At 41.6% G+C, this 53,169-nt stretch carries 44 protein-coding genes, 2 tRNA genes, 2 rRNA genes and 3 pseudogenes (1 of these 51 cut by a window edge); 23 read left to right on the plus strand and 28 right to left on the minus strand.

Going from position 1 to position 53,169, the window contains the following annotated elements; genetic code table 11:
• The 5 genes from ACZ8ZH_RS17715 to tyrS form a co-directional block, all read right to left on the minus strand.
• A 23S ribosomal RNA gene (locus ACZ8ZH_RS17715) occupies positions 1 to 633 on the minus strand (it extends 2,261 nt beyond the left edge of the window).
• A gap of 335 nt (positions 634 to 968) precedes the next feature.
• Positions 969 to 1,044, minus strand: a tRNA-Ala gene (locus tag ACZ8ZH_RS17720).
• Between the two features lie 68 nt (positions 1,045 to 1,112).
• Positions 1,113 to 1,189: transfer RNA gene (locus ACZ8ZH_RS17725), tRNA-Ile, on the minus strand.
• A 61-nt stretch (positions 1,190 to 1,250) separates the two neighbouring features.
• Positions 1,251 to 2,787: ribosomal RNA gene (locus ACZ8ZH_RS17730) — 16S ribosomal RNA — on the minus strand.
• Together the 16S and 23S rRNA genes with 2 tRNA genes alongside form the textbook arrangement of a ribosomal RNA operon.
• A gap of 1,289 nt (positions 2,788 to 4,076) precedes the next feature.
• Positions 4,077 to 5,309: a tyrosine--tRNA ligase gene (tyrS, locus tag ACZ8ZH_RS17735; RefSeq protein ID WP_119065025.1), complete on the minus strand. Its 1,233-nt coding sequence runs from the start codon at positions 5,307 to 5,309 to the stop codon at positions 4,077 to 4,079.
• A gap of 63 nt (positions 5,310 to 5,372) precedes the next feature.
• On the opposite strand from tyrS, the gene ACZ8ZH_RS17740 reads away from it, so the two are divergent.
• Positions 5,373 to 6,500 (plus strand): anhydro-N-acetylmuramic acid kinase, encoded by a 1,128-nt coding sequence (locus tag ACZ8ZH_RS17740; protein ID WP_086210945.1) that lies wholly within the window; start codon positions 5,373 to 5,375, stop codon positions 6,498 to 6,500.
• A 111-nt stretch (positions 6,501 to 6,611) separates the two neighbouring features.
• Here ACZ8ZH_RS17740 and ACZ8ZH_RS17745 read toward each other — a convergent pair whose 3' ends face one another.
• The 4 genes from ACZ8ZH_RS17745 to ACZ8ZH_RS17760 form a co-directional block, all read right to left on the minus strand.
• Positions 6,612 to 7,895: a lytic murein transglycosylase gene (locus ACZ8ZH_RS17745; RefSeq protein ID WP_119065026.1), complete on the minus strand. Its 1,284-nt coding sequence runs from the start codon at positions 7,893 to 7,895 to the stop codon at positions 6,612 to 6,614.
• A 782-nt stretch (positions 7,896 to 8,677) separates the two neighbouring features.
• Positions 8,678 to 9,799: a 5-(carboxyamino)imidazole ribonucleotide synthase gene (locus tag ACZ8ZH_RS17750; protein ID WP_119065027.1), complete on the minus strand. Its 1,122-nt coding sequence runs from the start codon at positions 9,797 to 9,799 to the stop codon at positions 8,678 to 8,680.
• Between the two features lie 15 nt (positions 9,800 to 9,814).
• Positions 9,815 to 10,327: a 5-(carboxyamino)imidazole ribonucleotide mutase gene (purE, locus tag ACZ8ZH_RS17755; protein WP_470247794.1), complete on the minus strand. Its 513-nt coding sequence runs from the start codon at positions 10,325 to 10,327 to the stop codon at positions 9,815 to 9,817.
• 191 nt (positions 10,328 to 10,518) lie between these two features.
• Positions 10,519 to 10,857: a DMT family protein gene (locus ACZ8ZH_RS17760; protein ID WP_004977754.1), complete on the minus strand. Its 339-nt coding sequence runs from the start codon at positions 10,855 to 10,857 to the stop codon at positions 10,519 to 10,521.
• A gap of 254 nt (positions 10,858 to 11,111) precedes the next feature.
• Between ACZ8ZH_RS17760 and mpl the strand changes: the two genes are divergently transcribed.
• Entirely contained in the window at positions 11,112 to 12,479 is a 1,368-nt protein-coding gene (gene mpl / locus ACZ8ZH_RS17765) for a UDP-N-acetylmuramate:L-alanyl-gamma-D-glutamyl-meso-diaminopimelate ligase (RefSeq protein ID WP_119065028.1), read from the plus strand.
• Between the two features lie 60 nt (positions 12,480 to 12,539).
• Here mpl and ACZ8ZH_RS17770 read toward each other — a convergent pair whose 3' ends face one another.
• The 3 genes from ACZ8ZH_RS17770 to ACZ8ZH_RS17780 all read right to left on the minus strand — a co-directional run bounded on the left by ACZ8ZH_RS17770 (position 12,540) and on the right by ACZ8ZH_RS17780 (position 13,622).
• Positions 12,540 to 12,899 (minus strand): hypothetical protein, encoded by a 360-nt coding sequence (locus ACZ8ZH_RS17770; protein WP_171405821.1) that lies wholly within the window; start codon positions 12,897 to 12,899, stop codon positions 12,540 to 12,542.
• Between the two features lie 114 nt (positions 12,900 to 13,013).
• Positions 13,014 to 13,298: a GNAT family N-acetyltransferase gene (locus tag ACZ8ZH_RS17775; protein ID WP_086210949.1), complete on the minus strand. Its 285-nt coding sequence runs from the start codon at positions 13,296 to 13,298 to the stop codon at positions 13,014 to 13,016.
• A 39-nt stretch (positions 13,299 to 13,337) separates the two neighbouring features.
• Complete coding sequence (locus tag ACZ8ZH_RS17780) at positions 13,338 to 13,622, minus strand: GNAT family N-acetyltransferase (RefSeq protein WP_119065029.1); 285 nt, start codon at positions 13,620 to 13,622, stop codon at positions 13,338 to 13,340.
• Between the two features lie 397 nt (positions 13,623 to 14,019).
• Here ACZ8ZH_RS17780 and ACZ8ZH_RS17785 point away from each other — a divergent pair, with 397 nt between their 5' ends.
• The 3 genes from ACZ8ZH_RS17785 to ACZ8ZH_RS17795 all read left to right on the plus strand — a co-directional run bounded on the left by ACZ8ZH_RS17785 (position 14,020) and on the right by ACZ8ZH_RS17795 (position 16,696).
• Positions 14,020 to 14,985 (plus strand): TerC family protein, encoded by a 966-nt coding sequence (locus tag ACZ8ZH_RS17785; RefSeq protein ID WP_004697489.1) that lies wholly within the window; start codon positions 14,020 to 14,022, stop codon positions 14,983 to 14,985.
• A 184-nt stretch (positions 14,986 to 15,169) separates the two neighbouring features.
• Positions 15,170 to 15,532, plus strand: a complete 363-nt coding sequence (locus ACZ8ZH_RS17790; RefSeq protein ID WP_086210952.1) for a hypothetical protein — start codon at positions 15,170 to 15,172, stop codon at positions 15,530 to 15,532.
• A gap of 3 nt (positions 15,533 to 15,535) precedes the next feature.
• The gene (locus ACZ8ZH_RS17795) at positions 15,536 to 16,696 is read left to right on the plus strand and encodes a glutathionylspermidine synthase family protein (RefSeq protein WP_086210953.1); all 1,161 of its coding nucleotides are present in this window, start codon (positions 15,536 to 15,538) and stop codon (positions 16,694 to 16,696) included.
• 381 nt (positions 16,697 to 17,077) lie between these two features.
• Here ACZ8ZH_RS17795 and ACZ8ZH_RS17800 read toward each other — a convergent pair whose 3' ends face one another.
• Complete coding sequence (locus ACZ8ZH_RS17800; protein ID WP_086210957.1) at positions 17,078 to 17,551, minus strand: hypothetical protein; 474 nt, start codon at positions 17,549 to 17,551, stop codon at positions 17,078 to 17,080.
• 215 nt (positions 17,552 to 17,766) lie between these two features.
• Here ACZ8ZH_RS17800 and guaD point away from each other — a divergent pair, with 215 nt between their 5' ends.
• From guaD to ACZ8ZH_RS17820, 4 genes and pseudogenes are all read left to right on the plus strand, one after another.
• On the plus strand, positions 17,767 to 19,083 hold the full coding sequence (gene guaD, locus ACZ8ZH_RS17805; protein ID WP_086210954.1) for a guanine deaminase: 1,317 nt from the start codon (positions 17,767 to 17,769) through the stop codon (positions 19,081 to 19,083).
• Between the two features lie 225 nt (positions 19,084 to 19,308).
• Positions 19,309 to 19,836 (plus strand): hypoxanthine phosphoribosyltransferase, encoded by a 528-nt coding sequence (gene hpt, locus ACZ8ZH_RS17810; RefSeq protein WP_086210955.1) that lies wholly within the window; start codon positions 19,309 to 19,311, stop codon positions 19,834 to 19,836.
• A 126-nt stretch (positions 19,837 to 19,962) separates the two neighbouring features.
• A pseudogene (locus tag ACZ8ZH_RS17815) lies at positions 19,963 to 21,117 on the plus strand (IS4 family transposase).
• Between the two features lie 172 nt (positions 21,118 to 21,289).
• Positions 21,290 to 21,541 carry a GlsB/YeaQ/YmgE family stress response membrane protein gene (locus ACZ8ZH_RS17820; RefSeq protein WP_086210876.1) on the plus strand — a complete coding sequence of 84 codons (252 nt, stop codon included), beginning with the start codon at positions 21,290 to 21,292 and terminating at the stop codon, positions 21,539 to 21,541.
• A gap of 50 nt (positions 21,542 to 21,591) precedes the next feature.
• Here ACZ8ZH_RS17820 and ACZ8ZH_RS17825 read toward each other — a convergent pair whose 3' ends face one another.
• A complete protein-coding gene (locus tag ACZ8ZH_RS17825; RefSeq protein ID WP_086210900.1) occupies positions 21,592 to 22,293 on the minus strand; it encodes a DsbC family protein in 702 nt (233 codons plus the stop codon).
• A 109-nt stretch (positions 22,294 to 22,402) separates the two neighbouring features.
• The gene (dmeF, locus tag ACZ8ZH_RS17830; protein WP_470247795.1) at positions 22,403 to 23,389 is read right to left on the minus strand and encodes a CDF family Co(II)/Ni(II) efflux transporter DmeF; all 987 of its coding nucleotides are present in this window, start codon (positions 23,387 to 23,389) and stop codon (positions 22,403 to 22,405) included.
• Between the two features lie 57 nt (positions 23,390 to 23,446).
• Here dmeF and ACZ8ZH_RS17835 point away from each other — a divergent pair, with 57 nt between their 5' ends.
• Both ACZ8ZH_RS17835 and ACZ8ZH_RS17840 read left to right on the plus strand, forming a co-directional pair.
• Positions 23,447 to 23,713, plus strand: a complete 267-nt coding sequence (locus ACZ8ZH_RS17835; RefSeq protein ID WP_086210901.1) for a metal/formaldehyde-sensitive transcriptional repressor — start codon at positions 23,447 to 23,449, stop codon at positions 23,711 to 23,713.
• A 133-nt stretch (positions 23,714 to 23,846) separates the two neighbouring features.
• Positions 23,847 to 25,043, plus strand: a complete 1,197-nt coding sequence (locus ACZ8ZH_RS17840; protein ID WP_470247796.1) for an MFS transporter — start codon at positions 23,847 to 23,849, stop codon at positions 25,041 to 25,043.
• 28 nt (positions 25,044 to 25,071) lie between these two features.
• On the opposite strand, the gene mnmE is transcribed toward ACZ8ZH_RS17840, so the two are convergent.
• The 5 genes from mnmE to rpmH form a co-directional block, all read right to left on the minus strand.
• A complete protein-coding gene (gene mnmE, locus ACZ8ZH_RS17845; RefSeq protein WP_119065032.1) occupies positions 25,072 to 26,427 on the minus strand; it encodes a tRNA uridine-5-carboxymethylaminomethyl(34) synthesis GTPase MnmE in 1,356 nt (451 codons plus the stop codon).
• 99 nt (positions 26,428 to 26,526) lie between these two features.
• Positions 26,527 to 28,290, minus strand: coding sequence for a membrane protein insertase YidC (gene yidC, locus ACZ8ZH_RS17850; protein WP_119065033.1), 1,764 nt, complete (start codon positions 28,288 to 28,290; stop codon positions 26,527 to 26,529).
• Positions 28,291 to 28,295: 5 nt separating this feature from the next.
• Positions 28,296 to 28,616, minus strand: coding sequence for a membrane protein insertion efficiency factor YidD (gene yidD / locus ACZ8ZH_RS17855; protein ID WP_119065034.1), 321 nt, complete (start codon positions 28,614 to 28,616; stop codon positions 28,296 to 28,298).
• Between the two features lie 9 nt (positions 28,617 to 28,625).
• A complete protein-coding gene (gene rnpA, locus ACZ8ZH_RS17860) occupies positions 28,626 to 29,015 on the minus strand; it encodes a ribonuclease P protein component (RefSeq protein WP_086210881.1) in 390 nt (129 codons plus the stop codon).
• Between the two features lie 34 nt (positions 29,016 to 29,049).
• Positions 29,050 to 29,184: a 50S ribosomal protein L34 gene (rpmH, locus tag ACZ8ZH_RS17865; RefSeq protein ID WP_000831329.1), complete on the minus strand. Its 135-nt coding sequence runs from the start codon at positions 29,182 to 29,184 to the stop codon at positions 29,050 to 29,052.
• Between the two features lie 661 nt (positions 29,185 to 29,845).
• On the opposite strand from rpmH, the gene dnaA reads away from it, so the two are divergent.
• From dnaA to ACZ8ZH_RS17890, 5 genes and pseudogenes are all read left to right on the plus strand, one after another.
• Positions 29,846 to 31,225, plus strand: coding sequence for a chromosomal replication initiator protein DnaA (gene dnaA, locus ACZ8ZH_RS17870; RefSeq protein WP_086210882.1), 1,380 nt, complete (start codon positions 29,846 to 29,848; stop codon positions 31,223 to 31,225).
• Positions 31,226 to 31,335: 110 nt separating this feature from the next.
• Positions 31,336 to 32,485 (plus strand): annotated as a pseudogene (dnaN, locus tag ACZ8ZH_RS17875) (DNA polymerase III subunit beta).
• Positions 32,486 to 32,500: 15 nt separating this feature from the next.
• On the plus strand, positions 32,501 to 33,583 hold the full coding sequence (gene recF, locus ACZ8ZH_RS17880; protein ID WP_086210884.1) for a DNA replication/repair protein RecF: 1,083 nt from the start codon (positions 32,501 to 32,503) through the stop codon (positions 33,581 to 33,583).
• Positions 33,584 to 33,635: 52 nt separating this feature from the next.
• Entirely contained in the window at positions 33,636 to 36,107 is a 2,472-nt protein-coding gene (gene gyrB, locus ACZ8ZH_RS17885; RefSeq protein WP_110975416.1) for a DNA topoisomerase (ATP-hydrolyzing) subunit B, read from the plus strand.
• A 171-nt stretch (positions 36,108 to 36,278) separates the two neighbouring features.
• Positions 36,279 to 36,647, plus strand: coding sequence for a hypothetical protein (locus ACZ8ZH_RS17890; protein ID WP_086210886.1), 369 nt, complete (start codon positions 36,279 to 36,281; stop codon positions 36,645 to 36,647).
• Positions 36,648 to 37,255: 608 nt separating this feature from the next.
• Here ACZ8ZH_RS17890 and ACZ8ZH_RS17895 read toward each other — a convergent pair.
• Positions 37,256 to 39,193 (minus strand): ATP-binding cassette domain-containing protein, encoded by a 1,938-nt coding sequence (locus ACZ8ZH_RS17895; RefSeq protein ID WP_110975418.1) that lies wholly within the window; start codon positions 39,191 to 39,193, stop codon positions 37,256 to 37,258.
• 230 nt (positions 39,194 to 39,423) lie between these two features.
• Between ACZ8ZH_RS17895 and ACZ8ZH_RS17900 the strand changes: the two genes are divergently transcribed.
• The 4 genes from ACZ8ZH_RS17900 (at position 39,424) to erpA (ending at position 43,384) form a co-directional block, all read left to right on the plus strand.
• Positions 39,424 to 40,434 (plus strand): putative solute-binding protein, encoded by a 1,011-nt coding sequence (locus ACZ8ZH_RS17900; protein WP_171405822.1) that lies wholly within the window; start codon positions 39,424 to 39,426, stop codon positions 40,432 to 40,434.
• Positions 40,435 to 40,687: 253 nt separating this feature from the next.
• Positions 40,688 to 41,698, plus strand: a complete 1,011-nt coding sequence (locus ACZ8ZH_RS17905; protein WP_005401767.1) for a putative solute-binding protein — start codon at positions 40,688 to 40,690, stop codon at positions 41,696 to 41,698.
• Positions 41,699 to 41,928: 230 nt separating this feature from the next.
• On the plus strand, positions 41,929 to 42,930 hold the full coding sequence (locus tag ACZ8ZH_RS17910; protein ID WP_162622343.1) for a putative solute-binding protein: 1,002 nt from the start codon (positions 41,929 to 41,931) through the stop codon (positions 42,928 to 42,930).
• A 118-nt stretch (positions 42,931 to 43,048) separates the two neighbouring features.
• Positions 43,049 to 43,384, plus strand: a complete 336-nt coding sequence (erpA, locus tag ACZ8ZH_RS17915; protein ID WP_086210890.1) for an iron-sulfur cluster insertion protein ErpA — start codon at positions 43,049 to 43,051, stop codon at positions 43,382 to 43,384.
• 63 nt (positions 43,385 to 43,447) lie between these two features.
• Here erpA and ACZ8ZH_RS17920 read toward each other — a convergent pair whose 3' ends face one another.
• The 5 genes from ACZ8ZH_RS17920 to grpE all read right to left on the minus strand — a co-directional run bounded on the left by ACZ8ZH_RS17920 (position 43,448) and on the right by grpE (position 48,477).
• Entirely contained in the window at positions 43,448 to 43,822 is a 375-nt protein-coding gene (locus tag ACZ8ZH_RS17920) for a hypothetical protein (RefSeq protein WP_171264512.1), read from the minus strand.
• Between the two features lie 114 nt (positions 43,823 to 43,936).
• Positions 43,937 to 44,848 (minus strand): matrixin family metalloprotease, encoded by a 912-nt coding sequence (locus ACZ8ZH_RS17925; protein ID WP_119065035.1) that lies wholly within the window; start codon positions 44,846 to 44,848, stop codon positions 43,937 to 43,939.
• Positions 44,849 to 44,930: 82 nt separating this feature from the next.
• Positions 44,931 to 45,755, minus strand: coding sequence for an OXA-211 family carbapenem-hydrolyzing class D beta-lactamase (blaOXA, locus tag ACZ8ZH_RS17930; protein ID WP_119065036.1), 825 nt, complete (start codon positions 45,753 to 45,755; stop codon positions 44,931 to 44,933).
• Positions 45,756 to 45,868: 113 nt separating this feature from the next.
• Complete coding sequence (gene dnaK / locus ACZ8ZH_RS17935) at positions 45,869 to 47,809, minus strand: molecular chaperone DnaK (RefSeq protein WP_086210894.1); 1,941 nt, start codon at positions 47,807 to 47,809, stop codon at positions 45,869 to 45,871.
• Positions 47,810 to 47,928: 119 nt separating this feature from the next.
• Complete coding sequence (gene grpE / locus ACZ8ZH_RS17940; RefSeq protein ID WP_119065037.1) at positions 47,929 to 48,477, minus strand: nucleotide exchange factor GrpE; 549 nt, start codon at positions 48,475 to 48,477, stop codon at positions 47,929 to 47,931.
• An 868-nt stretch (positions 48,478 to 49,345) separates the two neighbouring features.
• Between grpE and ACZ8ZH_RS17945 the strand changes: the two genes are divergently transcribed.
• Positions 49,346 to 49,573 carry a hypothetical protein gene (locus ACZ8ZH_RS17945; RefSeq protein ID WP_086210896.1) on the plus strand — a complete coding sequence of 76 codons (228 nt, stop codon included), beginning with the start codon at positions 49,346 to 49,348 and terminating at the stop codon, positions 49,571 to 49,573.
• 111 nt (positions 49,574 to 49,684) lie between these two features.
• On the opposite strand, the gene ACZ8ZH_RS17950 is transcribed toward ACZ8ZH_RS17945, so the two are convergent.
• A complete protein-coding gene (locus ACZ8ZH_RS17950) occupies positions 49,685 to 50,254 on the minus strand; it encodes a hypothetical protein (RefSeq protein ID WP_119065038.1) in 570 nt (189 codons plus the stop codon).
• Positions 50,255 to 50,454: 200 nt separating this feature from the next.
• On the opposite strand from ACZ8ZH_RS17950, the pseudogene ACZ8ZH_RS17955 reads away from it, so the two are divergent.
• Positions 50,455 to 51,527, plus strand: a pseudogene (locus ACZ8ZH_RS17955) (alpha/beta hydrolase).
• A 46-nt stretch (positions 51,528 to 51,573) separates the two neighbouring features.
• Here the strand turns inward: ACZ8ZH_RS17955 and ACZ8ZH_RS17960 are convergent.
• The gene (locus ACZ8ZH_RS17960; protein ID WP_119065039.1) at positions 51,574 to 52,242 is read right to left on the minus strand and encodes an acetoacetate decarboxylase family protein; all 669 of its coding nucleotides are present in this window, start codon (positions 52,240 to 52,242) and stop codon (positions 51,574 to 51,576) included.
• A gap of 96 nt (positions 52,243 to 52,338) precedes the next feature.
• Here ACZ8ZH_RS17960 and ACZ8ZH_RS17965 point away from each other — a divergent pair, with 96 nt between their 5' ends.
• Positions 52,339 to 52,908, plus strand: coding sequence for a peptidylprolyl isomerase (locus ACZ8ZH_RS17965; protein ID WP_086210899.1), 570 nt, complete (start codon positions 52,339 to 52,341; stop codon positions 52,906 to 52,908).
• The last annotated feature ends 261 nt before the right edge of the window (positions 52,909 to 53,169 follow it).

The raw sequence follows: 53,169 nt of genomic DNA on the forward strand, positions 1-53,169 counted from the left end.
AAGACTCGATTTCTCTACGGCTCCCCTATGCGGTTAACCTCGCTACTGAATGTAAGTCGCTGACCCATTATACAAAAGGTACGCAGTCACCGAACATGTCGGCTCCCACTGCTTGTATGCATGCGGTTTCAGGATCTATTTCACTCCCCTCACAGGGGTTCTTTTCGCCTTTCCCTCACGGTACTGGTTCACTATCGGTCAGTCAGGAGTATTTAGCCTTGGAGGATGGTCCCCCCATATTCAGACAAGGTTTCACGTGCCCCGCCCTACTCGACATCATCATATAAGCCCTTTCGTGTACAGGACTATCACCCACTATGGTTGCACTTCCCAGAGCATTCCACTAAAACTTATATGACTTAATGGGCTTTTCCCCGTTCGCTCGCCGCTACTGAGGGAATCTCAATTGATTTCTTTTCCTAAGGGTACTGAGATGTTTCACTTCCCCTCGTTCGCCTCGTATGACTATGTATTCATCATACGATACCTGCCTTATGACAGGTGGGTTTCCCCATTCAGAAATCTCCGGATCACAGGATATTTGCCGCCTCCCCGGAGCTTATCGCAGGCTATTACGTCTTTCTTCGCCTCTGACTGCCAAGGCATCCACCACATGCACTTAATTACTTGACTATACAACCCCAAACAGTCGCTAATCCCTACAAGTAGGATATTGCGTCGCGAACTTAATCGCTACAGTTGGAGCCTTGTAGATTTAACTACGTACAGCTTCAATTCAATTCACATACCAAAACGCTTGATTCAGTTAATTTCGCTAGTAACTCATTTCTTCAATCTTCACCATCCAGTAATAAATCACTGTTAATGTCGATCTTAAAAACGAGTATGAACAAATTATTTCAACTCAAATATATTCTGTTAATGATTTTTCCAGCCTTCGTCAGGTCAGGAAACTGCGATAAATCACAGAAGTTAATAAGCTTTAACTTACTAATTTCTATAATCTATGGTGGAGACTAGGAGAGTCGAACTCCTGACCTCCTGCGTGCAAAGCAGGCGCTCTACCAACTAAGCTAAGTCCCCAGCTTATCAATAAGTCAATGTCTCTGTTTTTCTGTATTCAGCATTTAACAATGCTTGTTAGTCAGATTTGGTGGGTCTGACAAGACTTGAACTTGTGACCCCACGCTTATCAAGCGTGTGCTCTAACCAACTGAGCTACAGACCCTCAGATACATCGTCATGAAGAACAACTTGTTGTGGATTCTTACCAATCGTCAATCTTTCGTTAAGGAGGTGATCCAGCCGCAGGTTCCCCTACGGCTACCTTGTTACGACTTCACCCCAGTCATCGGCCACACCGTGGTAAGCGTCCTCCTTGCGGTTAGACTACCTACTTCTGGTGCAACAAACTCCCATGGTGTGACGGGCGGTGTGTACAAGGCCCGGGAACGTATTCACCGCGGCATTCTGATCCGCGATTACTAGCGATTCCGACTTCATGGAGTCGAGTTGCAGACTCCAATCCGGACTACGATCGGCTTTTTGAGATTAGCATCCTATCGCTAGGTAGCAACCCTTTGTACCGACCATTGTAGCACGTGTGTAGCCCTGGTCGTAAGGGCCATGATGACTTGACGTCGTCCCCGCCTTCCTCCAGTTTGTCACTGGCAGTATCCTTAAAGTTCCCACCCGAAGTGCTGGCAAATAAGGAAAAGGGTTGCGCTCGTTGCGGGACTTAACCCAACATCTCACGACACGAGCTGACGACAGCCATGCAGCACCTGTATGTAAGTTCCCGAAGGCACCAATCCATCTCTGGAAAGTTCTTACTATGTCAAGACCAGGTAAGGTTCTTCGCGTTGCATCGAATTAAACCACATGCTCCACCGCTTGTGCGGGCCCCCGTCAATTCATTTGAGTTTTAGTCTTGCGACCGTACTCCCCAGGCGGTCTACTTATCGCGTTAGCTGCGCCACTAAAGCCTCAAAGGCCCCAACGGCTAGTAGACATCGTTTACGGCATGGACTACCAGGGTATCTAATCCTGTTTGCTCCCCATGCTTTCGTACCTCAGCGTCAGTATTAGGCCAGATGGCTGCCTTCGCCATCGGTATTCCTCCAGATCTCTACGCATTTCACCGCTACACCTGGAATTCTACCATCCTCTCCCATACTCTAGCTTCCCAGTATCGAATGCAATTCCCAAGTTAAGCTCGGGGATTTCACATCCGACTTAAAAAGCCGCCTACGCACGCTTTACGCCCAGTAAATCCGATTAACGCTCGCACCCTCTGTATTACCGCGGCTGCTGGCACAGAGTTAGCCGGTGCTTATTCTGCGAGTAACGTCCACTATCCAAGAGTATTAATCTCGGTAGCCTCCTCCTCGCTTAAAGTGCTTTACAACCAAAAGGCCTTCTTCACACACGCGGCATGGCTGGATCAGGGTTCCCCCCATTGTCCAATATTCCCCACTGCTGCCTCCCGTAGGAGTCTGGGCCGTGTCTCAGTCCCAGTGTGGCGGATCATCCTCTCAGACCCGCTACAGATCGTCGCCTTGGTAGGCCTTTACCCCACCAACTAGCTAATCCGACTTAGGCTCATCTATTAGCGCAAGGTCCGAAGATCCCCTGCTTTCCCCCTTAGGGCGTATGCGGTATTAGCATCCCTTTCGAAATGTTGTCCCCCACTAATAGGCAGATTCCTAAGCATTACTCACCCGTCCGCCGCTAGGTTAGGTAGCAAGCTACCTCCCCCCGCTCGACTTGCATGTGTTAAGCCTGCCGCCAGCGTTCAATCTGAGCCATGATCAAACTCTTCAGTTAAAATCATTTAGTGACTTAAGGTCACAATTCTGGCTCATCAATTTTCTGACTAAAAATTCGCTCAAATAAACTTCGAGTAATTTCTACCATCAATCAATGAAATATTTTCGATCGATCAATCAGTAAAAATCCACACAAGTTGTTCTTCATAATCTCTTAATGATCTTTCCATCACCTCGTCAGTGATAGAAGCTGGACTCAATATACTTAACAACTCAGCACTTCGTGCTTCATTCGTTTCCGTCTATCTCGTCGGTATGGGGTGCATTCTAGTGGATTTCTAAAGCTTTGCAACCCCCAAATTCACTTATTTGAAACAGGCGTTGGTTTTTTCTACAAAACCCAGCAAAAATCGTATTTTTCATCTATTTTTTGATCATATTTATAATTTTTTCTCTTATTTTTTACAAGATAAGCTTTTCGTTTCCAATCTTTAAATCTATTTTCAGGCTTAAAATTCAATCAGTAGGCTTTATTTTTGGCTTGCCACTTAATTTCCAGTAAATTTTGAGCAACCCTTTTCAGACTGAACATTCCGCGATTCATTTGATTTGTATATTTCAAGACAGTATTTTTTTTAAAGATGTCGCTCTTTTATATTGAGTACAAAGATTACATCCCAAAATCACTATATTCCCCCACATTTCCAGTTAAAAATGTGAAAGGACTCTGCTTTCCATAAGAGCAAATATTTCTTTTGTCTTTTATTTAATGCAAATAATAAAAAGCCCTCTTCTATCTATACCTCATTCAAGATAATTCAAAACAGTGCTGCAACAATATTTGCGATAAAACTTAATAATACGAAGTATCTGGATATAAGTAGAAAACACAGTGCTATATCACGAACTCGTATTAAATGAGTCCGTTGTACTCAACATCTATGGCAATTCGTTCTTTGTCTGCGTGTAATTGATTTTAAAAACTAAATTTTTGCCAATAAAAAAGGAAGAGATCTCTCCCAAAACCTCTTCCTCTGAGTTAGATCGTTATCTGATCCATAGATGTCATTATTATAGTTATCTTAAAAAAAGTCCCTTGGGGAAGAGACTTGAAAACTGTGGAGAGTTATTCCTATTGACCCTCTAGATATGTTAAAACACAAACTAGACGTTGAAATCTTATACACTCTCATTTTAAATTGCAATATTTAAGGGAAAATTTAAGTATTGTTTTTATAAGGTTTTTTTTGAATTTGGTTATTTGATTTTTTTATAACGCATAAAAAACAAAAAGCAGACCGAAGCCTGCTTTTATATCAACAACTTAACATTTATAGATGAATAGCATTAGTCCGTAAAAGTGACTTTTGCAATGGCTTTTTTACCCGACTGGATAATTAAAGTGACATTTTCTTTAACAGAGAAACTCATATCAACCACTTTCCAGTCAACTTTGACCGCACCACGACCCACAGCATCTTTTGCTGCTGCAGCATTTGGGTTTAAGCCCGCTACGCGAAGAATCGTTGCAATAAATAACTCGCCACCAAATTCAGCGCGTGAAATCGTTACTTCTGGTGTCCCTTCGGGTAATTCACCCTCAGTAATCAAGTTACCTGCACCTTTATGTGCATTTTCTGCAGCTTCTGCACCGTGGAAACGCTCTACCAACTCAAGTGCTAAAATCTTCTTCACTTCTTGTGGATTACGCCCTTCAGCAATTTCGTTTAGCAGGACTTTAATTTCTTCAACGGATTTAAAGCTGAGTAAATCGAAATAGCGTTCAATTAAAGCATCTGGCATCGAAAGAACTTTTTGATACATCGCCCCTGGTGCATCAAATACCCCAATATAATTACCCAAAGACTTAGACATTTTGTTCACACCGTCTAAACCTTCAAGGATGGGCACCGTAATGCAGACTTGCGCTTCTTGGTCATAACGACCTTGCAGTGTACGCCCCATCAATAAGTTAAAGGTTTGGTCTGTACCACCTAACTCCACATCTGCCTCAAGAGCAATCGAGTCATAACCTTGAACCAATGGATACAAAAACTCATGAATTGCAATCGGTTGATGGTTGTTATAACGCTTGGTGAAGTCATCACGCTCAAGCATACGAGCAACCGTTTGCTGTGAAGCCAATTGAATCAGGTCAGCAGCCGTTTTTTCGGCAAACCATTCAGAGTTAAAACGTACTTTGGTTTTATTCGGATCAAGTATTTTAAACACCTGTTCTTGATACGTTTTTGCATTTTCAAGCACTTGCTCACGCGACAATGGTGGGCGTGTTGCACTTTTGCCCGTCGGGTCACCGATCATCGCGGTATAGTCCCCAATCAGAAAGGTCACGTCATGACCCAAGTCTTGGAAAGTTTTCAGTTTATTAATTAAAACCGTATGCCCCAAGTGCAAGTCAGGCGCAGTCGGATCAAAGCCTGCTTTAATTTTTAAAGGACGATTTTCTTTTAATTTCTTCAGAAGATCTTCTTCAGAAATAATTTCATGCGTGCCTCGTTGAATGAGAGCAAGTTGTTCTTCAGCCGGCAGGAAATTTGACATCACAAAACCCAAACACATCAGTTATTCAATTTGTGCGATATACTAACACTTTTTCAGCACATTGCAGGCTTTAGAATAATCATGACAGCGATCTATATTGGGGTAATGACCGGCACCAGCATGGATGGTGTTGATATTGTTGCTGCTTCTTTTGATCCATTGCAGCTTCATGCCACCCTTACTCTTTCTTTCGATCCCGATTTACGCGATGAACTGATGGCACTCACTTTGCCTGGTGACAACGAAATCGACCGTATGGGTAAGGCAGATGTGGCTTTAGCAAAGATGATTGGCGAAGGCATCAATCAGCTGATTGAACAAAGTCATTTAGATCGTAGTCAAATCAAAGCTGTTGGCTCACATGGACAAACCATTCGCCACCGCCCAGAGCATGGCTTTACCCTGCAAATTGGTGACCCAAACATCATCACTGAAATCACCCAAATTCCGGTGATTTCAGACTTTCGACGTCGTGATATGGCCGCAGGTGGACAAGGTGCCCCGCTGGTTCCTGCGTTTCACCAAGATATGTTCCAACATGAAAGCATTCATCGCGTCATCTTAAACCTAGGTGGCATCGCAAATGTCAGTATGTTGCCCGCAGGCCAACCTGATCAGGTCTACGGTTTTGATACAGGCCCAGCCAACATTTTAATGGACGCTTGGTGTGAACGCTTTACTGGGCAGCCTTACGATGAAAATGGCAATTGGGCAGCTTACGGCCATCCAATTCGCAGCCTGCTTGATCGTCTACAATCCCATGAATATTTTTCCAAAGAACCACCGAAAAGCACTGGTCGTGAAGACTTCAACCTCGAATGGTTAGATGAACAAATTGCTGACTGGCGCAATGACCTTGAATACGATGAGCTTGAAGACAGCCCCGAAAATGTTCAAGCTACCTTAATGAAGCTCACCACACGCGCCATAAAAAAAGCCATCTACCGCTCTGACATGGATACCGGTGAAGTCTATGTCTGTGGTGGTGGTGCCTATAATTCACACCTTTTAGAACAACTACGCTGGCGCTTACGTAAGCACAATTGGTCTGTACAAACGACCTCCGCGATTGGCTTAGCCCCAACATGGGTGGAAGCCACCGCCTTTGCTTGGTTGGCTATGCGTTTTATCCAGCAACTCAATGGCAACTTACCCGCAGTGACAGGCGCACAGGGCGACCGTATTCTTGGAACGATTACTGCGGTTTAAACATCACAGCGCTTCTAGTCCTTTAGACGCAACATAAGCAAATCAAAAAAGCCAGTCGGTTATTCACCTGACTGGCTTTTTATCTATATCAACGATTTTTTCCTGTTAATGTTAACGCATCATTAACTTGGCATTTTCCTGACGGAAGGCTTTTAAGATTTGTTGCCCTGCTCGTCCCGTCGGACTTAAACCTAAACGAATCTGCTCCTGTCGAATCGCTTGGCGCGTTTTATCACCGATCAAACCGTCCACCGCGCCAATATCATAGCCACGATTCAGTAAAAACTGCTGAATTTCACGACGTTCAGAACGCGAAGTGCCTGCATCATCAGTTGGCCAAGTTGTAGTAAACCCGCCTTGCCCTTGTAAGCGGTCTGACAAATGCGCAATCGCTAATGCATAACTTTCTGCTGCGTTATAACTATAGATTGCATCAAAGTTTTTAAAGACTAAAAACAGTGGACCATTTTCACCAGCGGGCGCCATCAGCCCCGCTTGCGAACTAGAGGATAAATTGCCTTGAACTAACGCTGAGCCATCTGCGCGTACCAAGCCATTTTGCATCCAGTAAGATAAGGGCTTTTTATTGCGACGACTTTCACCACTCAGAGAAATCGCTTGCGGATTTTTTACTTCAAATCCCCAAGGTTGCCCGGTTTGCCAGCCGCGTTTTTTGAGGAAATTGGCTGTTGATGCCAAAGCATCTGTGGTACTCGACACCAAATCACGGCGTCCATCACCATCAAAATCGACCGCCAGCTCTTCATACGTCGATGGCATAAACTGGGTATGACCAAACGCACCTGCCCACGAACCTTTCAGTTGCGACTCAGTTAAATCGCCACGCTGTAAAATACGCATCGCGGCAAAAAACTCACCACGGAAATAGCTTTGACGGCGCCCCTCACAGCTCAATGTACCCAGAGCTTGTAATAATGGATATTTACCTGAAATATCACCAAAATTACTTTCAACGCCCCACACGGCAACCACAGTCTCCGCAGGCACACCATACGCGGCCGCAACACGATTTAACACTTCCCGATGCTGCGCCAATTTTTGCTGACCCACCGCAACACGCTCATCATCCACCAATCCTGACAAATAATCCCAAATCGGCGTGGAAAATTCAGGTTGGTAATTTAATTTTTCAATCACAGAATAATCAGGCGTTAAATTTTGCGTGTAGCGATCATAAGTGGATGCAGACACACCATTCGCCATCGCTTGGCTTTTTAAGTTGGCAATACAGCTTTGAAATGAGTTCTGAGGGCTATAATCGGAGCTTGCGACATTTGAACCGCCCGCAACTTTTTGACCATTAATAATAAGCTCAGCATTTGCCTGAGTCACCGCTAAAAAAATTGAACCTAAAAGAAAAGCAAAACGGTGCATAAAATCCCTAATGATTCTTTATCTCTAAATTATGCGTTTTACCTTAACACTTTCAATTTCACTTTTCTGAATCAAAACGTAAATGAATATTGATAATAATTTAAATTCAAAATCATCTTTTAAATTTAAACCAAATTATCCACAGCACCACAAACCTCAACTTTTTGAATTCAAAAAATAATCTCTAGCTTAGCAAGTGCTTTGAATTCAATCATCTTGATTTGAATTTATTTATCCACAACTCATCTTTAATTTTAATAATCAATAATATAAAAAGAATCAACCATCAGAAACCAAACTCAACATTTTCAAATTCAAAACTTTAAATTCATTCAGCGGTCTTTAAATTTATTCTTTTGAATTTAAATTCAAACAGCATCAAGGCTTTTAAATTTAAACATTCGATTTAAATTTAAAATGCGCTTTTGAATTCAAATTTTTTACTTCTATTTTTTAAATTCAAAACACGCCTAAAAAGATATCCACAGAATCAAGTTAACTGAGATTTCTGCTGGTTCAGCTTTTTTAGGTGAAAATCAGTGTCACATTCAATTGTGGGCTCTGTTTTAAACGTGCATCTCTGTACAAAACTCGCTTTATTTTGCTTTCAGTTTATTTTTCTATGCGCTAATTTTATCTAAACGGATAAAAAACACGCAATTTATTTTAATTTTGATCCGATTAACGGTTACTTTTATCGAAGAGGCGCAATCATGCCTGAATGAATCCAAATAAAAAAGCGACCACTCTTGTGATCGCCTTTTTTAACAACAACTGAAGCTTTAGATGGTCATGTCTTCGCTCAGTGCCAATGGATTCGGTAAAATTTTCGCCAACTGACGACATAGCGTCGTGAGTTGAGCGGTATCATTCGGCATTAAAGTCAGGTGACCAATCTTACGACCTTCACGTTCTTGCTTATTATAAAGATGTAGATGTACACCTTCTAAGGCCAAGACTTGTTCAGACTGTGGATACTGACCAATAATATTGATCATGACCGTAGGGCGAACCACTTCAGTGGAACCCAAGGGTAAGCCTGCGACTGCACGAATATGGTTTTCAAACTGAGAGCATACTGCGCCTTCAATCGACCAGTGTCCTGAATTATGCACACGTGGCGCCATTTCATTGGCATACAAACCTTGGTCTGTAACAAACAGTTCTAAGGTCAATACGCCAACATAATTCAAATGATTCAATAGGCGAGTGATGTAGTCTTGTGCAACGGGTTGTAAGTCCGCACTATTCGGCGCAGGGACAATCGAGTGCGACAAAATACCATGATGGTGATGGTTTTCAGCCAATGGCCACGTTTTTACATCGCCATTTTGACCACGTACCGCAATGATTGAGACTTCACGTGAGAAAGTCACAAAGCTTTCTGCAATTAAACTGCCTGCAGGACCTAATTCAGCCCATGCTTGTTCAATTTGCTGTTCAGAACGCAATACAAACTGACCTTTGCCATCATAGCCGCCTGTGGCTGTCTTCAGCACAATCGGTAAACCTAACTCAGCAACCGCAGCGTTTAAGCTTTCTAGTGAATCTACCGCTTTATAAGGTGCAACAGGAATCTCAAGCGCATCAAATAACGCTTTTTCAGACAAGCGATGCTGTGCAATGGCTAAAGCCTGACGTGGCGGATGCATATCTTTTTGCTTGGTCAAAACATCAACATCAGACAAAGGCGTATTTTCAAACTCAAGGCTGAAGACATCTGCGCTAGCAATAAAGTCTTGTAAACCGTTTTCAGTTTTGCTTGAAATCACCGTTCCTAAAGCCGCTGAAGGACAGTCTGTACTCACATCAAAGAACGTACATTGAATATTTAGTGGCAAAGCCGCTTGCGCCATCATGCGACCCAGCTGCCCACCACCAAAAATACCGATGGTTTTATTCATGAGGAATGCCCCGTATTAAGCTTGGCCTGGAATATTGTTGCTTGCGACTTTGTCAGTTTGTGCAGCACGGAAATCTGCTACATTTTTTGCAATCTCAGGACGTGTTAGACCTAAAATTTGCGCTGCCATAATCGCAGCATTGGTTGCACCTGCTGGACCAATCGCCAAGGTGCCCACTGCAATACCTGCTGGCATTTGTACAATGGATAACAGTGAATCAACACCGTTTAAAATCGAAGACTTCACTGGTACACCCAGTACAGGTAAATCAGTTTTCGCCGCACACATTCCTGGTAAATGCGCCGCACCGCCTGCACCTGCAATAATCACTTGGATACCACGGTCACGTGCTTGTTCAGCATATTCAAAAAGACGATCTGGCGCATGGTGCGCAGACACAACTTCCGCTTCAAATGGGACGCCAAGTTGCTTAAGCATATTAGCAGTGTGTTCGAGAGTGGCCCAATCTGATTGAGAACCCATGATAATTCCAACGAGAGGAGTGTCTTGTGAAGCGGCCGCATTCATTGCAATGTTTCCAGAGATAGTTAAGAGAGATAAATCTCGACTAGCGCCAAGCTTTAATAAGAGCCCCGTATTATAGACTGATTTTTCAACTCTCCAAAATTTAACCGTAAAACTAAATGCAGATTTTTCTTATTTTTTTATGGCGTAGCATAAAACTTAAATAAAAATAGGGCAGTAGCTCATTTTTTGATTTATTGGCTGCGAAAAACAAAATACACACAACCGAATAAACACAGTCCCGCCCACAAATAATCGAGCTTAAAAGGCTGTTTGAATAAGAAAAGCATAAAGGGGACAAAAACCAATAACGTCACCACTTCTTGGGTGATTTTCATTTCGCCCATCGACCAGCCTTGCTGTGACAACATACGGGTCGCAGGAATCATAAAACTATATTCCACCAACGCGATGAACCAACTAAATAAAATGGCTTGCCAAAGCGGCACCCCCGGTAAAAATTTTAAATGTCCATACCATGCAAGTGTCATAAAACAGTTGGCAATAATCAATAAAATAAAGGGCAGGGACATGAAGAAACTTCACTGGAATTAGGAACATTTATTTTACGTTTTTCATTAAAAAATTCAGCAAATATTGCACTTTTCAGATGGTTTTTTTACAAAATAAAAGCGCTGTTCAAGCCGCAGAATAATTAAACGATTAGATACAAGAATCACTATCTTTTCGCTAAGCGCCTTGCTATGGTTGCTTTCACATCGAATTAATCACGACAACAGCACCAACAATACGTGATGTGTCTATAAAAGCAGTGGAGTGAGGCGGAATGCATCTGCATATTTTGGGTATTTGTGGCACCTTTATGGGGTCTTTAGCGCTTTTAGCACGTGATCTTGGCCATACAGTGACGGGTTCGGATCTAAACGTTTATCCTCCTATGTCCACCCAGCTCGAAAATGCAGGCATTACTTTAATGCAAGGTTATGACCGCAGTCATTTACAACCTCATCCAGATTTGGTCATCGTGGGCAATGCGATGAAACGCGGGATTGATGCCGTTGAATACATGCTCAATGAAGGCTTGCCCTATATTTCAGGCCCGCAATTTTTGGCCGATCATGTACTTCAAGGTAAACACGTACTTGGCGTAGCAGGCACGCATGGCAAAACCACCACCACCACCATGTTGGCTTGGGTATTGGATCAGGCGGGTTTAGAGCCAGGTTTCCTCATTGGCGGTGTACCTTTAGGTTTCTCTGAAAGTGCACGTTTAGGTGCTGGCAAATACTTCTGTGTCGAAGCTGATGAATATGATTCTGCCTTTTTCGACAAACGTTCGAAGTTCGTGCATTACCATCCCAAAACAGCCATTTTAAATAACCTTGAATTTGACCATGCCGATATTTTTGATGATCTAGCAGCGATTCAAAAACAATTCCATCACTTGGTTCGTACCATTCCTAGCGAAGGTCGTATTATTGCGCCTATTACTGAAAGCAATATTGATGAAGTTTTAGAACAGGGCTGTTGGACACCTGTGGTTCGTACCTCTTTAGAGGCTCACGACAAGTCTGAATTGTATGCCGAACAACTGAGTGCAGATGGTTCACATTTTAAAGTACTCCAACACGGCGTGGTAAAAGGCATCGTGCAATGGAACATGACAGGGCAGCACAGCGTGGCCAATGCATTGGCGACTATCGCTGCGGCTGAACACGTTGGCGTGAACATTGAAACAGCCTGCGCAGCCCTGTCTAACTTTGGCGGTGTGAAGCGCCGTATGGAGCTTTTAGGCACGGTACGTGGCGTTGAAGTGTATGATGACTTTGCCCATCACCCAACCGCAATTGATACTACGCTAGAAGGCGCACGTAAGCGTTTAGGCCAACGTAAGTTGTGGGCGATTATTGAACCACGTTCAAATACCATGCGCATGGGAAGCCATAAAGATGGACTTGCGCACTCTGCACGTTTGGCCGATGAGGTGATTTGGTATCAACCAGAAGGTTTGGACTGGGACTTACAACCTGTCATTGCGGCTGCACCGAACAAGGCTGTGGTTGCACGTACATTAGATGACATTATCCAGACCATTGTCAGTGATGCAGGTGAGGGCGATGCGGTCGTGATCATGTCTAATGGCGGCTTTGGTGGTTTACACCAGAAATTGATCAGCGCCTTAAACGCAGAATAAGCTATTCTCTCTTAGACGAAAAAAACCGCAGTTCAATCTGCGGTTTTTTTACAAGCTTATTCAATTAAAACCAGACATCGTGCCCGTATATTCAAAGTCTTTTAGTTTTGCCCAACCTTGAACCGTGTCTCCCAAACGCTTGCTGAAATACATGACCGAAACCCACTGTTCTTGGCCATCATCATAGGTGCTATAAGCAGTGATATGGTCATTTTTAATCATAAACAGATCTTTGATTTTACAAGTATTGCTCGGTGCTGAATGAAAATACACTCTGGTTGGAACAATCACTTTCATGCCCCAACGTGGGATGATCTGGACTTCTTTTTGTTCGGCCTTTTCCTCAAATTTTACACAGTCTTCAGCATGCAATAAGGGGGCAACTAAACTAAATAGACCAATAGATAAAAGCGTCTTCATATACTTTAATTCCATTATCTTCAGCACTGCAAAGTACAAATTAGAACTGCAATGGCAGCTATATTGATCTCATTTTAGCTTAACGCTTAGAACCGCAGTGAATGCCATGAACAACTAAGCCGCAACATCCTCAAAGCTTTTCTCACGGCGAAACATCACATCGACATAAGAACAGGTCGGGATAATTTTAAGGTTTTTCTCACGTGAAAAATCAACCAGAGTATCTAACAGTAAACGTGCTACACCTTGCCCCCGCAGTGAATCATCGACCCAAGTATGGTTGGCATCAATGGTTGTGTCATCTCGCCAAAGATAGCTAATTTCAGCAATACGCTGACCGTCTGCATTATTTAAGAAAAACTCACCTTTTTGATCACGATCTACATGTTGAAATTGCATAGCACACTCATTGAATGGATTGATTTATAGTTTTCTATCTTAGTGGAATAAAACATCATGAATAGATGGATCTTTGTCGAATACCGATTTGGCAAAAGGACACAAAGGTAAAATTTTCACGCCCTTATCACGAGCAAAGTTAACCAAAACATCCAATAACTGACGCCCCACATGTTGCCCACGCAGTAACTCACTGACCCAAGTGTGGTCAATGATAAATTTATCGTCCCCAGCCCAACTGTAGGTCATTTCCGCCACACGATCATGGTCTTGCTCGACAAAAACTTCGCCTTTACTACCTGTTTCTTGATGTTGAATTTTCATTATTATTCCTCTTCGTTTTACAGTTTTTTTAGCTTGCCATAAATTGAAGCAAAATTTTGTCTCATTTATATTTCATCTACAATTTTCTTTATTATTTGCTCAAACCATAAAAATATGCGATGCTTAGCTCACTTTTGGATCAAATCCAAAACCAAATTTATGTTGAACAAGGGGAGTAGCCTCCTCCAAACGTGAAAAATCCATGCTATGCATCACTTTCACGTGTCAGATTATCGTCATTACACTTTGCAAAAAGTCGGTATCTGAGCATTTTAGCGCACAAATTACATACGCTAAAATGTAGGCAAGACCTTGATCATGTTGTCACAGATGTTTTATTTCATCTGGCAGCAGGTCAAGGTTTTTTTGTGGCCGATTGCTGGATGTGGAGGATTTCATGGAATCTATCGGCAATTTATGGCTATACCTTGCTTTTTTCGGCATTGTTACCGTGATGCTACTGATCGACTTTTTAGGCTTTAAACAAAAAGAAGGCCAAGAAGTTAAAATCAAAACAGCCGCGTTATGGAGTATTGCATGGGTTTCCGTCGCATCACTCTTTGGTGCAGGTCTCTGGCTGTATCTACAACAAACTGCAGGTGTCACTGTGGCCAATACCAAGGTCATGGAGTACTTCGCAGGCTATTTACTTGAAAAATCTTTAGCCGTCGACAACGTCTTTGTCTGGCTGATGATCTTTGCTGCTTTTGCCATCCCACCTGCATTACAACGCCAATTACTGCTTTACGGTGTCTTGGGCGCGATTATTCTACGTACCATTTTTATTTTTATTGGCGCGTGGTTCGTGCAAGAGTTCTCATGGATTCTGTATATCTTCGGTGCGTTCTTGGTGTATACGGGCTTCAAATTCTTCAAAGGGCAAAACGAAGAAGAAACCAATATCGAAGATATGGCGATCTTAAAATGGCTACGTAAACATATGCGGATTACCCCGCAAATGCACGGCAATAAATTCTTCGTCCGTCAAAACGGGATGTTGTGGGCAACGCCGCTGTTCTTGGTGTTGATTTTAGTTGAAGCGTCGGATGTAATTTTCGCGGTGGATTCCATTCCTGCAATTTTCGCGGTGACTTCTGATCCGTTTATTGTGTTAACAGCAAACTTAATGGCGATTTTGGGTCTACGTGCGATGTTCTTCTTGTTGTCTGGTGCAGCAACCAAGATGCATTATCTCCCGTATGGTTTAGGTATTATCTTGGTGTTCATTGGCTTTAAGATGCTGATGTTGGATGTGTTCCATATGCCAATTTGGATTTCACTGGGCTTTATTGTGTTGGTGCTGACCATTACTGCGATCTTGTCGATTCGATACAGTAAGAAACATCATCAAACCACCCTCTAATGTTTTAAAAAAGCCTTCCACTGTGAAGGCTTTTTTATGACCAAATTTTAGTATGCACAAGACTTAATCCTATGATTTTCTGTGTAAATGTACTGTACTTTGTGCAGACAGCTCCCTATGATAAGCGGGCTTAAAACCCTTGGTTTTACCTGTAATAATAAAACAACCCGAAGGTTGCTCATCCATGCGTACCAAAAAATTAACTCTTGTTGTGGTGCCGGTTTTACTCACGGCATGTAGCGGTTCTAAAACCCTACAGCAGGATGTTTACAATAACCAATACAACTGCTACCAAGACTGGCATTTTGAACTGTGCGAACCTGCTAATGAAAATGGCGAATCAAGCTATAGTGGTTCTACTGGGGTTTATATCGGCCCTCAATATTATAAAAATAACCGTAAAGTCCGTTACTTAGGTCAAGTCATGAAAGCACGTGGACGACATTCGACAGGCGCACCCAAAATCTCGACTCACGTTTTTAGCCATGCCAAATCCCAACCCATTCGGGGAGGCTTCGGCCGTGGCGGAGGCTCGTTCGGAGGTTAATACATGAAACGAGTTCTACTGCCTGAGCGTGCAAACTGGCAACAAGCACATCAAGAGATTGGTTTTGACTACTACAACTTGCCGTCGCGAGATGGTTCAATGTATTGGTCAGAAAGGGTGGCTTATGAGTTTAGCCTCAAGCAAATTGAACAGCTTGAAGATGCCTCAAACGAATTACACCAGATGTGCCTTGAAGTGGCAGGGGATATGATTCAACGCGGTCATTATCCCGAATATTTTCAAATCCCCCCAGCAGCGATTCCTTTGATTGAGCACTCATGGAAAAACCAAGCGCCGATGCTCTATGGCCGTTTCGATTTTGCCTATGATGGTCAAGCCATTAAAATGCTGGAATACAATGCCGATACGCCAACGGGTTTACTCGAAGCCTCTGTTGCACAGTGGCATTGGATTGAACAGGTCGAAAACATTGCAAACCGTGATCAATTCAACAGCATTCATGAAAAGCTGATTGAGCGTTGGAAACAGCTCTATCCTGCGCGTAGCCGCGTCCATTTCGCAGCCTGCCAAGAAGCAGGGCGTGAAGATTGGGGCAATTTAGAATACCTCATGGATACTGCTTTTCAGGCAGGCTTAAATGTCAGCGAACTGTCGATGGAAAACATCGGTTGGAATGGCACAGCCTTCGTCGATTTGCATCAGCAAGAGATTCAGCATTTATTTAAGCTGTATCCGTGGGAATGGATTTGGGAAGAAAGTTTTTCGCAGTTTCTCAAACCCGAAACTGAATGGATTGAACCGTGTTGGAAAATGCTACTCTCCAATAAAGCCCTATTGATCGAGCTATGGAAACGCTTTCCAAATCATCCATTGTTGTTAGAAACCCATGCTTATGATGCACACGCTCACTATGCAGGGAAATGGGTGCGTAAGCCCATCTTAGCGCGCGAAGGCGCAAATATTCATATCCTACAAAACAATGTCGATTGTGGCGCAGCCTCAGGTAGTTTTTACTTCGATGACTACGATAAATATGGCTATGTCATGCAACGCTGGGTAAAAACTCCGTTGCATGAAGGCATGCTGCCCACCTTGGGACTTTGGATGGTCGGGGATGAATGTGCTGGGATGTCACTGCGTGAAGATGTGTTTGATGTGATTGGCAATGATGCGCATTTTGCTGCGCATTATTTTGTGGAATAAAGTGGCGCTCTAAATCACCTATTTAAAATAGATGTCCAAAGATTAATGCGGGTCTTTTCAGGCGTTTTAGTAGAAGCACTATCACTTTTAGGTTATTCACGGCGGAATCTTATCTTTTTCAAGTTCAATATTGGGAGCTCAATCATTCTTTTGTTTCGCCAAATGAGAAGCGAAGTTTCGTAAAGAAAGCATTTGTCCTCTGCAAAACCTGCTCACGTTCTATAATTAAAAAATTTGTGTTGCAAAAACAATCTATTCCAAACACTACGCAGGTTTCGGATGACGCTTGCGTCTATCAAATAAAGTTTAAATTGAAAAAGAAAAGGCCTGTCAACGCTAAAACTGACAGGCATAGATTCGAAGACAATATTTTTTTCAAGCTTAAATGGTATGCGCTTTAACCCGCTTCATATAAGACACCAAACGCGTGAAAAACAAGATTTGCAGGAAGATGGTAAATAGCGAAATAGTCCATTCATACCAATGATCAAACGCCGTGCCTTCTAGATTAAAAGCAAAATAAAGCCCCAATAGCACTGCACCAAACACCACACCCGCCACAGTGGTTTGTACCAAAATGGGAAAAGACAAGGCTGTGATTCGACCTAAGAAATGCTCACCCTCATCGCCGCCATTGGCTTTATAAGCGCTTTGAATCCCAATAAACATAATCAATAAAGTCAAAAGTCCCTCAACACCAATCACACGAACATCACCATAGGGTGAATACATGCCGTAGTAATACACCACTGAAACCAATAAGGCGGTGACTAAGTAATAATTTTTATAATGCTTTTTATCGAGGGTATTGCTAGATAATTCATGTGCTAATGCTTTGGTATTCCAAAAATACATGCGGGTCATGGTCTCTTATTTTATCAATGCCGACACTGTACTGACTCAGCATTTAAAGATAAAGGCTTTCTCAGCAAAATTTTGCGAATAGATTGAATCATTTAAGTCCAAAGTGTGTGCTTATGCATAGCATAAAAAAACTTCCGTAAATAGCCGTGAAAAATATCCAGTTTGCGGTACAATCAATCGAAAAAAAGTCAAAACGCAGGTTTAAAATGTCTTCTGTAGTTGCAACGACGGCGGTTCGCGGTCGCTTCCTAGATATTCAGAATACGGTTGCCCAAGCGCGTGAAATTCACGACCAAGTGCGTTACGTAGAAGATGGTTTACTGATTAGCCACAATGGCAAAATCCAATGGTTTGGATCTTGGCAGGAGGGGCAACAGCACCTTCCTGTTGGCGTCGAGGTTCAGCACTATCCTGAACAATTGATTGTGCCGGGTTTTATCGACACCCACATTCATTTTCCACAAACAGAAATGGTGGGGGCCTATGGCGAACAGCTCCTCGAATGGCTCAATACCTATACTTTCCCAACCGAATTACAATTTTCCGATAAAGCCTATGCCGACCAGATTGCCCAATTCTTTGTGCAAGAACTGCTGAAAAATGGCACCACCACAGCCTTAGTCTTCTGTACTGTGCATAGCGAATCAGTCGATGCACTATTTGAAGCGGCAGAGCAGCACCAGATGCGTCTGATCGCAGGTAAAGTTATGATGGACCGTCATGCACCTGAAGGTCTGTGTGACACACCTGAAAGTGCTTATGCAGACTCTAAAGCACTGATTGAGAAATGGCATGGCAAAGGCCGTAATCTATATGCAATTACGCCACGTTTTGCCCCAACCTCAACACCAGAGCAATTGGCTAAAGCAGGGCAGCTCAAAGCTGAATACCCAGATGTATATGTGCATACGCATTTAAGTGAAAATAAAAATGAAATTGCTTGGGTGAAAGACTTATTCCCAGAACAGCAAGGCTATCTCGATGTTTATCATCACTTTGGCTTAACCGGTTCACATTCGGTCTTTGCCCACTGCGTGCATTTAGAAGACGCAGAGTGGGACTGCATGCATCAGACTGACTCGGCCATTGCTTTCTGTCCGACCTCCAACCTCTTTTTAGGTAGTGGTTTATTTCCGTTAAACAAGACTTGGGAAAAGCAGGTAAAAGTTGGGCTTGGTACAGACATTGGTGCAGGAACCTCTTTTAACCAACTGCAAACACTGAATGAAGCCTATAAAGTGCAGCAGCTTCAAGGTGATAAACTGTCCGCATTTGAGTCGCTCTACCACGCTACGCTGGGCGGTGCCAAAGCACTGAGCTTGGATGATAAGCTCGGTAACTTTAATATAGGCAAAGAAGCCGACTTTGTGGTGCTCGACCTCAAAGCAACCGCATTGCAAGCATTACGTCAACAACGTGCAAAAGGGATTGAAGATGCTTTATTTGCTCTGATGACTATGGGTGATGACCGCAATATTCATGCGACTTATATTTTTGGTCAGAAGGCTTATCTGCAAGACTAAGCAGCAAATAGCAAAAATTTAAGCGGTTAATCAAGTTTTGAAACGACTTTGATTTTTGCCTCTAAACCAAGCTGCATCCCGCCTACAATGCAATGATTACATTTTCAGCGGGCAAAAGGGGGTGCATCTCGTTTAGAGATATATTAAAATTAATGCATATATAGAGGTGTTGCAGGTCAACGCCTTTTTTATTTTTGATTTTTTTTAATTTTTAGGTATCTACCCATGACCGTTCAAATGAGCGTAATGATTTCTACTGAAGAGATTCAAGCGAAAGTAAAAGAGCTTGGTGCACAAATTGATGCGCATTATGCAAACAGTGATAAGGAACTCGTACTGATTGGTTTATTACGTGGTTCAGTCATTTTCATGGCAGACTTATGTCGTAGCATTTCAAAACCACATGAACTCGATTTCATGACGGTATCGAGTTATGGCGGCGGTACGATATCTTCACGTGATGTAAGAATTTTAAAAGACCTAGATGGTGAAATTCGCGGTAAAGATGTCTTAGTGATTGAAGATATCATCGACTCAGGCAACACTTTGAGCAAAGTATTAGAAATTTTAGAAACACGTTCTCCAAACTCAATTGAGCTATGCACCTTAGTCAGTAAGCCTTCACGCCGTGAAATTGAACTCGATGTGAAGTTTTTAGGTTTTGACGTTGAAGATAAATTCATCGTTGGTTATGGCCTAGACTACGACCAAAAGTACCGTCATTTGCCCTTTATTGGTGAAATTGGTCTTTAAGACCTATCGAGAAAAAAGTGGCCGAAGGCCACTGCTGTCCCATAGTTAGACTTAAATAAAAAACCTGAGTCCAAAGTAGTTAAAATATAAGTGCGAACAAACACTTCAACTACAAGGATTCAGGTTTTGTCACATCAGAATACTGTATTTCATCAATTACTCAAACCCATTTTAAGACAAGATTTTGAACGTCTTGCGAAACAATACCATCAAGGACAAAAATTAAGATCTGCAACACGATGGGATCAATTTATTGCTATTTTGATGTCTCAATTATCATGTCGTCAAAGCTTTAGGGATATTGAATCTAATCTCGAATCACAACAGGAAAAGCTTTATCACCTTGGTGCCAAAAGAATTGCACGAAGTACGCTAGCAAGAATCAATGAAGAGCAACCAGCTAGCTTGTATCAACAATTGTTTATCCAATTACTTCAACATTGTGAGAATTCCAAGATTGCTCATAAATTTCGATTTTAAAATCCATTATATTCACTTGATGCGAGTCATATTGATCTTTCACTGTCATTGTGTGAATGGGCAAAAGTACATGAGTCCAAAGCCAGTATAAAACTTACAGTTGGGTTAAATCATAGCAACACCATTCCTGAATTTGTTGCGCTTGGTGATGGTATTGAAAATGACATGGTACAAGGTCGACGACTCAAATTCCCACCTGGAAGTATCATTGTATTTGATAAAGGGTATGTTGATTATCAGTGGTTTGCAGAAATGACCAACCAAAAAGTCAGCTTTGTCACTAGGCTGAGACCAAAGACAGTTTATGAGGTGAAATCAAAACAAGATGTGTTAGTCAGTAAGGGGATTCTTGCGGATGAATATATTGAGTTGAGTAGTGATTATGCTAAAAAGCGTGGTGCACCTAAGCGATTAAGACGTATAGAGTTTTATGATACTGAAAAGAAAAGGACATTTGAATTCCTAAGCAACAATTTTCATCTCGCTGCATCAACCATTGCTGCAATTTATAAAGATCGTTGGAAAGTGGAACTATTTTTTAAAGCGATCAAGCAAAACCTAAAATTGAAATCGTTTCTTAGTCGAAGTCGCAATGCGATCCAAACACAAATATGGATTGCACTAATCGCGTATTTACTGGTGAGTTTTGCGAAACATATGGCACATGAAGGATGGAGTGTTCAAAGATTATTAAGAATTATTCAGGTGAATTTATTTGAAAGGAAGCTCTTAAAAGCACTATTTCTTCCTGATAAGAAGTGGAATAAGCAAGAAGAACCTCAGTTGAGGTTCTTCTTGTAATATTTATGGGACAGCAGTGGCCGAAGGCCACTTTTTTTATTTTCACTATCACATAAGTACATAAAACATACAGTTTTTAGCAGATTCACTCTACTGCATAGTCGCATTATACCCGATGATATTTTTGCACATGATTTAAAAACAAAGACATGATAAAAAAAGGAGTTGGCTCATGTGGTCACTTATTGTTGCTATTGTCGTAGGTTTTATTGCAGGTCTCATCGCGCGTGCCATTCATCCTGGTGATGATAAAGCAGGCTTCATTGTTACCACGTTACTGGGGATTGCAGGTTCACTCTTAGCTACCTATGGCGGTCGTTTACTTGGTCTCTATAGTGAAGGCTCGGCAGCAGGCTTTATTGCTTCAGTTATTGGGGCCATCATTATTTTATTCATCTATAACATGGTCACCAAAAAAGCCTAAAACATCCATTAAAAAAAGCACCTTTGCAGGTGCTTTTTATATTTGGACTATTATAAGCCCAGTTCACGCCACATATTTTCAATGGTGGTTGAAGGCACAGCGCCATTCACTTTAAAACCATTTGAGAAAATAACCACAGGCGTTCCTTGTAAGCCTAAACTCTGTCCCAATTGTAAGTTACGTTCAATTGGATTAGTACACGGTTTTTTCGATGTCGGCTGAGTTCCTTTCGCAATCAAATTTTTCCACGCAAGGGCAGGGTCTGCTTCACAAAATACTTGCTTCGATGGTGCAACTGATTGTGCCTTGATGGGGTAAATAAAAGTGTAGATGGTCACATCATTCAGCTTATTCAACTCAGCCTCTAACTGCTTACAGTAAGGACAGTTCGGGTCTGAAAAAACAGCCAATTGGCGTTTCCCATTGCCTTTAACCATTTTAATGGCATCTTTTAACGGCAGCTTATTCCAATCGAGCGAATTTTGTTGCACATATAAAGCTGCACTTAAATTTTTCTGATCTTTTAAGCGCACCATTGAACCTGCAATTACATGCTCAGCCGCTTCACCTAAATACACAATTTCGCCATCTAAAGATCCGCTATAAATGCCCGACATTTCTGTTTTTTGAATATTTTGAACATTAATATTTGGATAATTCTTTTTTAAGTTGGCTTGAACACTTTCTACACTGGCCATACTCATACTTGCAATTGCACTTGTAAGTAGTGCCAAACCCAGTTTTTTTATCATCACTTTTTGCTCTTTCAATCGGAGAACCACGGCGCTAGTGTAGAGTGTATTATTCAAGCATTGAATCATTTTTTCTTATGCTTTACCGAAACCCAACATGACAGAACGATCAACCGACCAAAGTTTCACGTGGAACATCAAATAAAATAGAGTTGATCTCGACTGAAACATGAACAATTTCCTCATGAATCGACAGCATCTCACGCACCTGATCTGCACTTAAGTCCAATGTCGTTTCTAAAGCCAAAATGCAGGAAAACTTGCCTTTACCTACTTTCCAAACATGTAAATCGGTCAAAGTCGTATGTGGTAGTTCTGCCACTACCTCGCGAATTTCTTCCACCACATGATGGTCCATTTCAGCATCTAACAAGGTTTTTCCCGTTTCTTGCATTAAGCTCCATGCCCATTTTGCCACCAATATTGACCCCACAATCCCAAGGGCAGCGTCAAGAAAATCCCAACCAAAATACTTACCAAAAATCAAAGCAATAATAGCAAAAATAGACGTCACAGCATCTGCCACCACATGCATAAATGCAGCTTTCTGATTTAAATCATGATGATGGGCATGTACTTCTGCTGCATGATCATGAGCGTGATGGTGATGGTGATGGTGATGGTGATGGTGATGGTGATGGTGATGGTCGCCATCGTGCAGCAACCATGCACAGATTAAATTAACCAATAAGCCTAAAATCGCAATTGGAATTGCTTCGTTATAATGAATTTGTACAGGAGAAAATAGGCGTTCAACTGAATGAAAAGCCATAAAACCCGCCACCACCATCAACAAAATTGCACTACTATAACCAGCAAGGATTTCAATTTTCCATGTGCCGAAACTAAAGCGTTGATCATGGGCATAATGCCGTGCAGCACGATAGGCAAAATACGCCAAACCCAGTGCCAGCATATGTGAACTCATATGCCAACCATCTGCCAGTAAAGCCATTGATTGGAAAATCCATCCACCAATCACTTCTAATAACATCATGACTGCCGTTAAAATGGTCGCGATTAATATCCGTTTTTGGGCCAGTGGATTACCTTCATCAAAATGATGCGTGTGCTGACGTGATGGGCTATTTTGCATTTAAAATCATTCACCAATATACTCCCATACAGTATATTTATTTTTTGGAGCAATGTGTTGAGTCATTTGCATAAAGATAAAAAAATTTTAAACCGCGTAAAACGTTTACAAGGGCAAGTGAACGCTGTTGAGCACTCCATTGCGCATCCAGAAGCCAGTTGTATCGACGTTTTACAACAAGTTGCTGCCATAAAAGGTGCAGTCAATGGGCTAATGAATGAACTCGTTGAAGCCCACTTACGCCATCATGTTTTAGCACATGCAGAACAGGTCAATGAAGAAGAGTTAGCTGAGTTCTTAAAACTGCTGAAACGTTACGGCTAAGTTTTATTGCGTTCTTTTTCAAGTTTTTAGTTGACCATTTTTTCCTCAAGCCGATACACTGTTGCTCTCTATCATTTTCTTCTCACTGTTTAAACAGATCACTTGTTTTGACAGAGAGCCTCATGGCATTTGCATGACAACAACCACATCTTGGCGTCCATTTTGCATGGTTAGCCTTGCTTTAATGATGGGAACAATGGGGACAGCTTTGGCCAGTCCGCTTTACCCTCTATACCAAGCCTTATGGCATTTACTGCCGAGCCAAATCACCTATATTTTTGTGGCATATATGTTCGGCTGTCTTGCCACATTACTCTTTCTTGGACGGACCAGTAATAGCATCGGCTATCTACGTACCTTACAAGTGGGGTTGGTATTTATCACCGTGGGATTGGTGATTTCTGTCTATGCTTCTAATGCTCTAATCCTGTCTTTGGGGCGCTTTATTATTGGTATTGCGTCTGGTTTGATGACCACTTCAGCTTTATTGGGACTAATGTATACCGTACCGAAAAGTCATCAACAAATTGCGCCACAACTGAGTTCGATGATTACCGCAGTAGGTTTTGGCTTAGGCCCGCTGATTGGTGGCCTGATTGCTCAATTTTCAGAATACCCTTTGGTCAGCCCTTATCTCCCCGTTATTCTTGGTGCTGTAGTGTGTTTCTTTGGCTTATTTTGGGTTCAATCTCCCACGTTTACAGTACAGCCCTTTAGTCTTTCTCCGAAACTACTCCGACCAGAAGTACAATATCATCAGTTGTTTTTGATTGTTGGATTTACCGCATTTAGTGCCTTTGCTGCATTTAGCTTATTTGCTTCTTTATCTCCGTCATTTGTCAGTGATATTCTGCCGTGGCATGGCCCACTCGTCAGTGGCTCAGCCATTACCAGTATTTTGATTATCTCTGCCGTGGTGCAGTATTTTGCCAGAGCCATACCTGCTAATCAGTGTCTCAACTATGGCTTAATCACCTTGATCCTAAGCCTAGGCATTTTAGCTTTGTGTATGCTGTTTCAACTGAGTATATTTTTCTTTATCAGCGATTTTTTAGTGGGAATTGGGCACGGTTTAACTTTGATTGGTGCTTTTGGTCTGATTTATGCCATGACCACCACAGAAAACCGAGCGGCTGTAATGTCAACCTATCTTTTTATCGGTTATTTGGGCACGATTGTGCCCATTGTAGCTGTGGGCTATCTAGCAGATCACTTTGGCTTAAGTTTCGCAGTGATCAGCTTTTGTATTGCTATTGGTATATTGTGTTTTTATCTGTGGTTTTCACATCAGAGCAGTACACCTCTAACTTTAAATATGAAAAAGCCCTAATCAGAGGGTTTTTTCATCAATAGCAGTGTTATTTTCCAATACAGAACGATCCAAAAATTTTCCCAAGTAAATCATCCGCACTAAAGTCCCCTGTAATTTCACCGAGGGCATTTTGTGCCAAACGGAGCGACTCTGCGACTAACTCACCTGCGTTATACACCACCAATTGTTCACGGGCTTCAGCAAGATAAAGCTGAGTGCGTTTCATTGCGTCTAAATGGCGTGTACGCGCAATAAAGGTATCTTCTTCTGGCTGGAAGCCTGCATGCGCTGTAATCGCTTCTATGAGCGCTTGAACGCCAGTTTCTTGCTTGGCCGAAACCATAATATGACGGAAGCCGTTAAAATCTTCGATATGTGATGTTGTTTCCATCAAATCACACTTATTGCCAATCAGCATTAAACGTTTCGGTTCAATATGCTCAGCAAAATATGCTTGCGCCAGTTTGAGTGGGTCTTCACCTTGACTTAAGTCATAAACCAAAAGTAACAGATCGGCTTGCTCAATTTCTTTAATGGCACGGCGGATCCCTTCTTTTTCTACAATATCACCTGTTTCACGCAAACCCGCGGTATCGGTTAGTGTTATAGGTAAACCATTCAGGGTAATTTTTTCATGTAAGACATCCCGCGTCGTACCTGCAATATCCGTCACAATGGCCCGTTCAATGCCCGCTAAAGCATTGAGTAGTGATGACTTACCCGCATTCGGTTTCCCTGCAATGACTACTTGTAAACCTTCACGCAACAACTGTCCCTGACGCGCTGACTGTTGTACTTGGTTCACGGCAGCCGTAACACCATCTAAAAGATTTAAAATTTTCCCGTCCGCAAGAAAATCAATTTCTTCTTCAGGAAAATCAATTGCAGCTTCCACATGCAAACGTAGATGAATCAATTGCTCCAGCACGCGATTTACTTTAGTTGAAAATGCGCCTTGTAATGAACGTACTGCAGAACGTGCAGCCGCTTGTGATGTCGCATCAATCAAGTCAGCGATCGCTTCCGCCTGTACCAAATCCAGTTTGCCATTTTCAAAAGCACGCATGGAAAACTCACCGGCTTTTGCAGCAATTGCACCAAGCTCCAACAAACGTCCCAGTAAAGCATTTTGAATCACAGGGCCACCATGCCCTTGCAACTCAACCACATCTTCACCAGTGAACGAATTCGGGTTCGGAAAACAAATCGCTAAGCCTTCATCCATCACTTCACCAGATGCATCATAAAACTGGCGAAAACCTGCAAAACGCGCTTTCGGTAAGTCCTTTTGAGTCAAGGCTTGTGCAATCTCGTACGATTTAGGACCAGATAGGCGAATGACCCCGACACCACCACGCCCAGGTGGTGTTGCAATGGCAGCAATCGTAGTTCGGTTGTACATAACATTCACCTAAAAATCTTAAAAACGCGCAAAGAAAAATCCGCCTAAGATTACCATCTTAAGCGGATTTATTCAGCTTTTCGCGAAAAGTTGCCTCGATTAGCTCGACGCACTTTCCTTATTCAAGCGATCTTTTTCAACAGATTTGTTGATCAACGTTTGTTGAATGATCGTGATACTGTTGTTGACAATCCAGTACAACACCAAGCCCGAAGGGAAGAACAGCATAAAGACTGTAAAAACAATCGGCATGATGCGGAATACTTTGGCTTGCATCGGGTCTGCAGGCTGTGGATTTAAAGACTGCTGAATGAACATGGTTGCGCCCATCAACAGCGGTAAAATAAACCACGGATCCATTGCTGACAAATCTTGAATCCAAAGTAACCATGGTGCATGACGAAGTTCAACAGACTCCATCAATACCCAGTACAATGCAAGGAAGATTGGCATTTGTAATAACAATGGCAAACAACCAGCAAGCGGATTGACTTGTTCTCGTTTATACAGTGCCATCATTTCTTGAGAGAAGCGCATACGGTCTTCACCGAACTCTTCTTTCATACGTTGCATTTCAGGTGCAATAACACGCATTTTCGCCATTGAGCGATAGCTCTTAGACGACAATGGCCACAGAATCAGTTTCACCAAGACCGTTAACAGAATAATTGCCCAGCCCCAGTTACCCACTAAACCGTGGAAGAACTCAAGACCCAAGAACAACAATTTCGCAATTGGCCATAACCAACCATAATCAACAGTTTGGTTCAAACCTGTTGCTAATTCTTTTAGCTCAGATTGAACTTTAGGGCCTGAATAGAAAGTCGCATCAATCTCAGCCACTGTTCCTGCAGGCACAGTAATTGTTGGTGAAGTAAAACCAATGATATTCATATCATCAGTCGACTTACGCGATTCTAATTTTGCAACATACGGTTGACCGTTACCTTGCGTAAGCTTTAAGTCACCTGGAATCCAAGCACTGACGAAATAGTGCTGAACCATAGCAACCCAGCCACCTTTCGCTTCAACATTCAATTTTTCTTCATTGAAGTTAGCAAATTTCAGCTTGTTATAATGTTCATCTGGCGAACCCCAAGCACCACCTAAGAAAGTGCCCAATGTGAAAATACCTTGGTCTGACTTACCTGGATCTTCAGAGTTGTCACGTTTGAGTTGACCAAACATTTGACCCTGCCAGTTTTGACCACTGCGGTTCACCACTTTATGGTTCACAACAATAGGATAGTCACCTTGCTTGAAGGTAAAGGTTTTAATGATTTCCACACCATCCGCTGTTTTCAGTACCATCGGTACAGTTAACACTTTGATGCTTTTACCATCTTCCGTTTGAACCGCTTTGGCATCGTTTAATGTATAAGCAGATTTTTCAATCTCATACATTGGGCGACCGCTACGATTACTGTCTGGACCATTAAGACCAATTAAACCAGACTGCGCCACATAAGTACGTTTCGCATCACTTTCCAGCATGACAAATGCTTCATTGCTGTCTTTGCTTTTGTCATGGTTTAACAATTCAATACGAACAATATCACCACCTTTAGGGTTAATCCAAAGATGATAAAGGTCAGTTTGTACTGAAATAAGCTGTTGATTTACAGATGCTTTAGCTTCTGTAACTGGTTGCTGAGTCGCGATATTTGCTTGTGGCATATCAGACGCTGCTGAAGCCGTTTGAGCATTTGGCAAATCTGCAGATACTTCATGCGAAACTACAGCAGCCTGTTGAGGCTGTTGCTGAGTTGCCGCATGTCCATAATCTTTTTGCCAAGCCAAAATAAGCAAATAAGCGACAACAAACATGGCCCCGAGAATGGCAAACCTGGCCCATTGTTGCATATCTATTACCCCAAGTGGTTAGAGTGATTTTGGTTCAAGAAACAATCACGAAAGGGTACAGCAAGCAGACGCTTTTGAGAATCTATTTGCTGAAAAGAGATAAAACGAATCCTTTTAGCTGGAACAGGGTCATACCCCGATCCACCCCAAGGATGACAACGGCAAATACGTTTAGTAGCCAACCACACACCACGCACAGCACCATGTGTATGGACTGCTTCCAATGAATATTGAGAACATGTAGGGATATAACGACAACGCGGTCCAAGTAAAGGACTAATCGCAATTTGATAAAATCGAATTAACCAATGCAGTAACTGGACCATTGGCCATCTCTACTTTTGCAGGGAGGGAGCTATTTTTTGATGCTTTTTGGCAAGACGTTGTAATTTTTGCCAAGCAAATTGTAATTGCTGGTGCAACTCTGCATTAGGCACTGTTTCTATCCCCATTTTAGGCATAACCACAATATCTAAAGTTAATTGCTGTTGATGCAAGCGAAAGCTTTCGCGAGCCAAACGTTTTACTCTATTTCTTTCGTGTGCACGACGCACTTTCTTTTTAGCAACAACAATACCCAAACGACTATGAGGTTGTTCGGTCAGTTTTGCTAGAAATAAGAAATGGGGTTGATGCACTTTAAAAAGCGCACCATCGAAGACACTTTTATAATCGGCAGCACAGCGAATACGAACCTCTGTGCTGAAGCCATAAAGTGTAGTCATAACACCCAAAATCGCTTTAAGCGTTAACTATTGATTAAACAGTTAAGCTGTGACGACCTTTTGCACGACGACGAGCTAATACTTGGCGACCAGCTTTAGTAGCCATACGAGCACGGAAACCATGAACGCGCTTACGCTTTAATTCAGATGGTTGGAATGTACGTTTCATATCGAAACTCCAAAAATGATCATTCAATGAAGGTTCGCGATTTTAGTGTTCATTGCTTGAGCTGTCAATGAAAAACAGATTTTCTTGCAAAATTAACTTGTTTTTAATGCATCCCTGCAATAAAAGCTCAAATCTCTATATACACAGCATTTTTTATTATACACAAGCTAGATTATTGTTTATTAAAGTGATATAAGTTATCAGCAAGATTATTCACATAATTATCCACAGTTGTTTAAATTTAATTACACTGCAATGTTTTAAATTTAAATTCATATCTCAAGCAAAGTTATCCCCAAAAAACAGCGCTCTTATAAATAAATTCAAATTTATAAATTTAAATTTATTACTATTAGGGTTGTATTTTTCTGTGGAAATTGCATTTTTCTATTTAAAAAACATAATTATATGGTGTGGATAAAGCTGTTTTTACAAAAATAATAGTTTGTGGATAACTTTGTGCTATATTCTATCCACAGCTTGAGGATAAACTTATCCACAATAGCATTTGAATTTAAATTTGTTTTCATAAGTAGTCTTTTTGAGCAATATCGACTGAATTTCCCATGACAGATGTGGATAACTTGGTTAGAATGGCGACCCGCTTCGGTGGGTGCTTCGTGTTTTTATTAATTATCGATGGAATGAATAGGGGTTTCACATGCTTTGGACGGACTGCTTAACTCGCTTGCGACAAGAGCTATCTGGGAATGTCTTTACGATGTGGATACGCCCTTTAGTTGCAGAAGAGTTAAATGACACATTACGTCTGTATGCGCCGAATCCCTATTGGACACGTTACATTCAAGAACACCATCTTGAGTTGATTACTATTTTAGTTGAACAACTCTCTGAAGGACGTGTGCGTAAGGTTGAAATTTTAGTCGATTCAAGACCTGGGGCGATTTTATCTGCGGCTGAACAACCTGCAACCACAACTGCAGCTTTAGAGTCAGCACCTACGCCTGTGCAGCGCCCTAAAAAAGAAAAAGACGAAAGTCCTGCTAAAAATAATCGTAAACGTCAGCTTAACCCTTTATTTAGTTTCTCACTTTTTGTTGAGGGGCGTTCAAACCAGATGGCTGCTGAAACATGTCGTAAGGTTTTGACTCAGTTGGGGGCTTCTCAGCACAATCCATTATTTTTATATGGTCCGACTGGATTGGGTAAAACGCATTTAATGCAGGCGGTTGGTAATGCTTTATTGCAAGCCAAGCCTAATGCGCGCGTCATGTATATGACGGCTGAAAGTTTTGTGCAGGATTTTGTCAGCTCTTTGCAACAGGGCAAAGTGGAAGAATTTAAGAAAAATTGCCGATCTTTAGATCTATTATTGGTCGATGATATTCACTTACTTGCAGGAAAAGAGGCAAGTTTAGTGGAGTTTTTCTATACATTTAACGCACTTTTAGATGAGTCTAAGCAAATTATTTTGACTTCTGACCGCTATCCAAAAGAATTGACTGAATTAGACCCTCGTTTGGTTTCACGTTTTTCGTGGGGCTTATCGGTGGGGGTTGAACCACCAGATATTGAAACACGAATTGAAATTTTGCTGAAAAAAGCAGAAAGCAATGACGTCGAACTGCCGCGAAATTGTGCCTTGTTTATTGCACAACAAGTCGTTGCGAATGTTCGTGAGCTTGAAGGTGCGTTGAATAAAGTGGTGGCCATTTCGCGCTTTAAAGGCACAGCGATTGACTTAGATGTCGTGCGTGAGTCTTTAAAAGACGTCTTGGCGATTCGTGCACGAACCATCAGTACTGAAAATATTCAACGTGTGGTGAGTGAGTACTTTAGAATTCCACTGAAAGAGTTGGTTGGACCTAAACGTACCCGTATTTATGCACGCCCACGCCAATTGGCGATGGGTTTGGCGCGTGAGTTAACGGGCGACAGTTTCCCTGAAATTGGGATGGCTTTTGGTGGGCGTGATCATAGTACGGTGATGCATGCCTGTGAAAAAGTGGTCAGTCTGAGAGATGAAGATCCGATCTTCAATGAGGACTATAAAAACTTACAGCGCTTACTACAAAGTTAAGTGTGGTTGTTCAAATTCTGTTCTTGCAATGCGGCATGTTCTGCCGCATAGTACACTGCTAAAAACACTTTTATTTATTCTTTTATCTTCAGTATTTCGAGGAATGTATCGTGCGTTTAAAAATCGCGAAAGAAAGCTTACTTAATGTTCTATCACATGTCGTAGGAGCGGTTGAACGTCGCCATACTTTAAACATTCTTTCAAATGTCAAAGTTCAAGTAAATCAAGAGTCTTTGACTATTACAGGCTCTGATTTAGAGGTTGAGCTGGTTGCCAGTACCACACTTGCTGATGGGGCATGTTTACAAGCGGGTGAAACAACTGTTCCTGCACGTAAGTTGATGGATATTTGTAAATCTTTGCCAACTGCAGCCTTAATTGACTTACAGATTACTGAAGATCAACGCTGTATTTTAAAGTCAGGCAATAGCCGTTTTGTTCTCGGGACTTTACCAGCTGAAGATTATCCACTTTTAAGCACAGAAAACACGCAAGGCACCCAAGTAGCGGTGACGCAGCGTGAATTAAAGCGTTTATTTGAAAAAACTGCTTTTGCTATGGCGGTACAAGACTGTACGTTTCTACCTTACAGGGACTTTACTTGAGATTGATAACAATCAATTACGTGCAGTCACGACTGATGGTCACCGTTTGGCGCTGTGTGAAACTGTCGCCAGCTCAAATGCAACCCAGTTGATCCAAGCCATTGTGCCACGTAAAGCTGTAGCTGAATTACAACGTTTACTGAGCATTGAAGATGAGCAATTGGCATTGTTGATTGGTCGTGAGCTGTTGAATGTGACCATTTCAATTGCTAGTCGTGACAAAGAACAAGGTGAAACCACTGTTCGTTTCACGACGAAACTGATTGATGGTAAATTCCCTGACTATCGCCGTGTGATTCCACGTGGTGGTGATAAAAATGTCTTAATTGCACATGATGTCTTTAAGCAATCTTTACAACGTGTTTCGATTTTAAGTAATGAAAAACTACGTGGTGTGTTCTTAAATTTTGATGCCGATACGCTACAGCTTCGTGCGAATAACCCAGAACAAGATGAAGCCGTAGAAGACTTGGCGATTCAATATAGTAATGCACCAATGGAAATGTCTTTTAATGCACAATATATCTTGGATGTATTAGGTGCATTGGATGGTGATGATGTGTCTATGACCATGACCGAAGCCAATCAGTCGGTTTTGGTTCAAGATCCTGCGCATCAAGATCAGACTTATGTTGTTATGCCAATGCGTGTTTAAGACTTAGGTTGACGCATGCAAATTACGCGTTTAAATATCGAACGTGTTCGAAATTTAAAGACGGTTGCTCTCCATGGATTGCAACCGTTTAATGTTTTTTATGGGCAAAATGGTTCAGGCAAAACCTCAATTTTGGAAGCCATCCATCTGCTGGCGACAGGGCGCTCCTTCCGTACCCATATTCCTAAAAACTACATTCAAACCGATACCCAAGATGCCATAATTTTCGCGCAGTCCAGTACAGAAAAGATTGGCATGCAAAAGCTGTTGTCAGGTGAACAGTTGATTAAGGTCAATGGTGACAACATTGCCACCCAAGGGCAGTTAGCCAAAATTCTTCCCCTACAACTGATTGATCCACAAAGTACCGATATTATTGATCATGGTGCGAAGCCGAGAAGGCAGCTACTCGATTGGTTGATGTTCCACGTGGAACCAGAGTTTTATCATGCATGGCAATATTACTCGCGTGCCTTAAAACAACGGAATAGTTTACTTAAAACACGACGAAATTTAAGTTTGGTCGACTTGGAACCGTGGAACAAAATGCTCAGTGATTATGGAGAAATGCTACATTCGCAAAGAGTGAGTATTGTGGAGCAATGGAAGGACTTTTTTGAGCAAGATTTAAAACAACTTTTGCCACATATTCAGGTTGACTTGGAATACAGTCCAGGGTTTCACACCGATGTAGGGTTACTGCATGACCTGCAAAGTCACCATCAAAAAGACCTTGACCGCCGCTATACGGAATATGGGCCGCATAAGGCAGATTTACGTTTAAAAACAAGCCTAGGTGATGCAGACGTGGTGCTTTCACGGGGACAAAAAAAGCTGTTAATCATAGCTTTAAAACTGTCACAGATTGCAATGCTGCATGCCTGTAATAAGGAAACTGTGGTATTATTAGATGATCTGACAGCAGAATTAGATTTAACAGCACAACAACGTTTAATTGAGCGATTGAGCCAACTAGGTAGTCAAGTTTTTATTACCACTTTAGAGTATGAATCAGTCAAAAATCACTTACATGATTTATCTATTTCTTATCAATTATTCTGTGTTGAAAATGGTCAAGTTCAAGTTGTCGCACAATGATTTTAGATTTTACCCATCACGGGATAGACCTATTTTTCGCTAGGGAGAAACCATGAGTTCAGAAGATCAACAAGCTGCTTCTCAAACGGAACAAACCACAGAAAAAGCTTATGATTCCTCTAGTATCAAAGTATTACGTGGATTGGACGCAGTACGTAAACGTCCAGGTATGTATATTGGTGATACGGATGATGGTTCAGGCTTACACCATATGGTGTTTGAGGTGGTGGATAATGCGATCGACGAAGCGCTTGCAGGTCACTGTGATGAAATCTTGGTGACGATTCACGAAGATGAATCTGTCAGTGTATCGGACAATGGCCGTGGTATTCCGACCGATATTCACCCTGAAGAAGGAGTTTCTGCAGCAGAAGTTATTCTCACTATTCTGCACGCAGGCGGTAAGTTTGATGACAATAGTTACAAGGTTTCAGGTGGACTACATGGTGTAGGTGTATCTGTGGTGAATGCATTGTCACGTAAGTTAGAATTGACGATTCACCGTGCCGGCCATATTCACCAACAAGAATACAAACATGGCGATCCTGTTTATCCTTTAGCAGTAATTGGTGATACCGAGACGACAGGAACAACTGTACGTTTTTGGCCAAGTGCTGAAACTTTTAGTCAGACTATTTTCAATGTCGATATTTTGGCACGCCGTTTACGTGAATTGTCTTTCTTAAACGCAGGCGTGCGCATCGTTTTGCGCGATGAGCGTATTCATGCGGAACATGTGTTTGACTACGAAGGCGGTCTGTCTGAGTTTGTGAAATATATTAACCAAGGCAAAACACATCTAAATGACATTTTTCATTTTACCGTACAGGCGGAAAATGGCATTGGGGTCGAAGTGGCATTGCAGTGGAATGATACTTATCAAGAAAATGTCCGTTGCTTCACCAACAACATTCCACAAAAAGATGGCGGAACGCATTTAGCAGGTTTCCGTGCAGCCTTAACCCGTGGCTTAAACAGCTACATGGAAAATGAAAACTTACTCAAAAAAGAGAAAGTAGCCGTTTCAGGGGATGATGCTCGTGAAGGTTTAACTGCGATTGTTTCAGTGAAAGTTCCTGATCCGAAGTTCTCTTCACAAACCAAAGAAAAGTTGGTTTCAAGTGAGGTGAAACCTGCGGTTGAACAGGCAATGAACAAATCATTCTCTGAATATTTGCTTGAAAACCCGCAAGCGGCAAAAGCCATTGCAGGCAAAATTATTGATGCAGCACGTGCACGTGATGCGGCACGTAAAGCGCGTGAAATGACGCGTCGTAAAAGTGCTTTAGATATTGCTGGTTTACCTGGTAAATTGGCGGATTGCCAAGAGAAAGATCCTGCATTGTCTGAATTGTATCTGGTCGAGGGTGACTCTGCGGGTGGTAGTGCGAAACAAGGTCGTAACCGTAAGATGCAAGCGATTTTACCGTTGAAAGGTAAAATCCTAAACGTGGAACGTGCGCGTTTTGACAAGATGATTTCATCTCAAGAAGTGGGCACGCTGATTACGGCATTAGGTTGTGGTATTGGTCGTGAAGAGTACAATCCGGACAAATTGCGTTATCACAAAATCATCATCATGACCGATGCTGACGTGGATGGTTCGCATATTCGTACCCTATTGTTGACCTTCTTCTTCCGTCAAATGCCTGAGCTGGTGGAACGGGGTTATATCTATATTGCACAGCCACCGTTATACAAGCTGAAAAAAGGCAAACAAGAGCAATATATTAAAGATAATGATGCGCTTGAAACCTATTTAATTTCAAACGCAATTGATGAGCTTGAATTACACGTTAGTGAAGCTGCACCTGCAATTCGTGGTGAAGCTTTGGCGAATGTGATTGCAGATTATCAAACGTCTCAGAAGAGCTTGCAGCGTCTAACAGTTCGTTATCCTGCCAGTGTTCTAGATGCGTTGATTTCTGTGGAAGGCTTTAAGCTTGATCACAATCATGACCGAGCTTATGTCGAGCAGTGGGCTGAGCAAGTGCGTAGCGCTGTGGCAGAAATTCAGCCAAGCTTGCGTCCTGAGCTGAGCTTAGAAACGTTTGAAAAAGAGCTGGCAGATGGTCAAAAGATCGAGACTTATTTGCCTCGTATCACCATCTATGTACACAATTTACCGCATAGTTATTTACTAGATGCGGGTTTATTGGGTTCAGGTGAATATGCACGCTTGCTGAAAAACTCTAAGAGCTGGTTCACGCTGCTTGAAGACGGTGCTTACCTGCAAAAAGGTGATCGTAAAATTGCAGTCACCAACTTCCATCAAGTCTGGCAGCATATTTTGTCTGATTCACGTCGCGGTATGATGATTCAGCGCTATAAAGGCTTGGGTGAGATGAATGCGGACCAGCTTTGGGAAACCACAATGGATCCTGAAAACCGCAACATGCTGCAAGTGACGATTGAGGATGCGATTGAGGCTGATCGTATGTTCTCTTGTTTGATGGGTGACGACGTGGAACCACGTCGTGCATTTATTGAAGAGAATGCACTGAATGCGGATATTGATGCTTAAATGCTTTACAAAATACATAGAAAAAAGCACTCGTTAGAGTGCTTTTTTTTACAGCATTTTTTATGCTTTTGAATAAAATATAAGCAATGTACAATGTTATTAAACTGACTTATAGCGATGTCATGATGTAAGTATCAAGTCTTTTTGCACAGTGCAAAATGTGAGGTCATTATGATGGATAACCAACTAGAACAAGTACGCGACATTTGGGTGAATGCATTTTTCACCGGTAATTATGAAGTTTTAGCTCAATATGAAGATGAGCATTTTAAAGTGGTCTATGAACAAGCTGATCGTGTAGAGAGTAACTATACGCGCTATGAAAAGATCGCACATGCGGTGAAAAATGGGGTTTGGAAACCTCAAAAACCCGACGTCGAATTTGAAGAATTTGAGTTTAACCGAGACCAAACACGCTGTCAGGTTTTGATTGGTTTGGTTGAAAATCGCCAACAAATCCAAGAAACATGGATCTTTGATCGGGGCTGGAAAATACAAGAATTACGTTTTTTAAAGGCGAAAAGAGCCGTTTTAAATTAAAAAAAAACGGCTAAAAAGGGTTAACTTTAGCTAAAAGAATCGAATAAATAAACATCACCAAGCTGTGGATAAAATATAAATACGCTTTATATTGGGTGTCAAAATATGTATAATTTTATCCACAATGGATGTGATCTGAAGAATCTAAATTTAAAAGTTGTGATATTTTTTGAATTTAAAAACCGCTTTCCTGTTTACCTTGTCCTTTTAAATTCAAAACAAACTGTTTTTGAATAATTTGAAATGTTGCTGTTGTTTAGTGGCCGAGATGTTTTGCTACAGAAAATTGTGCTTTGGACACGCATAATTAAGTTTATTTGAGTTTACATGATTGAATATTCTATTAATTTAGCAGAATTAAATAATCGAAAAATCACTTTTTAAGAATATCTAAATAATAGTTATTATTTTTTATAAGTATATGTTTTATTTTAAAAAAATATAATTTTCTTGATGGAAAACTGGATTGATTTTTATATCAAAGAGGTCCGTTTGGAGAGTGTTTGAAAAACATTCAGCCAAAGTCCGCCGATAAAAATGAAAAAGCATAAAAAAACCCGCGATGCTTGTGCATCACGGGCAGTGGTAGCTGTGTTAGATAGAATGTTTTAGTCTTCGAATGAACTTTCGAGCTCTTCAAGTTCCATCATCAGCTCTAGCATTTGTTCTTCAGCTTCACTGACTTGGTTTTTCAGTTCGGTTTGCTCATTCATCAATTTCATGAGTTCATCTTTGCGTGCAGCGTCATATAGGCCAGCATCACCAAGTAAACTTTCGATTTCGACTAAACGTGGCTGGTGCTTTGCTAGCAGGCTTTCACATTTTTCGATATTTTTACGAATCGGGCGCGTTTGTTCACGGCGCTGTGCAGCCAATTTACGCTGCGCTTCTTTATCCACTTTGGAAACGAGCGTTTTTTGCTCACTGACTTTAGACACTACAGGTGCTATTTGTCCACCTTGTTTAATCATCTCTAGGCGCGCTTGGCGTAACCAGTTGGCATAATCGTGTAGATCGCCTTCAAATTCGGTAGATTTTCCAGCATGGACTAAAATGAGGTCATCGCACACACTGGCAATCAGTTGGCGTTCGTGCGAAACCAAGACCACAGCACCTTCATAGTCTTGTAAAGCCATGGTCAGAGCATGGCGCATATCTAAGTCTAAATGGTTGGTCGGTTCGTCTAGAATCAAAACATTGGGGCGTAACCACACGATTAACGCCAATGCCAAACGCGCACGTTCACCGCCTGAGAAGCTCTCGCAAGGGGTATCCATCCGTTCGCCACTAAAGCCGAAACTGCCTAAAAAGGCACGTAAGGTCGCTTCACTGATTTTTTTATCCGCAATTCGTGCCAATTGCAGCATTGGGCTGGCCGATTCATCCAGTGAATCCATTTGATGCTGGGCAAAATAACCAATATTCAGCAGTTCGGAAGCTTTGCGTTGTCCTGCGAGTAAAGGTAAATCACCAACCAAGGATTTGATTAAGGTTGATTTACCAGCACCATTCATCCCCAATAAGCCAATCCGGCTCGTTGGGGTGATTTGTAGGTTGATATTGGTGGCAATCAGCTTATCGCCATAACCAATATCAGCCTGCTCTAGAGTGAGTAGTGGTGAACTCATTTTGGTGGGTTCACGGAAGCTAAAGGTAAATGGGGTATCGACATGCGCAGGAGCAAGCAGCTGCATCCGTTCCAGTTGTTTAATTCGGCTTTGTGCTTGACGCGCTTTAGTGGCTTGAGCTTTAAAGCGATCAATATATTTTTGAATATGTGCCCGTGTTTCGAGCTGCTTTTCATAGGCTTGTTGTTGTTGTGCCAAACGTTCTGCACGAGTGGTTTCAAAGGTAGAATAGTTACCGCTATAGAGGGTAAGTTCTTGATTTTCGATATGCAAAATACGGTTAGTAATGGCATCTAAGAAATCGCGGTCATGTGAAATTAAAATCAAGGTACCTGTATAGGCATTTAACCAATCTTCTAACCATAAAATAGCATCGAGATCTAAGTGGTTGGTCGGTTCATCCAGTAATAATAAATCCGAACGGCTCATCAGAGTACGTGCTAAGTTTAAACGCATCCGCCATCCACCAGAGAAACTCGAAACCAAAAGTTGGTTTTGATGTTCCATAAAACCCAGACCCGCCATAAGCTGAGCGGCTTTAGCGGGTGCAGAATAACCGTTAATTTCGTCGAATCGGCCATGTAAATCAGCCAGTTCAGTGTCAGTTAACTGCTCAGGATGGTTGAGCTGTTGTTGAATGTTCCAATATTCTTCATCACCGGTCAGGACGAAATCAATTGCAGCCATATCTAAGGCTTTTACTTCCTGCGCCATGTGCGCCACTGTCCATACAGCAGGACGGCTCAGGGTGCCATCATCAGGACCGATTGAGCCTAAGAGCGCAGCAAACAGAGTTGATTTTCCAGCACCATTGACACCGGTGAGACCAACTTTCCAACCCGGATGGATTTGCATGGAGGCTTTTTGAAATAACACTCGTCCACCACGGCGCAATGAAACTTGATCAAGCTGAATCATGGAACTATCAAATATCAGAAAAAGGTGCGCCTATTCTAATGGATGCGTCAGCAAAAGACTAAACATTCAAAATTTATCTGAACTGAAATCTTGAATAGTTACTTTTAAGGGGAGGATGAAACCCTTTGACCTTTGGTCGGAAAGCTAAAAGTTGACCTTTTTTGACCTATATTGAGAAATAGCACACAGATATATTTCCCCAGTAAAACAAAAAACATGAAGGGATAATAATGAAAAGAAAAGGAATTTTTATTTTATCGACACTCGCACTGTGCGCTTTCTCCAGTATGGTACAGGCGAAGCAACAAGTCTGTGTCTTTGACTTACTGGGTAAAGCAGGTGAATCTTATAAATTCTTAGAAGAATGGGCTTTGGTCAGTAAAAAATGGGGCGCACAGGTACAGTTGATTTCGTTTCAGGACGAAGACTTGGCCGATAAAGCCTTTCAAAATGACAAATGTGATGCGGTGTATATGACTTCGATGCGCGCGCGAACGTATAACAAGTTCGCAGGTTCAATTGATGCCTTAGGCGGAGTGCCGAGCAATAAAATTGCACAAAAGGCTGTGGAATATGTACTCGATCCTCGTAATACCAAGCGCATGACCACCACGTTGCAAGGTGAAAACTATGAAGTGGCAGGCATTGGCTTAATTGGTTCAGCTTATATTTTTGTCAAAGACCGAAATTTGAATACTATTGAGAAAGCACAAGGTAAAAAATTTGCCATCCTGCATTATGACCGTGCACAACGGGTGATGGTAGAGCGGGTAGGCGCTGTTCCTGTGATGTCGGATATTTCCAACTTTATAAAAAAGTTTAATACAGGTGAAGTGGATGTGGTTGCTGCACCTGCTTATGCGTATAAACCCTTAGAAATTGAAAAAGGTCTAGGCTCTAAAGGGGCTATGCTTAACTTTCCCGTGGTCAATGTCACTGCAGATTTAATTGTCAGACCCGAGCGTTTTCCTGCCCAATTTGGCGAGCAATCGCGACAATGGTTTTTACAAAAAATCCCGCAATCCTTTGCCATGGTGCAGCGACTAGAAGCGGCCATTCCAAGCAAAATCAAAATGCAACTGAGTAAAGAAGATAAAGAAAAATATCAGCGTATGCTACGCGAAGGGCGCATTGATTTAACCAAACAAGGAGTATATGACCCAGGCATGATGCGCGTGCTGAAAAAAGCCCGTTGTACGGTTGAACGCACCAACTTTGAATGTTCATTGGGTGGTGAATAAGGCGAAAAGCTGTATTTCTTTGTAATATTAAGCATTATTCATGTAAAGCGGATGATACTGGTTTTTATTCTAAAATGATGAATTTAAAGTAGTTTATAAATCATCCGAAAATAAGAGATTGAGAAAAGCAAAAAAATTTGCCCAATTGACAGTGATTTTTGAGTAAATGCTCTATTTTTTTAATTTTAACTTGCTTAATATTTTGCATGTGTATGGACACCTGTCAAACAACAAAATGAACAAGGACATAAGAATGAAAAAACTAACCCTCGCACTCGCTGCTTTTTCTGCTTTGGGTGTGGCGTCGACGGCACAAGCGGCTAAAGTGGACATCTGTGTATTTGACTTGCTTGGCAAATCAGGTGAGTCCTATCAAATGGCGCAAGAATGGGCTCTAGCTGCAAAAGGCTGGGGGGCTGAAATTAATTTAATTCCTCGTCAAGATGAAGCCGTTGCCGACAACGATTTTAAAGCAGGTAAGTGTGATGGTGTGTTTATGACCGCTATGCGTGCACGGCAGTACAATAAATTTGTCGGTTCTATTGATGCATTGGGTGGTGCTCCAAGCAATGCCATTGCACAACGTGCGATTACTTTTGCATTGGATCAGCGTAATGCGACCAAAATGGTGACCAATCTTGGGGGCAAAAAATATGAAGTGGCCGGGATTGCACCTTTAGGTTCAGCTTTTATTTTTGTACGAGATAAAAGTATTAATTCCATTGAAAAAGCGGCGGGTAAAAAGTTTGCAGTCTTGGGCTATGACGATGCGCAAAAAATCATGGTACAACGCGTCGGTGCGCAAGCGGTGATTTCTGATGTGTCTAACTTTGTGGCAAAGTTTAATAATGGTCAAGTCGATATGGTCGGCGCACCTGCTTATGCTTATAAACCCCTAGAAATTTATAAAGGTTTAGGCACAAATGGTGCCATGTTTAACTTCCCTGTACTACAAGTGACCGCTGATTTTGTGATTCGCCCAGATCAATTTCCCGCAGGCTTTGGGCAAAAATCGCGAGATTGGTTTGTGAAAAACCTACCGAAAAGCATCGCGATGATTGGTCGTTTAGAAGCAGGCATTCCAGCAAAATATAAAATGAATCTCAGCGCAGAAGACAAAACCAAATATCAAAAAATGTTGCGTGATGGTCGTATGGATATGACCAAACGAGGCATTTATGACCCAGCGATGATGTCGGTCTTGAAAAAAGCCCGTTGCTCGGTCGATAAAGCCAACTTTGAATGCTCACTGGGCGGTGAATAATTTTCCCAATGTGTTCTAAGAAAGCTCAGTTTAAATTGAGCTTTCTTTTTGTTTTTAATCGACAGATTTAAATGGTTTTGACGCAGCTAATTTGTATAGCGTGTAGGAAATGAGTGGTTGTGAACCGAGTGAAGTTTCATTCGAGGCATCAAAAAATAACAAAGAGCACAAGTGAATGGCTCATCACAATAAACAACAATAAGTCTAAAGGAAGATGTATGAAACAGTGGATGAAAAGCCTCAGTGTTGGGACATTAGTCATTTCTGCAACAGCGATGGTACAGGCCAAACAAGTGGTTTGTGTCTTCGATTTGGTTGGCAAAAATGGTGATGTCTATAGCTTGATGAAAGATTATCAGTTGGCGGCTAAAAACTGGGGCGCGGATATTGAACTGCGCGTGGGACAAAATGAAGCCGTGATTGCTGAGGATTTTAAAGCAGGAAAATGTGATGCCATTAGTGTCACAGGTATGCGTGGGCGTCAATTTAACGCGTTTACAGGTTCACTCGACGCGATTGGTGCGATTCCCGATCTCAATTTAGCAGTGAAAGTCATGCAAGGCTTGGCCAGCCCAGCTTTTGCTAAATATATGGTGAATGGTAAGTACGAGGTCGCAGGTGTGATCCCCGTTGGAGACGCTTTTTTATTGGTGAATGACCGTAGCATCAATACCGTAGCGAAAGCCGCAGGCAAGAAAATTGCGGTTTTAGACTATGATCAAGCACAAAAAGTCATGGTTCAACAAATTGGTGCACAAGCTGTCAGTGCTGATGTCACTAACTTTGGGGCTAAGTTTAATAATGGTCAGGTTGATATTATTGGTGCACCTGCTGCCGTGTTTAAACCTTTGGAATTACATAAAGGTTTAGGAACGAAAGGCGCCATTGTGAATTATCCGATTTTACAGGTCACAGGGAATATCATTATTCGCCCGGATAAATTCCCTGCAGGTTATGGACAAAAATCACGGGAATGGGTCAAAGGACAGTTACCGCGTGCATTTGGTATTTTGGGTAAAATGAAAGCCGAAATCCCACAAAAATATTGGATGCAGGTGCCTGCAGCCGATCAACCTGGCTATCAAAAGATGATGCGTGAAGCACGGATTGATCTCACCAACCGCGGTATTTACGATAAGCGAATGATGAAACTGTTATGGCAATTCCGTTGTAAGCAAGCAGCGAAAAACTTTGAATGTGGCTTACAAGATGAGAATTACAAACAATCTTGATAAAATTAGTCTGATTTGACTTTAAATATTCAAATAGGGACCATATATTGAGTATGCTATACTCGAAATATGGTCTTTTTGATTTGAAAGACAGCTGAACCGAACTGAGGAATCTAAGATGAATGCCCAAGCACTTGAACTAAGCGACAATGCCGCAAATAAAGTACGTCAATTACGTGACAGTGAAGGGAATCAAGATTTAATGCTCCGTGTATATGTTACGGGCGGTGGTTGTTCAGGTTTTTCTTATGGTTTTAACTTTGCTGAAAACCAAAATGAAGACGACGCAGAATTTATCAATGGTGATGTGAAAATGTTGGTTGACTCATTGAGTTATCAATATTTGGTCGGTTCAGTGGTGGATTATATTGAAGGTTTGGAAGGTTCACGTTTCGTCGTGCAAAACCCAAATGCAACAACGACCTGTGGTTGTGGTTCATCTTTCTCGATCTAAACCTGATCGGATTAAAAAAGCCCTCATCATGATGAGGGCTTTTTTATGTGCAATCATTCGCTTTCAATCGAGTTTAATTGCATCGAGTAAGTCAAAAATAATCGTGGTGACATCTTGGCTTAAGTCTCGGTTATTAAAAACTTCATAGGCAGTAATCGTGACATCGGTGTCACTCGGTAACAGTTTCTGTTCTTCTTCAATCAAATCATTGATCGGCAAAAGCGTCTGTTTCACTTCCAGATGTAAAATATCCTTAAACTCTAAATTCTCATCTTCAAGTTCTAACAGCTGCTCGTTGAAATAGGGCAATAGAATAGAATGGAGATAAGGTTGAATCTCAACAATATCAAAGATTTCGATATCACGAGTTTCTTCAATCGTACTGATGTGGTCATTTACTTCGATTAAGATATGGTAGTAACTCACATTCGTCTCCAAAGCTTCTAGTGGATATTCAATTATTTACAATAACACGAACCCGAGTCAAGATGTGCTGTGATTGTATTTCATACCCCATTAAAATTAGGGGATTATTTTTAGCAATCCATCACTTCAACGGGCATTAAACAACGCAATATCGGCACTTTGTAAACGAAAATGCTGCATATCTTGTTCTTCTAACATGGGATACATCAGTGCCTTGGGGGCATTATGATGTTTCATGCCTAAGGCGTGACCAAATTCATGTGCCAAGGTCATGCGTAGGTCATCATCTGACTCGAACTCATAAATGTGAATTTCTCGCCCATTAAACAGACCTTTATCAAATGGCCGGGGTTGGAAACGCTGATTAAACTGATCAATCGCAAGATTAAGGCCTTGATCTAAGCGATTGAGTTCATTCACTCTTTGATTATATTCGTTAACACGCGTGTTAAAGCTTGCAATTTGTTGTTCTAAAAAGTTTTGCTGTTCACGAAGTCGCGCTAAACTTTGTTGTACCGCAGGCTGTTGTGCGACAGGCACGCCACCATATTGATTGTACTGGTGGATCATAGCGTTATAGTTTTGGTTGAGTTCTTGTAGACTGCGTTGTTGCATATTTAAAGCGATTTCGTGACGTGCGAGATTTTCTTGCATCGCTTTGAGTTCACTATTCTTTTGGCTGATACTGGCTTCATTTTGCGTGAGTTTAGACAGTTGATCACGGCGTTGTAGTGATTCATCTTGTCTTTGATCATAAATGAGATGAATACTGAGTCGAGCATCAGGGTCATAAACAAAATAATCTTTTCCGAGACCTTGTTTCCAAATATCAGTGGCTTGTTGGCTGATCTGTTTCAGTTCTACTTCACTTAGGTTAAAACGAGGGTCAACTTCTGCAATCCGATAGCGAATACGTTGATCGAAAGGGTGGGTGATGCGATCTAACAATGGATTGAGCCGAAGTTGAGGATGTTGCAGATTTTGATAAAAAATCATCCCTAAAAAGCCAAGTAGAGCAAACAATACAATGAGACGCATATTTTATTCATAGATCGTTGTTTTTAACTACTTTAGCTTAAAAAGGATGATTGCTAAATAAAAATGCGTCAGATTAAGGGCTTTAAATTAGACCCAATGTAGTCAAGCTTTGTTTAACCAGTTGCTCACGTACGCTGGCTGGAATTCCCGTTTTCATGTGCATATTTAAAGAGAAATAGACCTTTTCACGATCGGGATATTCTACCCAGCCTGTCCACCAACCAACTTGCGGTTCTATGTCCATGCCCCAACCTGATTTTGCATAAAGTTTATAATTCGGTTTCTGTTCAATCAGTAGCATGTCTTGTACCGCCTGTTGCACTTCTGGTTTAAATGCAAGCTTTTTATTTGCCAGCTTTTCGACAAAAAGGACTTCTTGGACAGGCGTAATTTGCAGTGGGCCGACTAACCAAAAGTTATCGACAACGGTGCCAATCTGTTGATTGCCATATCCAATGCGTTGCACTTCTTTTTGCATCAGGTCTAGACCAATGCGCCGTGCTAGCTCCTGATAAACTGGAACGGCAGATGCCTGCATGGCTTGCCCTAAAGTCATGTCTTTTTCCCATGCAGGAAAGCTACGCTTTTGACCATCCCATTTAAATACCTCGTTAATGGTTGCCTTGTCATGCTCTAGTCCGATTAAGGCATTCAGCATTTTAAAGGTAGAAGCGGGCACATACGGTGTCTGAGCACGGCTTAGGTCATTGCCGTAGCTGTGTAAGTCATGCTGATCCTTAATGACAATCACCCCCGTGGTTTGGAGTTGATCGAAGGCTTGTTGGATCTGCTGCTGCGCACTTTGTTGCTGGTGATTTTTAGCTGTTTCTACGGAAGGGCTTATTGTGGTACATGCAGAACCGAAGGTTGTAATGAGGACGATGAGTCCCAACTGTAAAGTTTTCATTGGTGGTTAAGTTCTAAATTTTTTATCAGGCTAATGTAAAAGTGGAATACGACACAACGTGATTTAGGTAATAAAAAACCGCGCTTTCGCGCGGTTTTTATTAAAGAGACAAATTATTTTTTGTCATCTTTCACTTCAGTGAACTCAGCATCTACAACGCCATCGTCCGCTTTTTGTTGTTGACCAGCATCACCGCCGAATGCATTTGGGTCGAAACCTTCAGCACCGCCTTGACCTTGCGCCGCTTCATAAGCACGTTGTGTGATCGGCATAATGATGTTTTGTAAAGCTTCAGTTTTCGCTTTAATGTCTTCTACATCATTTTCTTTCGTCGAAGTTTCAAGCTCAGCGACTGCAGTTTCAACAGCAGTTTTTTCATCGCTTGTTACTTGCTCGCCTAGGTCTTTCACTGCTTTTTGAGCAGAAGATACCAATGCATCCGCTTCGTTACGTGCTTTCGCAAGTTCTTCGAACTTACGATCTTCTTCAGCATTTGCTTCAGCGTCTTTGATCATTGCTTCGATTTCAGCATCAGACAAACCTGAGTTTGCTTTAATCTGGATAGATTGCTCTTTACCAGTGCTCTTATCTTTAGCCGATACTTTTAAGATACCGTCAGCATTGATGTCGAACGATACTTCAATTTGTGGCACACCACGTGGAGCAGGTGGAATGTCGCCCAATTGGAAGTTACCCAACAATTTGTTTTGCTGTGCCATTTTACGTTCACCTTGGAACACAGAAATGTCTACAGCAGGTTGGTTGTCCGCAGCAGTTGAGAACACTTGAGATTTCTTCGCAGGAATCGTGGTGTTTTTCTCAATAATTGCTGTTAACACGCCACCCATGGTTTCGATACCAAGGGTCAACGGCGTCACGTCAAGAAGAAGTACGTCAGTTTTGTCACCAGACAATACCGCACCTTGAATCGCAGCACCCATTGCTACCGCTTCGTCAGGGTTTACGTCTTTACGTGGCTCACGACCGAAGAACTCTTGTACTTTTTGTTGTACAAGTGGCATACGAGACTGACCACCCACCAAGATCACATCAGAAATCTCAGAAGTTGAAAGACCTGCATCTTTAAGTGCAATACGGCAAGGTTCGATGGTACGTTCAACTAAATCAGCCACTAAACCTTCAAGTTTTGCACGCGTTACATTGATCACTAAGTGTTTAGGACCAGTTGCGTCTGCCGTGATGTACGGCAAGTTAATTTCAGTTGCATTTGATGAAGAAAGCTCGATTTTTGCTTTCTCAGCAGCTTCTTTCAAACGTTGTAACGCAAGTGGATCATTTTTCAAGTTCACACTTTGTTCTTTCTTGAATTCTTCAACCAAGAATTCAATTAACGCGTTATCAAAGTCTTCACCACCAAGGAAAGTATCACCATTGGTTGATAACACTTCGATTTGTTGGTCGCCATCAAGGTCAGCGATTTCAATGATTGATACGTCAAAAGTACCACCACCTAAGTCGTAAACTGCAATTTTACGGTCGCCTTCTTTTTTGTCCATACCGAACGCAAGTGCAGCAGCCGTTGGTTCGTTAATGATACGTTTAACATCAAGACCTGCAATTTTACCTGCATCTTTGGTTGCTTGACGCTGTGCATCGTTAAAGTAAGCAGGAACGGTAATTACCGCTTCAGTCACTGTTTCACCTAAGTAGTCTTCGGCTGTTTTCTTCATCTTTTTCAAGATTTCAGCAGAGATTTGTTGTGGTGCTAGTTTCTTATCGTTTACATCAACCCAAGCATCGCCATTGTCTGCTTTGATGATTTTGTAAGGGACAAGACCGATGTCCTTTTGAACAGCTTGGTCTTGGTACTTACGACCGATCAAACGTTTGATCGCGAATAATGTGTTTTTCGGATTAGTCACTGCCTGACGTTTTGCAGACTGACCCACCAAGATTTCGCCATCTTTATACGCAATAATAGATGGTGTTGTACGTGCGCCTTCAGCGTTGTCGATAACTTTAACTTTGTCGCCTTCAAGTACAGCGACGCAAGAGTTTGTTGTACCTAAGTCAATACCAATGATTTTAGCCATTTGGATGATTCCTCAAAAATTTTTGCAATGTTTTTGCTTGTTATTCGATATGAGAGCCGTTCAATTTTTTTCAAGTGATAATGACGAAAAAATTTCACAAACTCTCGAATTTATAAGGCTTATGCGCCAACCATGACCATTGCTGGACGGAGCAAACGACCATTTAAGGTATAACCTTTTTGCAATACCGTTCCGATCTCGTTGGCTTTCGCATTTGGATCAATCCCGACTGCTTGATGCAAATCCGCATTGAAACCATTTGCTGTATCAACTGCGACCACACCAAATTTTTCCAGTGCAGTGAGTAACGATTTCAACGTCAGTTCCACACCTTCAAACATTGGTGTTTTCTCTTCACCCGATGCGCTAATGGCACGTTCTAAATTATCCACTGAGTCAAGTAACTCTTTTGCGAATTTTTCTAGCACGGTGTCTTTATGCTTATCAGATTCACGTTGAATACGCTCTACACTTTTTTGTGCTTCGTATACAGCGTTTGCAGTACGTGCTTTTTCAAGCTTTAAGCTTTCTTCAAGATTGGTAATTTGAGCTTGTAAATCCTCAACTGAAACTTCAGCTTGCTCCGTTTCAGCTTGAGTTTGCGCTGTTTGTGAATCCGCTTGCTCTTGCCCTAGATCTTGAGCGTCTTGATTTTGCTCAGTTGCCATTGATTTACTCCGTTTAAATGGGTTCTTAAACATGTACAGTCCTTCAGGCATCAGTGTTAACTGGGTTAATCTGAACTGCCATGCGTTATTGAATTCAGGATTACTACAAAAGGTCGGGGCAACAGCCAAAAATTCAAGCGGATTGAGCGATTAATTCATTCATTGTGGGCAAAAATTGATTTAATGTTGTGCTGTAGTTCTCAGTTTTAAATAAATGATGCATTTAACGCGATATTGAGAGGGGTTGGTTCTAGCTCTTTTGATCGTTAAATTGAATAATTTTTATAAAATTTATCTGTTTTACTTGCTTTTAGTGTAGCCGCATAATGTCTTAGTTCGCAGTGATCATGTTCTGTGGAGAGAGAGTAGAGCATGGTGGCTGCATCTAAATTTGTAACACTTTTGCCAAGTGCCCCAAGCCTTGGCTTTTTTATATTGAACATTTCAAATCCGCTTTTTTCACACTCAAAAAGCTGAATCTGTATATGTAAATCCTTGCTTGATTTTAGTCCTGAAGATTACTTTGATTAAACTTTTGGGTTTGAAATGGGCTAAATACATTATTTAATCGTGTATCAACATAAGATAGTTCTGCAATTAAGGGGAATACTTGCAGTGATGTCTTGCTGCTCCGAAATATGAAATACAAGCGATATAATGAATGCAGAATCAGAAAGTTAAACGAATCTTTTTGATCTAGACTTGAGTTGTTTTCAATTTTTATAGGTTAATAAAAAATTGCACAAGTTGTACTGGGAGTTGTAGAAACTACAACTCAAGATGTGTGTAAAAGTTTTTGGATTTAACAAAGATAGGCAGGGCAAAGTTTGGCTTTGCTATTTTGTATGACGTAAAAGGAAATCAAAAAATGTTAAAGAAGAAAACTGCATTATTGTCTCTAGCGCTTTTAGGTTCAGCATTTGCAATAGCTGGTTGTAGCTCAAATGAAACTACTACAGCGCCTGAGTCTGCTCAAGTGACCACTGCACCAGATGCAACAGCAACCGTTGAGGGAAGTACTGGAGTAGAGGTTCAAGCGGATCCTGCTGCTCAGGTTGAACCGATCCAATCTACACCTGCGATAACACAACAATAAAGCTTAAAAGAGAGCGTTCTCTTACATTCGCTTTGTTAAAGACCTTCACTGGATGCCGTGAAGGTCTTTTTTGGAGGGTAAATCACTCAAGCTACTCAGCCGTGTTATTCATCAGTCTGAAGTGCGATGACGATTTTCTCGTTCTTGACGTGCGTTATCCCAACTTTTGTTTTGATCGCGGCGTTGATCATCGGTACGTTGCTTACGATCGTTATTGGATTGTTTACGTCGATCTTCAGTCCGTTGACGCTCTTGCTCACGACGTTGGCGTTCGGCATTTTGTCGTTGTTGACGTTCAACATCATAACGCTTACGTTCTTGATTTAATCGCTCTTGCTCACGCTTTTTCTGTTGCCAGTCTTGATGACGTTGATTGGCGATCCGTTTGCGCTCAGCTTCAATACGTTGTCGTTCTTGTTCGCGGTTCTGGCGTTCCCATTCAGCATGTCTCAGGCGATTTAGATCTGCCTCGCGACGTTCGCGTTCAATACGGTTTTGTCGTTGTTGATATTCCCAGCGTTGGTGATCACGTTCGTATCGGTCATCATGGCGATCATATCCTCGATCATCATAGTCATAGCGTTGACCGTAGCGTCCGTCATAATAGCCATCATCAGGAAACGCCACACAGCCAACAAATAGGCTGCTGACGAGTGAGAGCAATATTATTTTTTTAGTCATGGTGAGTCTCCTTACAAAAGCGGAATAGCAAAACACTCCTAAATCGGCATAAAAATTGTCAATGACAAGCTCTTAAAAGAAGATTAGCGTATAGGGCATATTGTTATGTATCTTGATGTGAAGACTTATATAAGAGAATGGTCACATAATTACTGATCATGTAGAGAATATGAAGAACGAAAAAAAAGGATATGATTGACATGGTAGGATTGAATAAAACTTTACAAAAGTGGATGGAAAAAGGACAAGGTCATGTTGCGCGAGCAATTGATCATTTACCAAGTACGGCCCAAGAAGGACTAGTGAAAGCGCTAGGTTATCCTTATCCTTTTGAACAACTGGATCCATTCATAAAATGCCTGATGGCTGCACAATATAAACAAGGTAAATCAGGTTTTATTCTTGAGGACTTTCACTGTTCTCGTAAGCTCTTCGACCATCAAATTCAAATGTTGACCAGTAAGCCGACCACTGTCAAATTGGTAGAGGATTTACGCCTACCCCTGCAAAGTGGGACGGTTTTTGCTAGACACTACCATCCTGCACCCAATAAAAGCTTCCCATGTTGGTATTTTATCATGGTGGTGGTTTTGTGGTGGGTAGCTTAGATACTCATGACGAGGTGTGCCGACTTTTGGCTGTCCATGGCAAAGTGCAAGTGTTAAGCATAGATTATCCTTTAGCTCCTGAAGCTAGTCCGCAGTTATTGATTCAATCTTGTGAAGACGCTTTAGCTTGGGTGTATCAAAACCGACGTCAACTTAAAATTTTGAAAGATCGAATTGCAGTAGCAGGTGATAGTGCTGGTGGCAATATCAGTACAGTGGTGGCACAGCGAAGCGCGGCAAAAGCTTATGCGCCAAGTGCGCAATTATTAATTTATCCTGTGGTTGATTTCAAAAGTCGCCATCCTTCATTCTTTGCATATAAAGACGGACTCACCTTAACTGGGCAAGATGTCGATATGGTTACCGCTTTTTATGCTGACCAGCATCAAGTGGCTTTAGATGATCCTCTAGTTTCTCCTACCTATGGAGTGCTAAAAGGTTTAGCTCCTGCCTATGTCATTACAGCTGGTCATGATTTATTACATGATGAAGGTGAGATTTATGCCATCAAATTAAAACAGCAGGGCAATAAGGTGCATTATCAAAATTATCTCGATCAACCCCATGGGTTTGTGAACTTCACCATCATTTCTCGTCGGGCAAAAAAAATCACCATAGAAATGGCAAAGAACTTTAGAAAATTCTGGGATAAGAATGCCAAATAAAGATGCATGAATTTTAAAAAGAATGTTTCACGTGGAACGATTTTTTTTATTTAACGCGGACTTTGGCTTCTGGAAAAACAAGTTGAAAGCTCGGGACATAAAAACTTTGTAGTGCCTTGGCTTGACCAAAGTCTGGAAAGAGGGTGGTATGGTTTTCCCACTCAAATTTTTTCAGTTTGATTAGCTTTGCGCGAAACTGTGGAGAAAACTCATAACGTTGACCTTGCCATGCTTGCTGTATTTTGAGCATGGAACGTGGAATGTGATGACTATTGATATAAAACGGACGTGCCTTTTTACATTGAGTTAAGGTTAAACGTAGCGTTTGGTTTTGAGTGCTGAGTTGGCATTGTGTTGTTTCATGTTGCGTATGCCAATCAAACTGAGCGAACTCTTTCGGAATGCCCCAAAGGTGTTGACCATGTTCAACCGAAATCTGTGTCGATACATAAATTTTAGGAATTGAACTTAAGCGTCGTTTACTCAGTAAGGGATGATCAAGTAAAAGCAGTTCATCATAAGGACCAACAGGGGATTGATGATAACGAACCAGCATGACTTGAACCACACGGCCAATAGGTGAAGGGGCGATACGAAACGCTTTATATTGTCGAATAAATTGCGGACTGATCCAATAATTCAAAATAAAAGCTTCACCTTGTAAATGCCAAGGTGGAAATTGACTCAATTGAGAAAGGATTAGAGCTTCATTCATCGTTATTCTCGTTTTCTTAGAAGAAGTAGTGTTTTATTTATACTGAACGATTAATATACCGAAATCTAATAACATCTGAATGCTGTGAGTAACGAAATGTTAAAGAAGAGTTTAGTTGCAGTGACGGCTACATGTATGAGTATGGTGGTCATGGCAAATAACACGATTGTTGAAATGAAAACATCAATGGGCAACATCGAGATTGAACTGTTTAACGATAAAGCGCCAATCTCAGCAAAAAACTTTGAAGACTATACGAAAGCTAAGTTTTATAACGGCACAATTTTTCATCGCGTCATTCCGGGGTTCATGGTGCAAGGTGGCGGCATGACTGCTGACCTTGTAGAAAAATCAACACGACCAGCCATTCAAAATGAATCAAGTAATGGTCTATCTAATAAACGTGGCACTTTGGCGATGGCACGAACAAACCTACCGCATTCTGCAACCAGTCAGTTCTTTATTAATGTAGTGGATAATAACTTTTTAGATAAAAGTACCAATAACGCAGGTTATGCGGTATTTGGTCAGGTCACTAAAGGTATGGATGTGGTGGATAAGATCACTAAAGTACCGACAGGACGTACAGGACCGTACCAAGATGTACCGAAACAACCTGTTCAAATTCTCAGTGTGAATATTAAAGCAGCAACAGTGCAAAAGTAATGAAAAAAGAACGTAGAAATATTAAATCTATATTTCTACTTTAAAATTATTAAGTTAGGTTGGTTGTTGTATATTTTTGAATCTTTTTAGTGCATAAAAATACAACACCCGATAAAACAACCAGTTAAAAGCACTTGCAAAGCTTTAGAAATCCACTAGAATGCACCCCATACCGACGAGATAGACGGAAACGAATGAAGCACGAAGTGCTGAGTTGTTAAGTATATTGAGTCCAGCTTCTATCACTGACGAGGTGATGGA

The sequence above is a fragment of the Acinetobacter sp. SW-226 genome (assembly GCF_055632855.1).

Coding starts and splice junctions, on each gene's coding strand:
- tyrS (WP_119065025.1), bottom strand. CDS start 5,309: ATGTGTTTGGGTTTTGTGATGTCAAATTTCCTGCCGGCTGAAGAACAA.
- ACZ8ZH_RS17740 (WP_086210945.1), top strand. CDS start 5,373: ATGACAGCGATCTATATTGGGGTAATGACCGGCACCAGCATGGATGGT.
- ACZ8ZH_RS17745 (WP_119065026.1), bottom strand. CDS start 7,895: ATGCACCGTTTTGCTTTTCTTTTAGGTTCAATTTTTTTAGCGGTGACT.
- ACZ8ZH_RS17750 (WP_119065027.1), bottom strand. CDS start 9,799: ATGAATAAAACCATCGGTATTTTTGGTGGTGGGCAGCTGGGTCGCATG.
- purE (WP_470247794.1), bottom strand. CDS start 10,327: ATGAATGCGGCCGCTTCACAAGACACTCCTCTCGTTGGAATTATCATG.
- ACZ8ZH_RS17760 (WP_004977754.1), bottom strand. CDS start 10,857: ATGTCCCTGCCCTTTATTTTATTGATTATTGCCAACTGTTTTATGACA.
- mpl (WP_119065028.1), top strand. CDS start 11,112: ATGCATCTGCATATTTTGGGTATTTGTGGCACCTTTATGGGGTCTTTA.
- ACZ8ZH_RS17770 (WP_171405821.1), bottom strand. CDS start 12,899: ATGAAGACGCTTTTATCTATTGGTCTATTTAGTTTAGTTGCCCCCTTA.
- ACZ8ZH_RS17775 (WP_086210949.1), bottom strand. CDS start 13,298: ATGCAATTTCAACATGTAGATCGTGATCAAAAAGGTGAGTTTTTCTTA.
- ACZ8ZH_RS17780 (WP_119065029.1), bottom strand. CDS start 13,622: ATGAAAATTCAACATCAAGAAACAGGTAGTAAAGGCGAAGTTTTTGTC.
- ACZ8ZH_RS17785 (WP_004697489.1), top strand. CDS start 14,020: ATGGAATCTATCGGCAATTTATGGCTATACCTTGCTTTTTTCGGCATT.
- ACZ8ZH_RS17790 (WP_086210952.1), top strand. CDS start 15,170: ATGCGTACCAAAAAATTAACTCTTGTTGTGGTGCCGGTTTTACTCACG.
- ACZ8ZH_RS17795 (WP_086210953.1), top strand. CDS start 15,536: ATGAAACGAGTTCTACTGCCTGAGCGTGCAAACTGGCAACAAGCACAT.
- ACZ8ZH_RS17800 (WP_086210957.1), bottom strand. CDS start 17,551: ATGTATTTTTGGAATACCAAAGCATTAGCACATGAATTATCTAGCAAT.
- guaD (WP_086210954.1), top strand. CDS start 17,767: ATGTCTTCTGTAGTTGCAACGACGGCGGTTCGCGGTCGCTTCCTAGAT.
- hpt (WP_086210955.1), top strand. CDS start 19,309: ATGACCGTTCAAATGAGCGTAATGATTTCTACTGAAGAGATTCAAGCG.
- ACZ8ZH_RS17820 (WP_086210876.1), top strand. CDS start 21,290: ATGTGGTCACTTATTGTTGCTATTGTCGTAGGTTTTATTGCAGGTCTC.
- ACZ8ZH_RS17825 (WP_086210900.1), bottom strand. CDS start 22,293: ATGATAAAAAAACTGGGTTTGGCACTACTTACAAGTGCAATTGCAAGT.
- dmeF (WP_470247795.1), bottom strand. CDS start 23,389: ATGCAAAATAGCCCATCACGTCAGCACACGCATCATTTTGATGAAGGT.
- ACZ8ZH_RS17840 (WP_470247796.1), top strand. CDS start 23,847: ATGACAACAACCACATCTTGGCGTCCATTTTGCATGGTTAGCCTTGCT.
- mnmE (WP_119065032.1), bottom strand. CDS start 26,427: ATGTACAACCGAACTACGATTGCTGCCATTGCAACACCACCTGGGCGT.
- yidC (WP_119065033.1), bottom strand. CDS start 28,290: ATGCAACAATGGGCCAGGTTTGCCATTCTCGGGGCCATGTTTGTTGTC.
- yidD (WP_119065034.1), bottom strand. CDS start 28,616: ATGGTCCAGTTACTGCATTGGTTAATTCGATTTTATCAAATTGCGATT.
- rnpA (WP_086210881.1), bottom strand. CDS start 29,015: ATGACTACACTTTATGGCTTCAGCACAGAGGTTCGTATTCGCTGTGCT.
- rpmH (WP_000831329.1), bottom strand. CDS start 29,184: ATGAAACGTACATTCCAACCATCTGAATTAAAGCGTAAGCGCGTTCAT.
- dnaA (WP_086210882.1), top strand. CDS start 29,846: ATGCTTTGGACGGACTGCTTAACTCGCTTGCGACAAGAGCTATCTGGG.
- recF (WP_086210884.1), top strand. CDS start 32,501: ATGCAAATTACGCGTTTAAATATCGAACGTGTTCGAAATTTAAAGACG.
- gyrB (WP_110975416.1), top strand. CDS start 33,636: ATGAGTTCAGAAGATCAACAAGCTGCTTCTCAAACGGAACAAACCACA.
- ACZ8ZH_RS17890 (WP_086210886.1), top strand. CDS start 36,279: ATGATGGATAACCAACTAGAACAAGTACGCGACATTTGGGTGAATGCA.
- ACZ8ZH_RS17895 (WP_110975418.1), bottom strand. CDS start 39,193: ATGATTCAGCTTGATCAAGTTTCATTGCGCCGTGGTGGACGAGTGTTA.
- ACZ8ZH_RS17900 (WP_171405822.1), top strand. CDS start 39,424: ATGAAAAGAAAAGGAATTTTTATTTTATCGACACTCGCACTGTGCGCT.
- ACZ8ZH_RS17905 (WP_005401767.1), top strand. CDS start 40,688: ATGAAAAAACTAACCCTCGCACTCGCTGCTTTTTCTGCTTTGGGTGTG.
- ACZ8ZH_RS17910 (WP_162622343.1), top strand. CDS start 41,929: ATGAAAAGCCTCAGTGTTGGGACATTAGTCATTTCTGCAACAGCGATG.
- erpA (WP_086210890.1), top strand. CDS start 43,049: ATGAATGCCCAAGCACTTGAACTAAGCGACAATGCCGCAAATAAAGTA.
- ACZ8ZH_RS17925 (WP_119065035.1), bottom strand. CDS start 44,848: ATGCGTCTCATTGTATTGTTTGCTCTACTTGGCTTTTTAGGGATGATT.
- blaOXA (WP_119065036.1), bottom strand. CDS start 45,755: ATGAAAACTTTACAGTTGGGACTCATCGTCCTCATTACAACCTTCGGT.
- dnaK (WP_086210894.1), bottom strand. CDS start 47,809: ATGGCTAAAATCATTGGTATTGACTTAGGTACAACAAACTCTTGCGTC.
- grpE (WP_119065037.1), bottom strand. CDS start 48,477: ATGGCAACTGAGCAAAATCAAGACGCTCAAGATCTAGGGCAAGAGCAA.
- ACZ8ZH_RS17945 (WP_086210896.1), top strand. CDS start 49,346: ATGTTAAAGAAGAAAACTGCATTATTGTCTCTAGCGCTTTTAGGTTCA.
- ACZ8ZH_RS17950 (WP_119065038.1), bottom strand. CDS start 50,254: ATGACTAAAAAAATAATATTGCTCTCACTCGTCAGCAGCCTATTTGTT.
- ACZ8ZH_RS17960 (WP_119065039.1), bottom strand. CDS start 52,242: ATGAATGAAGCTCTAATCCTTTCTCAATTGAGTCAATTTCCACCTTGG.
- ACZ8ZH_RS17965 (WP_086210899.1), top strand. CDS start 52,339: ATGTTAAAGAAGAGTTTAGTTGCAGTGACGGCTACATGTATGAGTATG.